Source organism: Bacillus sp. SRI_025, assembly GCF_057592095.1.
In genome coordinates this window covers 863,519-921,189 of record NZ_JBYEGB010000001.1, presented here as the reverse complement: position 1 = coordinate 921,189, position 57,671 = coordinate 863,519, and the positions used below count along the sequence as shown (strand labels likewise).

51 protein-coding genes, 4 tRNA genes, 2 pseudogenes and 1 other annotated feature (2 of these 58 running past the window's edge) are annotated in these 57,671 nt (G+C 42.2%); of the genes and pseudogenes, 39 read left to right on the top strand and 18 right to left on the bottom strand.

Annotation, left to right across the window (positions count from 1 at the left end; genetic code table 11):
* From opuFB to wrbA, 4 genes are all read left to right on the top strand, one after another.
* On the top strand, positions 1–1,469 hold the 3' portion of the coding sequence (opuFB, locus tag AC20OE_RS04655) for an osmoprotectant update ABC transporter permease/substrate-binding subunit OpuFB (protein ID WP_099663886.1). It extends 49 nt beyond the left edge of the window; 1,469 of the gene's 1,518 nt are visible here — the last part of the coding sequence; its start codon lies off the left edge, out of view; the stop codon is at positions 1,467–1,469.
* A 192-nt stretch (positions 1,470–1,661) separates the two neighbouring features.
* On the top strand, positions 1,662–2,633 hold the full coding sequence (locus AC20OE_RS04650; protein ID WP_039182911.1) for a ring-cleaving dioxygenase: 972 nt from the start codon (positions 1,662–1,664) through the stop codon (positions 2,631–2,633).
* On the top strand, positions 2,630–3,238 hold the full coding sequence (locus AC20OE_RS04645; protein ID WP_039182909.1) for an alpha/beta hydrolase: 609 nt from the start codon (positions 2,630–2,632) through the stop codon (positions 3,236–3,238). The genes AC20OE_RS04650 and AC20OE_RS04645 overlap by 4 nt, the downstream gene beginning before the upstream one ends.
* A gap of 72 nt (positions 3,239–3,310) precedes the next feature.
* Complete coding sequence (gene wrbA, locus AC20OE_RS04640) at positions 3,311–3,925, top strand: NAD(P)H:quinone oxidoreductase (protein WP_034283654.1); 615 nt, start codon at positions 3,311–3,313, stop codon at positions 3,923–3,925.
* Between the two features lie 49 nt (positions 3,926–3,974).
* Here wrbA and katX read toward each other — a convergent pair whose 3' ends face one another.
* Positions 3,975–5,585 carry a catalase KatX gene (gene katX / locus AC20OE_RS04635; protein WP_371412198.1) on the bottom strand — a complete coding sequence of 537 codons (1,611 nt, stop codon included), beginning with the start codon at positions 5,583–5,585 and terminating at the stop codon, positions 3,975–3,977.
* A gap of 84 nt (positions 5,586–5,669) precedes the next feature.
* On the opposite strand from katX, the gene AC20OE_RS04630 reads away from it, so the two are divergent.
* From AC20OE_RS04630 to rsiV, 3 genes are all read left to right on the top strand, one after another.
* Entirely contained in the window at positions 5,670–6,329 is a 660-nt protein-coding gene (locus AC20OE_RS04630) for an aspartate/glutamate racemase family protein (protein WP_487268531.1), read from the top strand.
* 149 nt (positions 6,330–6,478) lie between these two features.
* A complete protein-coding gene (gene sigV, locus AC20OE_RS04625) occupies positions 6,479–6,973 on the top strand; it encodes an RNA polymerase sigma factor SigV (RefSeq protein ID WP_039182900.1) in 495 nt (164 codons plus the stop codon).
* Positions 6,974–7,831 (top strand): anti-sigma-V factor RsiV, encoded by an 858-nt coding sequence (rsiV, locus tag AC20OE_RS04620; RefSeq protein WP_106025366.1) that lies wholly within the window; start codon positions 6,974–6,976, stop codon positions 7,829–7,831.
* Between the two features lie 55 nt (positions 7,832–7,886).
* Here the strand turns inward: rsiV and AC20OE_RS04615 are convergent, their stop codons facing one another.
* Positions 7,887–8,813, bottom strand: coding sequence for a manganese-dependent inorganic pyrophosphatase (locus tag AC20OE_RS04615; protein WP_024424048.1), 927 nt, complete (start codon positions 8,811–8,813; stop codon positions 7,887–7,889).
* Positions 8,814–9,116: 303 nt separating this feature from the next.
* On the opposite strand from AC20OE_RS04615, the gene AC20OE_RS04610 reads away from it, so the two are divergent.
* The 3 genes from AC20OE_RS04610 to rplI are packed head-to-tail and all read left to right on the top strand — an operon-like array spanning position 9,117 to position 12,511.
* The gene (locus AC20OE_RS04610; RefSeq protein WP_142352190.1) at positions 9,117–10,055 is read left to right on the top strand and encodes a YybS family protein; all 939 of its coding nucleotides are present in this window, start codon (positions 9,117–9,119) and stop codon (positions 10,053–10,055) included.
* A gap of 30 nt (positions 10,056–10,085) precedes the next feature.
* A complete protein-coding gene (locus AC20OE_RS04605; protein WP_039182890.1) occupies positions 10,086–12,065 on the top strand; it encodes a DHH family phosphoesterase in 1,980 nt (659 codons plus the stop codon).
* A complete protein-coding gene (rplI, locus tag AC20OE_RS04600) occupies positions 12,062–12,511 on the top strand; it encodes a 50S ribosomal protein L9 (protein ID WP_008359128.1) in 450 nt (149 codons plus the stop codon). Before AC20OE_RS04605 ends, rplI begins: the two co-directional genes overlap by 4 nt.
* A 39-nt stretch (positions 12,512–12,550) precedes the next feature.
* Here the strand turns inward: rplI and AC20OE_RS04595 are convergent, their stop codons facing one another.
* The 12 genes from AC20OE_RS04595 to AC20OE_RS04540 all read right to left on the bottom strand — a co-directional run bounded on the left by AC20OE_RS04595 (position 12,551) and on the right by AC20OE_RS04540 (position 30,718).
* The gene (locus tag AC20OE_RS04595; RefSeq protein WP_059376704.1) at positions 12,551–13,765 is read right to left on the bottom strand and encodes a CynX/NimT family MFS transporter; all 1,215 of its coding nucleotides are present in this window, start codon (positions 13,763–13,765) and stop codon (positions 12,551–12,553) included.
* A 22-nt stretch (positions 13,766–13,787) separates the two neighbouring features.
* Positions 13,788–13,934 (bottom strand): YycC family protein, encoded by a 147-nt coding sequence (locus tag AC20OE_RS04590; protein ID WP_064498621.1) that lies wholly within the window; start codon positions 13,932–13,934, stop codon positions 13,788–13,790.
* A 72-nt stretch (positions 13,935–14,006) separates the two neighbouring features.
* Complete coding sequence (locus AC20OE_RS04585; RefSeq protein WP_059376705.1) at positions 14,007–14,741, bottom strand: alpha/beta hydrolase; 735 nt, start codon at positions 14,739–14,741, stop codon at positions 14,007–14,009.
* 98 nt (positions 14,742–14,839) lie between these two features.
* On the bottom strand, positions 14,840–15,805 hold the full coding sequence (locus AC20OE_RS04580) for an iron-hydroxamate ABC transporter substrate-binding protein (RefSeq protein WP_099663879.1): 966 nt from the start codon (positions 15,803–15,805) through the stop codon (positions 14,840–14,842).
* A 98-nt stretch (positions 15,806–15,903) separates the two neighbouring features.
* Positions 15,904–17,529: an AraC family transcriptional regulator gene (locus AC20OE_RS04575; protein ID WP_059376707.1), complete on the bottom strand. Its 1,626-nt coding sequence runs from the start codon at positions 17,527–17,529 to the stop codon at positions 15,904–15,906.
* 323 nt (positions 17,530–17,852) lie between these two features.
* Positions 17,853–18,080, bottom strand: a complete 228-nt coding sequence (locus tag AC20OE_RS04570; protein ID WP_025093680.1) for an MbtH family protein — start codon at positions 18,078–18,080, stop codon at positions 17,853–17,855.
* 20 nt (positions 18,081–18,100) lie between these two features.
* Positions 18,101–25,249, bottom strand: coding sequence for an amino acid adenylation domain-containing protein (locus AC20OE_RS04565; protein ID WP_487268524.1), 7,149 nt, complete (start codon positions 25,247–25,249; stop codon positions 18,101–18,103).
* A 15-nt stretch (positions 25,250–25,264) separates the two neighbouring features.
* Positions 25,265–26,173 (bottom strand): isochorismatase family protein, encoded by a 909-nt coding sequence (locus AC20OE_RS04560; protein WP_099663877.1) that lies wholly within the window; start codon positions 26,171–26,173, stop codon positions 25,265–25,267.
* A gap of 18 nt (positions 26,174–26,191) precedes the next feature.
* The gene (locus tag AC20OE_RS04555) at positions 26,192–27,811 is read right to left on the bottom strand and encodes a (2,3-dihydroxybenzoyl)adenylate synthase (protein WP_099663876.1); all 1,620 of its coding nucleotides are present in this window, start codon (positions 27,809–27,811) and stop codon (positions 26,192–26,194) included.
* Positions 27,812–27,835: 24 nt separating this feature from the next.
* A complete protein-coding gene (gene dhbC / locus AC20OE_RS04550) occupies positions 27,836–29,017 on the bottom strand; it encodes an isochorismate synthase DhbC (protein ID WP_099663875.1) in 1,182 nt (393 codons plus the stop codon).
* 26 nt (positions 29,018–29,043) lie between these two features.
* On the bottom strand, positions 29,044–29,829 hold the full coding sequence (locus tag AC20OE_RS04545; protein ID WP_099663874.1) for a 2,3-dihydro-2,3-dihydroxybenzoate dehydrogenase: 786 nt from the start codon (positions 29,827–29,829) through the stop codon (positions 29,044–29,046).
* 4 nt (positions 29,830–29,833) lie between these two features.
* Positions 29,834–30,718, bottom strand: a complete 885-nt coding sequence (locus tag AC20OE_RS04540; protein WP_099663873.1) for an alpha/beta hydrolase — start codon at positions 30,716–30,718, stop codon at positions 29,834–29,836.
* Between the two features lie 524 nt (positions 30,719–31,242).
* Between AC20OE_RS04540 and AC20OE_RS04535 the strand changes: the two genes are divergently transcribed.
* Entirely contained in the window at positions 31,243–31,461 is a 219-nt protein-coding gene (locus AC20OE_RS04535) for a hypothetical protein (RefSeq protein WP_059376728.1), read from the top strand.
* Positions 31,462–31,579: 118 nt separating this feature from the next.
* Here AC20OE_RS04535 and AC20OE_RS04530 read toward each other — a convergent pair whose 3' ends face one another.
* Complete coding sequence (locus AC20OE_RS04530) at positions 31,580–32,437, bottom strand: hypothetical protein (RefSeq protein ID WP_059376730.1); 858 nt, start codon at positions 32,435–32,437, stop codon at positions 31,580–31,582.
* 106 nt (positions 32,438–32,543) lie between these two features.
* On the opposite strand from AC20OE_RS04530, the gene AC20OE_RS04525 reads away from it, so the two are divergent.
* The 7 genes and pseudogenes from AC20OE_RS04525 (at position 32,544) to AC20OE_RS04495 (ending at position 39,606) form a co-directional block, all read left to right on the top strand.
* The gene (locus AC20OE_RS04525; RefSeq protein WP_487268520.1) at positions 32,544–33,488 is read left to right on the top strand and encodes a DUF4885 family protein; all 945 of its coding nucleotides are present in this window, start codon (positions 32,544–32,546) and stop codon (positions 33,486–33,488) included.
* Positions 33,485–34,439 (top strand): annotated as a pseudogene (locus AC20OE_RS04520) (DUF4885 family protein). Before AC20OE_RS04525 ends, AC20OE_RS04520 begins: the two are co-directional and overlap by 4 nt.
* A gap of 220 nt (positions 34,440–34,659) precedes the next feature.
* On the top strand, positions 34,660–36,024 hold the full coding sequence (gene dnaB, locus AC20OE_RS04515; protein WP_024424034.1) for a replicative DNA helicase: 1,365 nt from the start codon (positions 34,660–34,662) through the stop codon (positions 36,022–36,024).
* Between the two features lie 130 nt (positions 36,025–36,154).
* Positions 36,155–36,568 carry a VOC family protein gene (locus tag AC20OE_RS04510; RefSeq protein ID WP_073980031.1) on the top strand — a complete coding sequence of 138 codons (414 nt, stop codon included), beginning with the start codon at positions 36,155–36,157 and terminating at the stop codon, positions 36,566–36,568.
* Positions 36,569–36,822: 254 nt separating this feature from the next.
* On the top strand, positions 36,823–38,112 hold the full coding sequence (locus AC20OE_RS04505) for an adenylosuccinate synthase (protein ID WP_024424032.1): 1,290 nt from the start codon (positions 36,823–36,825) through the stop codon (positions 38,110–38,112).
* A gap of 136 nt (positions 38,113–38,248) precedes the next feature.
* Positions 38,249–39,382, top strand: coding sequence for a DUF418 domain-containing protein (locus tag AC20OE_RS04500; protein ID WP_487268517.1), 1,134 nt, complete (start codon positions 38,249–38,251; stop codon positions 39,380–39,382).
* Between the two features lie 14 nt (positions 39,383–39,396).
* On the top strand, positions 39,397–39,606 hold the full coding sequence (locus AC20OE_RS04495) for a hypothetical protein (RefSeq protein ID WP_487268515.1): 210 nt from the start codon (positions 39,397–39,399) through the stop codon (positions 39,604–39,606).
* A gap of 29 nt (positions 39,607–39,635) precedes the next feature.
* Here AC20OE_RS04495 and AC20OE_RS04490 read toward each other — a convergent pair whose 3' ends face one another.
* Complete coding sequence (locus tag AC20OE_RS04490; RefSeq protein WP_024424031.1) at positions 39,636–40,160, bottom strand: peroxiredoxin family protein; 525 nt, start codon at positions 40,158–40,160, stop codon at positions 39,636–39,638.
* A 342-nt stretch (positions 40,161–40,502) separates the two neighbouring features.
* On the opposite strand from AC20OE_RS04490, the gene AC20OE_RS04485 reads away from it, so the two are divergent.
* The 13 genes and pseudogenes from AC20OE_RS04485 to AC20OE_RS04425 all read left to right on the top strand — a co-directional run bounded on the left by AC20OE_RS04485 (position 40,503) and on the right by AC20OE_RS04425 (position 49,077).
* Positions 40,503–40,578: transfer RNA gene (locus tag AC20OE_RS04485), tRNA-Lys, on the top strand.
* Positions 40,579–40,584: 6 nt separating this feature from the next.
* Positions 40,585–40,656: transfer RNA gene (locus tag AC20OE_RS04480), tRNA-Glu, on the top strand.
* A gap of 82 nt (positions 40,657–40,738) precedes the next feature.
* Positions 40,739–40,815 (top strand) — tRNA-Asp (locus AC20OE_RS04475).
* A gap of 27 nt (positions 40,816–40,842) precedes the next feature.
* Positions 40,843–40,915: transfer RNA gene (locus AC20OE_RS04470), tRNA-Phe, on the top strand.
* A 347-nt stretch (positions 40,916–41,262) separates the two neighbouring features.
* Positions 41,263–41,970: a response regulator YycF gene (gene yycF / locus AC20OE_RS04465; protein WP_024424030.1), complete on the top strand. Its 708-nt coding sequence runs from the start codon at positions 41,263–41,265 to the stop codon at positions 41,968–41,970.
* A 7-nt stretch (positions 41,971–41,977) separates the two neighbouring features.
* The gene (gene walK, locus AC20OE_RS04460; RefSeq protein ID WP_024424029.1) at positions 41,978–43,816 is read left to right on the top strand and encodes a cell wall metabolism sensor histidine kinase WalK; all 1,839 of its coding nucleotides are present in this window, start codon (positions 41,978–41,980) and stop codon (positions 43,814–43,816) included.
* Positions 43,806–45,185: a two-component system activity regulator YycH gene (gene yycH, locus AC20OE_RS04455; protein ID WP_058838355.1), complete on the top strand. Its 1,380-nt coding sequence runs from the start codon at positions 43,806–43,808 to the stop codon at positions 45,183–45,185. Before walK ends, yycH begins: the two co-directional genes overlap by 11 nt.
* Entirely contained in the window at positions 45,172–46,035 is an 864-nt protein-coding gene (locus tag AC20OE_RS04450; RefSeq protein ID WP_058838356.1) for a two-component system regulatory protein YycI, read from the top strand. The genes yycH and AC20OE_RS04450 overlap by 14 nt, the downstream gene beginning before the upstream one ends.
* 6 nt (positions 46,036–46,041) lie before the next feature.
* Positions 46,042–46,836: an MBL fold metallo-hydrolase gene (locus tag AC20OE_RS04445; protein WP_058838357.1), complete on the top strand. Its 795-nt coding sequence runs from the start codon at positions 46,042–46,044 to the stop codon at positions 46,834–46,836.
* Positions 46,837–46,914: 78 nt separating this feature from the next.
* The gene (locus tag AC20OE_RS04440; protein WP_371412197.1) at positions 46,915–48,105 is read left to right on the top strand and encodes a S1C family serine protease; all 1,191 of its coding nucleotides are present in this window, start codon (positions 46,915–46,917) and stop codon (positions 48,103–48,105) included.
* 68 nt (positions 48,106–48,173) lie between these two features.
* Entirely contained in the window at positions 48,174–48,638 is a 465-nt protein-coding gene (locus AC20OE_RS04435; protein ID WP_099663868.1) for a GNAT family N-acetyltransferase, read from the top strand.
* Between the two features lie 31 nt (positions 48,639–48,669).
* Positions 48,670–48,747: pseudogene (locus AC20OE_RS04430) on the top strand (IS1/IS1595 family N-terminal zinc-binding domain-containing protein); the annotation flags it as partial.
* Between the two features lie 21 nt (positions 48,748–48,768).
* Positions 48,769–49,077, top strand: a complete 309-nt coding sequence (locus AC20OE_RS04425; protein WP_338593715.1) for a hypothetical protein — start codon at positions 48,769–48,771, stop codon at positions 49,075–49,077.
* 102 nt (positions 49,078–49,179) lie between these two features.
* Here AC20OE_RS04425 and AC20OE_RS04420 read toward each other — a convergent pair whose 3' ends face one another.
* Positions 49,180–50,061 (bottom strand): ABC transporter ATP-binding protein, encoded by an 882-nt coding sequence (locus AC20OE_RS04420; protein WP_058838360.1) that lies wholly within the window; start codon positions 50,059–50,061, stop codon positions 49,180–49,182.
* Complete coding sequence (locus AC20OE_RS04415; RefSeq protein ID WP_058838361.1) at positions 50,062–50,751, bottom strand: ABC-2 transporter permease; 690 nt, start codon at positions 50,749–50,751, stop codon at positions 50,062–50,064.
* 192 nt (positions 50,752–50,943) lie between these two features.
* Positions 50,944–51,214 (top strand) — a binding site (T-box leader).
* A gap of 110 nt (positions 51,215–51,324) precedes the next feature.
* Between AC20OE_RS04415 and AC20OE_RS04410 the strand changes: the two genes are divergently transcribed.
* The 8 genes from AC20OE_RS04410 to AC20OE_RS04375 form a co-directional block, all read left to right on the top strand.
* Complete coding sequence (locus AC20OE_RS04410) at positions 51,325–52,185, top strand: SAM hydrolase/SAM-dependent halogenase family protein (protein ID WP_041089455.1); 861 nt, start codon at positions 51,325–51,327, stop codon at positions 52,183–52,185.
* Positions 52,186–52,199: 14 nt separating this feature from the next.
* A complete protein-coding gene (locus AC20OE_RS04405) occupies positions 52,200–52,757 on the top strand; it encodes an ECF-type riboflavin transporter substrate-binding protein (RefSeq protein WP_024424020.1) in 558 nt (185 codons plus the stop codon).
* Positions 52,758–52,776: 19 nt separating this feature from the next.
* A complete protein-coding gene (locus tag AC20OE_RS04400) occupies positions 52,777–54,492 on the top strand; it encodes an ABC transporter ATP-binding protein (RefSeq protein WP_487268508.1) in 1,716 nt (571 codons plus the stop codon).
* Positions 54,483–55,313, top strand: coding sequence for an energy-coupling factor transporter transmembrane component T family protein (locus tag AC20OE_RS04395; RefSeq protein WP_059375755.1), 831 nt, complete (start codon positions 54,483–54,485; stop codon positions 55,311–55,313). Before AC20OE_RS04400 ends, AC20OE_RS04395 begins: the two co-directional genes overlap by 10 nt.
* A 161-nt stretch (positions 55,314–55,474) precedes the next feature.
* Positions 55,475–55,645 (top strand): CxxH/CxxC protein, encoded by a 171-nt coding sequence (locus AC20OE_RS04390; protein WP_008360116.1) that lies wholly within the window; start codon positions 55,475–55,477, stop codon positions 55,643–55,645.
* An 80-nt stretch (positions 55,646–55,725) separates the two neighbouring features.
* On the top strand, positions 55,726–56,205 hold the full coding sequence (rlmH, locus tag AC20OE_RS04385) for a 23S rRNA (pseudouridine(1915)-N(3))-methyltransferase RlmH (RefSeq protein WP_059375758.1): 480 nt from the start codon (positions 55,726–55,728) through the stop codon (positions 56,203–56,205).
* 50 nt (positions 56,206–56,255) lie between these two features.
* The gene (locus tag AC20OE_RS04380) at positions 56,256–57,455 is read left to right on the top strand and encodes an FRG domain-containing protein (protein ID WP_059375772.1); all 1,200 of its coding nucleotides are present in this window, start codon (positions 56,256–56,258) and stop codon (positions 57,453–57,455) included.
* Positions 57,455–57,671 carry the start of a DUF262 domain-containing protein gene (locus AC20OE_RS04375; RefSeq protein ID WP_231730851.1) on the top strand. Its footprint extends 1,046 nt past the window's final position, so 217 of the gene's 1,263 nt are visible here — the first part of the coding sequence; it begins with the start codon at positions 57,455–57,457; its stop codon lies off the right edge, out of view. The genes AC20OE_RS04380 and AC20OE_RS04375 overlap by 1 nt, the downstream gene beginning before the upstream one ends.

The window sequence follows — 57,671 nt, the reverse complement described above, 5'->3', positions numbered from 1 at the left end:
ACGCCTTACTTGAGCATATTCAAATTTCTTTTATTGCTTTATTTTTGGCGATTTTGATTGCCATTCCATTAGGTATCTATTTAACGAGGGTTCCAAAGCTAGCGGAGTGGGTCATCGGGGTGACGGCTGTCTTGCAAACAATTCCGTCGCTCGCACTGCTTGGCTTGCTGATTCCTCTCGTGGGGATTGGGCAAGTGCCTGCCATTATTGCGCTTGTGGTCTATGCCTTACTCCCTATTTTAAGAAATACATATACAGGCATTCAGGAGGTTGATCCTTCCCTGAGAGAAGCGGCGCTTGCTATGGGGATGAATCATCGCAAACGGTTATTAAAGGTGGAGCTCCCTCTTGCGATGCCAGTGATCATGGCGGGTATCCGAACCGGGATGGTTCTCATTGTGGGAACGGCCACTCTGGCCGCACTGATCGGGGCTGGGGGATTAGGAAGCTTAATCCTGCTGGGAATTGATCGAAATGATATGTCGCTCATTGTCATTGGTGCGATACCAGCTGCTTTACTCGCACTCTTATTTGATGTGGTGCTGCGAACCTTTGAGAAGATTTCCTTTAAAAAGACGGTGATCTCTGTGACTGTTTTTGCTCTGATTGCTGGAGCAGTTGTCGCTTCCCCCGTGCTGTTTCAGCAAGAAAAGAAAGAAATCACCATTGGCGGAAAGTTAGGTTCAGAGCCTGAGATTTTGATCTCGATGTATAAGCTTTTAATTGAACAGGATACAGATATTCAAGTGAACCTGAAGCCTGGTCTTGGTAAGACGTCCTTTGTTTTTCAGGCTTTACGCTCTGGTGATATCGACATTTATCCTGAGTTTACGGGTACAGCGATTTCTGAATTCCTCAAGGAAACAGCAAAAAGCACAGATAAAGTAAAAGTGTATGAGCAAGCTCGGCGTGGATTGGAATCATCCTTTCAGCTCCGCCTTCTTGAGCCCATGGCATACAACAATACGTATGCTTTAGCCGTGCCGCAGTCACTGGCTGATCAATATAAGGTGTCCAACATTTCAGATCTAGGTAAGATCAAAAACCGTATAAAAGCTGGATTCACCTTAGAGTTTTCTGATCGTCAGGATGGGTATCGAGGCATTCAAAAAGCCTATCAATTTTCCTTTGATGATGTCGTGACGATGGAGCCAAAGCTTCGTTATCGAGCGATTCGGAAAGGAGATATCAATTTGGTCGATGCGTATTCGACAGATAGTGAATTGAGACAATACAAATTAAAGGTGCTTGATGATGATCAGCATGTTTTCCCGCCATATCAAGGAGCACCGCTGCTCAGGCAGGAGACATTAACTGAATTCCCTGAGATTGAGACCTCTCTCAATAAACTTGCGGGGCAAATCACAGACGATGAGATGAGAGAAATGAATTATGAAGTCAATGTGAAGGGGAAGGATGCATTTCAGGTAGCGAAAGCCTTTTTAAAAAAGAAAAAATTGCTGCAATAATCAAGGAAAAGCAGGGCTGTTTATGGCAAAGCAGCTCTGCTTTTTTAAAAGAAAAAACAAAAATCATTGACATTTACTTAAAAACATCATATCCTTAATTCGAGATAAATATATTTTTTTGATCTAATATCTCGAATTCGAGATAATATAAAGACGTCAGTAAAGACATAATGAATAGAGGTTTATTACTTCATGATTAGGAGGTCATTAGAAGTGAAAAAAACAGAAGGAATTCATCATATTACAGCTATTGTAGGTCACCCTCAGGAGAACGTTGATTTTTATGCAGGTGTTTTAGGGCTTCGTCTCGTGAAGAAGACCGTGAATTTTGATGATCCAGGCACATACCATTTATATTTCGGAAATGAAGGCGGATCTCCAGGGACCATTATTACATTTTTCCCTTGGCCGGGAGCACAAAAAGGTCAAATTGGTGCAGGGCAAGTGGGCGTGACGACATATGTCGTACCGACAGGCGCTTTCTCTTTTTGGAAGGATCGTCTTGAGCAGTTTAATGTTTCTTATGAAATGGTTGAACGTTTTGGTGAAGCTTTTCTCTCATTTGAAGATCCACATGGCTTATTGATTGAGCTAGTAGAGCGTGCGGAAGGAAAGCAAAACGAGTGGACATTTAACGGTGTCACACCAGATGTAGCGATTAAAGGATTTGGCGGAGCTGTTTTATTAACTTCGCAGCCGGAACAAACAATGCAGCTGCTAGAGCAAACGATGGGACTTGAAAGAGTCGGAGCAGAAGGAGACTATGTGAGATTCCGTTCGTTTGGCGAAATAGGCAATGTCATTGATGTGAACATCACACCTGTTCCACGAGGACGTATGGGTGTTGGAGTTGTACACCATATTGCATGGAGAGCAACAGATGATCAGGACCAATTAGATTGGCAAAGACATATTGCACAAAGCGGGTATCAAGTGACACCTGTGCAAGACCGAAATTACTTCAATGCCATTTATTTTAGAGAACTTGGGGGCATATTATTTGAGATTGCCACTGATCCTCCAGGGTTTGCACATGACGAATCAGTGGAAACAATGGGTGAAGCATTGAAACTGCCACCGCAATATGAGGCGCAGCGCAGTCAGATTGAACAAATTGTACTGCCAATTGAAGTGAGAGAAGTTAAAGGGAAAGGAGATTCATGATGAAGCATCTTTTTCGAAAAGGAAAGAATGAACAAAGACCTGTCCTATTATTACTGCATGGAACTGGTGGGACGGAAGAAGATTTATTGCCGCTTGCACAGATAGTAGATCCTGACGCATCTGTTCTTAGTGTGAGAGGGAATGTATTAGAAAACGGCATGCCGCGGTTTTTCAGACGTTTGGCAGAGGGCGTATTTGATGAGCAGGATTTGATTGCTCGTACAGAGGAGCTGTATACATTTATCGGAGAAGCAGCCGATGAATATGGGTTTGATCGTCACAATGTGGTGGCTATCGGATATTCCAATGGGGCAAACATTGCTGGAAGCTTGTTATTCCATTATGGGGATGCTTTAAAAGGAGCCATCCTGCATCATCCAATGGTTCCAAGACGCGGGGTTTCATTGCCTTCATTAGCGGGGAAACAAGTCTTTATAGCAGCTGGTGAAAATGACCCAATGTGCCGTCCAGAGGAATCGCAGGAGCTGGAGCAATTGCTGCAGGGTGCAGGCGCATCGGTTACACTTCATTGGGAAAATCGCGGACATCAGTTAACGAGAGAAGAAGTCGATGCTGCGGCTTTATGGTATCGTCGTCAATTTTAAATAAGGTGGGGAATACAGGTGGGATTTTTACAGAAGCTTTTTGGGCAAAACAAACAAAAGGAGATGGATCAAATGGAAAACGTAAAATTAGCGATTATTTATTATAGTTCAACAGGTACAAACTATCAGATGGCGAAATGGGCTGAAGCTGGAGCAAAAGAAGCAGGCGCAGAAGTTAAAGTATTAAAGGTTGCTGAATTGGCACCAGAAGCAGTTGTAGCTTCAAATCCAGCATGGAAAGCACATTTAGACGAAACAAAGGATGTGCCAGAGGTTCAATTAAGTGATTTAGAGTGGGCAGATGCCATTATCTTTAGCATGCCGACACGTTTCGGTAACCTGCCAGCTCAAATGAAGCAGTTCTTAGATACGACAGGCGGCTTGTGGTTCCAAGGTAAATTGGCAAACAAAGCAGTCAGTGCGATGACTTCAGCTCAAAATGCAAATGGCGGACAGGAGCAGACGGTTCTCAGCCTTTATACGACAATGTTCCACTGGGGAGCAATTATTGCCGCTCCAGGATACACAGATGATTCCTTATACGGTGCAGGGGGCAACCCTTACGGTGTGAGTGTGACTGTTGACCAAAATGGAAAAATCCAAGAGGATGCAGAAGCAGCTGTGAAACATCAGGCAAAACGTACAGTGAATGTGGCAGAATGGATCAAAAAAGGTCAAAACGCTTAATAGAAGTATACAAAAAGAATGCAGCCTCGCCGCTGCATTCTTTTTTTCATTAATAAGGATCTGATGGTGTGCTGTTGTTGATGGCTTCGTCCACGGCTTGAGCAGCGCCGGTAGAGCCGATAGGTCCGCTTGGCTGCTCTTGTTTAAAGGCTTTTAAACCGTCAGCGACACGCTTTCCGTAATCAGGGTCTGCTTTTGTAAAGTTTTCGATCATTTGGTCTTGAATGTCCTTTTGACATGTCGCAAGGGTGTTGACTAAGTTCTTAATCAGTTCCTCTCGCTCCCAATCATTAAAACGGCGATATGTTTCTCCCGCTTGTCCGAAGTTGTTTGGGCGGTCAATGGCTTCTCGTTTGACTTCACCCTCTACAAAAGGGGTATGATCCTTTCCGTCCTGTTTGGCTTCTTTTAATCCCCTGAGGATCGATGGTTCATAATTCACATGGGGATTTTGCCCTTTGCCTTGATCGACATGGTACTCCATTTGGCCGTCTCTCTGATTGGTGGCGACATGCTTTTTCGGTGCATTGATCGGCAGCTGTAAATAGTTTGGTCCTACACGATATCGCTGCGTGTCAGAGTAGGAGAAGGTACGGCCTTGAAGCAATTTATCATCTGAGAAATCCAAACCATCTACGAGTACACCAGTCCCAAAGGCAACCTGCTCGACTTCTGCGAAATAGTTTTCAGGATTTTTGTTTAATACCATCCGTCCGATTGGTTTCCATGGATAGTCATCCTTGTACCAAAGCTTTGTCGGATCAAGCGGATCAAAGTCGAGGTGAGGGTGGGCATCATCTTCCATGATCTGTGCATATACCTCCCATTCAGGATAATCTCCTTGCTCAATGGCTTCATATAAATCCTGTGTGGCATGGTTAAAATTTTCTCCCTGAATCGCTTGCGCCTGTTCTTGGGTCAGATTGCGAATGCCTTGTTTCGGTTCAAAATGATATTTAACCAGCACCGCTTTTCCTTCATGATTCACCCATTTGTACGCATGGACACCTGAGCCTTGCATATGCCGGTATGTTGCTGGGATGCCCCACGGTGAAAAGAGAAATGTCACCATATGCGTCGCTTCAGGTGATTGTGAGACAAAATCAAAGATACGCTCGCCGTCCTGACGATTGGTGACGGGGTCTGGCTTAAAGGCATGAACCAAATCAGGGAATTTTAAAGCATCTCGGATAAAGAAAATTTTCAGGTTGTTCCCCACGAGATCCCAGTTGCCTTCCTCTGTATAAAATTTAATCGCAAACCCTCTTGGATCGCGTAATGTTTCAGGCGAATGACCGCCGTGAATAACAGAAGAAAAACGAACGAAAACAGGCGTCTTTTTCCCTTTCTCCTGAAACAATTTCGCTCTCGTATAGGTGGAGATCGGTTCATCGCCAAATGTGCCATAGGCTTCAAAATAACCGTGAGCTCCGGCACCGCGTGCATGCACAACACGTTCAGGGATGCGTTCACGATCAAAATGACTGATTTTCTCTAGGAAATCGTAGTTTTCAAGCGTAGTGGGTCCTCTATTCCCAACAGTTCTCATATTTTGATTGTCTGTGACGGGATGACCTTGCCGATTCGTTAAGGTTTCTTCTGACTCTGAAGATGGTTTAGGCTGTTGATCTTCTTTCAATTCAAATCCCTCCTTCAATATCTCCTTAACAATATGGTCATGCTGCTCCCTATTTCATACAAGGATTGATATAATGATTGAAAACTTTCACGAGGAGAGAGCCTGATGATTCGATTACACTGCCTTCACGCCCATCCGTCCAATCAGTCATATATAGAAGATGTTTTTGGTGATACAGATGTTGATTTGCATCACAAAGTCGATTCATCATTTATAGAACGCGCCACTCAAGATCCCTCGTTCGATCAACACAAGCAGCAAACGTATGCTATCAACAGATTAAAGCAAGAAAGTGAAGCTGATCTCATTCTGCTCACGTGTACACAATACATTGCTGCTCTAGGTGATCAGCAGCACCTCTTTAAACAACCGATTGTTCCGATCGATGAACCGTTATTTGAGCTGATTTGTGAGAAAAAAGGGCCTCTTCAGCTTGTGTTTTCCAACCCAAATACAGTGGAGGGAACGATGCAGCGGCTTGAATCATATGCAACAGAGCGGGGTAAACAGGTTGAAGTAGAAATGGTTGTGATGGAGGATGTCTTTCATCTTTGCCTAAACGGTGATATGCAAGCCTATGATGAACAAATCATGGAGCAGCTGAGAAAATGTATGAAGCAAAAAGGCAGAGATATTTGTGTGATGCAGCTTTCGATGGTTCATGCGGCACAGCAGATGGAGCGGGAGACAGGCGTTCCTATCATTCATCCGCTTTCTCCACTAAAACAGTTTGTCCATCAAACACTATCCGTCTGGAAAGAGTGAACCCATCAGGTTCGCTCTTTTTGTATAGGAATGCAAATGCGATGACATGTTAAAAAAATAACCGAGCGCAAACTATTTTTAAAAGGCGCGCGTCTATCCAATGTAAGAAATAACAGATGCGCATTTAAGATAAAGGAGCTCTTTGTAAAATGAAGAAACGAAAAATAGACGATCAATTTGCGGATTACGTCATGGAGCATAAACACAGTTTTTATCGGTTGTCCTATAGTTATGTCAAAAACCCGGAAGATGCTATGGATGTTGTTCAGGAGGCTATTCATAAAGCACTTAAATCTGTTCATCGATTAGAGGATACGAGCAAGATGCATAGCTGGTTTTATAAAATCGTGGTGAACGCTGCCCTAGACTTTTTACGAAAGAAGAAGCGGGTGCAGGTGACAGATGATGATACGCTTGAATTCTTATCACAGGGCGAATCAGATGTATACGAGGATCAAGACGTCAAACGGGCTATAGAAGATTTGCCTGAGATGTATCGAGTCATCATTATTTTGAGGTTCTTTGAAGATCTAAAATTAGAGGACATCGCCCAGATTCTCGATGAAAATGAAAACACCATTAAAACAAGATTATATAAGGCGCTGCGGCTTTTAAAAGTAGAATTATCACAGGAGGAAATATAAATGGATAAGTATTTGGAACATTTAAAAGATGAATATTTAGAAATCCCTATACCACCGGAATATGATGCGATGATTGAACGAACGTTAAAAAGAAAAAACAAAAAACCTCATTTTCAGCAATGGACCATCGGACTTGTTGCAGCGGCTGCTCTTTTTGTCACAACTGTTAATGTTAGTCCACAGGCAGCAAGAGCGATTTCAGAAGTACCTATCATTGGCGAGCTGGTGAAAGTCGTGACGTTTACAGAATTTAAAAAGAGCGATCAAGGAACGAATATTGATCTTAAAACACCACACGTTTCAGGACTTGGGGACGGAACATTACAAGACAGCCTGAATGAAAAATATTTAGCTGAAAACAAAAAGCTGTATCAAGATTTTGAAAAGGAAACAAAGGGTTATAAAAATGGTCATTTGAGTGTAGAGAGCGGATATGAAGTAAAAACAAACAATGACCAAGTTCTTTCACTAGGTCGATACAAGGTGACGACTCAGGCTTCTGCGGCAGAGGAAATGACATATGATACGGTGGATAAGAAAAATCATGTCCTCATTACATTACCAAGTCTGTTTAAAGATAACCGGTATATAGATGTGATTAGTGAAAATATTAAAGAGCAGATGAAGAAACAGATGAAAGAGGATTCAAACAAAATATATTGGATTGGCAAGCAAGATATGGCGGATCCATTTAAGAAAATTAAGCCGGATCAAAATTTCTATATCAATTCAAAAGGCAAACTGGTGATTTCCTTTAATGAATATGATGTGGCACCTGGTTACATGGGCGTAGTTGAATTCACGATTCCAACAAGTGTGTTAAAGGATATTCTCGTGAGTGATACGTACATTCATTAAAAAGAAGACAGACAAAAAAGACTGCTGAATGATTCAGCAGTCTTGTCTTGTTTTATTAAGAAAGTGCGTCTGTTAATGCAGGTACGACTTGTTTCTTTCTTGATACAACACCTTTTAGTAAAGCTGTGTTGTTTTCAAGCGTGACGTTAAATGCTTTTTCTACTTTTGCTGCTTCTGCACCGAGTGCAAGAGCAAGGGAGTCATTTTCTAAAATGTCTGTGATGACTAAAACAAATAGATCAAGACCTTTTGCTGCAATGACTTCATTGATTTTCGCTTCAATGTCAGCCTGTCTTGCTGTCACTTCAGCGATATCTACTGTATTGACTTGCGCAATTTCCACTTTGCTTTTGCCTAGTGCGAATTCTTTTGCATCAAGTGTAATTAATTCTTGAACTGTTTTTTGGCTTAGATCAGCGCCGGCTTTCAGCATGTCTAGGCCATAAACTTCTGGATCTACCCCTGCGATTTTTGCAAGCTCATGCGCAGCATCAATATCTTGCTGTGTGCATGTTGGGGATTTGAATAGTAAGGAATCAGAAATGATCGCAGATAAAAGCAAACCAGCGATTTCCTTTTCAATCGTCACTTGGTTTTCTTTATACATTTTGTTTAAGATCGTTGCTGTACAGCCTACAGGCTCAGCACGATAGTAAAGAGGTTCACTTGTTTCAAAGTTGGCAATACGGTGATGGTCAATGACCTCAGTTACTTGTACTTGATCAATGTCGCTTACACTTTGCTGGAATTCGTTGTGATCAACAAGAATGACTTGCTTTGTTTCATTTGCAGCCGTTTCAATGAAACGAGGTGCTTCTTGTTTAAAGAAATCTAATGCGTATTGTGTTTCTCCATTGATTTCTCCAAGTCTGACGGCTTCTGCCTGAACGCCGATTTTGTTTTTCAGATCAGCATAAGCAATAGCAGAACAAATCGTGTCTGTGTCAGGATTTTTGTGTCCGAATACGAGTGTTTTTCCCATGTGAATTCTCCTTCTTACTTTTATTGATGATGTTTCTATTCTAACAGCTTTTGACCTTGAATTCAGGGTTTATAGCTAAGAATTATCTTAAAAATTGTAACATGCTGTTTGAAAACTTGCATGTACGATTCCATATCGGTGTTCCACGTGAAACGCTCCCAGAATAGCCTGCATTTTACTTGAGATTTGCCGCTATGGTAAAATAAAGGTTGGGGCAAGACATGATGGAGCTGACATCATACGTATACATAGAAGTACACATTGAGCAAGATATAGACAAAAGGATTGGATAGAGGTGAAGGTGTGAAACAAACAAAAGCGTTAGTAGAGGGCGCAATCATGATGAGTATTTTCTCGGTCATGATGCTGTTTTATTTGTATGTGCCGCTATTATCCATTATTTTCTTTCTAGCTGCTCCGATTCCGATCATCCTCTATACAATCAGACACGGCTTGAAAAAAGGAATTGCTGCTGGCGCTATTGGCATAGTGATCAGCTTTTTAATTGGGTCTATGGCTGGACTCATGAGTGCACCTATTCTGATTGCTGTCGGATTAGGCATGGGTGCTTTCTACAGCAGAAGGCAGCCTGGGAATGCCATCATTACAGGTGCGCTGATTTATTTATTCAGTTTTCTCATCTCCTTTGTTGTCAGTGTTCAGCTCTTTCAAATCGATATCATGAATATGGCGAAAGAGTCGATTGAGCAAATGATGCCGATGTTAGAGAGTGTTTTAAAGCAATCCGGGGCTTCTGAAAAGGACATAGCCAAACAGCTCAAACAGTTTAAAGAGATGCAGGATATGGCATTAAGTGCTTTACCTGTAGCGCTTTTAATCGCTGTTACTTTGATGGCTTTTGTGAATCATTGGTTCGTTCGGCCTTTGCTCAAACGGTTTGTTTCAGACATGCCGGTTTTGAAGAAATTTAAGGATATGCGGCTGCCAAAAAGCATGGTATGGTATTATTTACTCACATTGCTTTTGATGCTGATTCAGACGGAAAAAGGCAGCTTTTTATGGCTCGTTCAAACGAGTGCGTTTCAAATTTTATTTATACTGGTGCTTATTCAGGGATTTTCTTTTCTCTTCTATTATTGCCACGAAAAAAACATCTCAAAAGCGGTACCCATTTTCGCTGTCGTGTTAACGGTTTTCTTTCCGCCGATCGGTGTGATTGTGCGAATTATAGGGATTGCTGACATAGGCTTTGATTTAAGAGAAAAAGTAAAAAACAAATAATTCACTCTGAATGTTGAGGAGTTGATATCAGTGCCAAGCTTCTATAGAAAACCTGTCATCAAGTATCCGATCATCGCGTTAATTGTCCTTGCGGTGGTCACAGTCCTCCTCAACCTTTATTTTAATTGGATCATAGGAGCGGTTGGTCTTTTCGTCCTTGCAGGTGTGCTCTACTTCTTAAAGTGGGCAGATACGCAAGTGCAGAAAGAGATTGATTCATATATTTCAACATTATCCTATCGAGTCAAAAAGGTTGGAGAAGAAGCATTAATGGAGATGCCAATTGGTATTATGCTGTTTAATGACCAGTATTATATCGAATGGACGAATCCATTTCTCGCTTCATGCTTTCATGAAAGCACACTTGTCGGCAGATCCTTGTACGATACATTCGAGTCCATTGTGCCTCTTATTAAACAAGAGGTCGAGACCGAAAATGTAACGCTGAATGACCGGAAATTCAAAGTCATTATTAAACGATCAGAGCGCCTTTTATATTTCTTTGATGTCACGGAACAGGTGCAGATTGAACGACAGTACGAAAATGAACGAACGGTTTTATCTTATATCTTTTTAGACAACTACGACGATGTCACGCAGGGCCTTGATGATCAAGTGCGCAGCGCGATTAATAGTGAAGTGACGTCTCTGCTCAACAATTGGGCACAAGAATACGGAATTTTCCTGAAGAGAATTTCGTCTGAACGATTTATGGCGGTCCTAAATGAGAGCATTTTAGCTGAGCTTGAGGCGTCGAAATTCTCCATTTTAGACGAGGTCCGTGAGAAAACAGGGGCACATAGTGCGACGCTTACTTTGAGTATCGGGATTGGTGCGTCCGTTCCTTCTTTGAAAGAGCTTGGAGCACTAGCACAGTCGAGTCTTGACCTTGCCCTCGGACGAGGCGGGGATCAGGTCGCCATTAAACAGCCGAATGGAAAAGTGAAGTTCTACGGTGGAAAAACGAACCCAATGGAGAAACGGACACGCGTACGCGCACGGGTCATTTCTCATGCTTTAAAAGAAATTGTATCTGAAAGCGGTAATGTCATGATCATGGGTCATAAGTTCCCAGACATGGACTCAATCGGTGCATCCATCGGGATTTTAAAGGTCGCCCAGGCCAATGGAAAAGAAGGCTATATTGTCATTGATGCCAACCAGATTGGCGACAGTGTTCAACGCTTAATTAGTGAAATTAAAAATTATGAAGAGCTTTGGTCACGTTTTATCACGCCAGAGGAAGCAATGGAGCTTGCAAAGGATGACACATTGCTTGTCGTCGTGGATACACATAAACCGTCTCTCGTCATGGAGGAACGACTACTGAATAAGATTGAAAACGTCGTGGTCATTGACCATCATAGACGAGGCGAGGAATTTATCCGTGATCCTTTACTTGTTTATATGGAGCCGTATGCTTCATCTACAGCAGAGCTTGTGACAGAACTCTTAGAGTATCAGCCGAAGAAATTGCGGATTAACATGATTGAGGCGACTGCGCTTCTTGCTGGGATCATCGTGGATACGAAGAGTTTCTCTCTGAGAACGGGGTCAAGAACGTTCGATGCAGCATCTTACCTTCGTGCAAAGGGAGCAGATCCTGTCCTTGTGCAAAAGTTTTTAAAAGAAACAGTCGATCATTACATCAAACGGGCAAAACTCATTCAGCATACAGAGCTGTATCAAAATCAGGTAGCCATTGCTTCATTACCGTCTGATAGGTCGGAGTATTATGATCAAATAACGATTGCCCAGACGGCTGATTCCCTGTTGTCAATGAGTGAAGTAGAAGCGTCATTTGCTGTCGCTAGACGAGATGACGATACGGTATGCATTAGTGCCAGATCATTAGGGGATATCAACGTTCAAATTATTATGGAAGCACTAGACGGCGGCGGTCATTTGACTAACGCTGCTACCCAGATTTATGGTATAACCATTGAAGAAGCGGTAGGGAAGTTAAAGGCTGCCATAGACGAATATTTCGAAGGAGGGGTTCAAAGATGAAAGTCATCTTTCTAAAAGACGTAAAAGGCAAAGGGAAAAAAGGCGAAGTCAAGAATGTAGCTGACGGATACGCTCACAACTTTCTCATCAAACAAGGGTTAGCTGTTGAAGCAACTCCAACGAACCTAAGTGCATTGGAAGGACAGAAAAACAAAGAGAAAAAGAATGCCATCCAAGAGCTTGAACAAGCAAAACAATTAAAAGAAACACTTGAGGCGTTAACAGTGGAACTCACTGCAAAATCAGGTGAAGGCGGCCGTTTGTTTGGCTCCATTACAAGCAAACAAATCGCTGATAAATTGCAAAAAGATCATCAAATTAAACTCGATAAGCGCAAAATCGAGCTGAATGATGCCATCCGTGCATTAGGTTACACAAATGTACCGGTAAAGCTTCATCCAGAGGTACAAGCAACGTTAAAGGTACATGTGACAGAGCAGGCATAAGCAGAAAAGAACCCGTCTCACGAGGAGGCGGGTTCTTTTTTATGAAGGATCTGAAATATAGACGCTGCGTCCGGCACGCATACCGGATAGAAACATGAAAAATAGGATGATGATAAAGATGATAATGGCTGGTGTCCATGTATGTGTGAAATCAAAAAGGATACCGATCATGAATGGACCAACAGCGGCTAATAAATAACCGAGTGACTGCGCCATTCCAGAGAGGGCAGCTGCTTGTTCCATATGTCTTGTCCGCAATCCAATGAAGGTGAGCGCTAGACTGATACTAGCACCTTGTCCAATGCCGATCAATAGGACAGAGATGACAAGAATAGGTGTCGATCCTCCGAGAAGAAGTCCAATCATGCCTAGTAAATACACAAGGACAAGGCCGGCGACAAGCGGTCTTTGCGTTTTTAATTTTTCTGCAAGAACGGGCGTTAAGAAGGTGGATGGCAGACCAGCGAACTGCATAATGGACAGCATCCATCCAGCTGTCGCCAGATTCATTCCATGTGATGTTAAAATATCAGGAAACCAAGCGATGCTGCTATAGAAAAGGAATGATTGCAAGCCCATAAAAAAGGTCACTTGCCATGCGACACGTGAGCGCCATATTGGCTGCTCTGTAAGAGAAATGGTTTTGACGGCCGCTGTATTCTGATGAAGAAGCTGCGGCGCCCAAACCATCATGGCGAGAAGGGCAAGTCCAGCCCATACAAGGAATGATGTATTCCAGCCGCCAGGCATCGTATGACTGAGCGGAACACTGATACCTGATGCAAGTGCAGCGAAGACGGACATTGAAGTCGTGTATACACTTGTCATCAAACCTGCATGTGCAGGAAATTTATGCTTCACAAGCCCCGGTAAGAGCACATTACAAATCGCAATTCCGACGCCGACTAGCGCCGTTCCAATCATTAAGAAGGTGATGGTGCCAAACGAGCGAATCACAATCCCAAAGAGAAGGACAGCAAGTCCAAGCCAGAGGGTTCGTTCATTGCCAAGGCGTTTTCCGATTTTAGGTGCAATTGGAGAAAGCAATGCGAATGAAAGCAGTGGTAATGTCGTAAGAAAACCTGCCAGTCCATTTGAAAGCTGTAAATCGGAACGAATCGCGCCGATAACAGGGCCAACGGACGTAATGGCAGGCCGCAGATTAAATGCAATGAGCAAAATCCCAGCAATCAGCAGGATGGTTTGTCCTGTACTGCGAGGATGTAATGTTGATTTTTCTAGTTGTTGTTCCATGAATGTAAACTCCTTTATTTCTTTAAGAAGAACGATCTTTCTTCTGTTCAAGCTCCGCTAATTTAGCTAATAAGATATGCTGCGGCATATGCATAATTTGTTCTAATGGTACATTGAGTGATGCAGCAAGCTTTTGTGCGGTATCGGCTGAGATTTGTAAAGGTCTCATGCGCAAATCCCTCCTCTTTCAATCTATACGTTCCAATATATCATATCGGCTTTGTGTCATGCTGATAAAAAATTAGCATTCTCTTTTATAAAACCACTTTAGGGCCGATAAGAAATTTTTTTGAAATTGTTTCAGATGATGGCCTTCTCCTTGTTCAATGTGATAGTGCAGCTGCGATTCCTGCATCCCTTTCTGTAATAAAAGATCATGCAGTTGTTTGGTGAATAACGGCATGTGCTGTTGAACCGATGTTTTGCCTTTCCCTTCTTCACTACCTACAGACAAATAGAGAAGGTGATCCACACACTGAATGCTTTGTTGTTTAGCAAACGGTAGAAAATCTTCATACCAAAATGACCCGGAGATCGATCCGATATTTTTAAAAAGATCAGGGTGCATGAATAAAGTATAAATAGCAAATAGCCCGCCTAATGAAGCACCTACGTGGCTATGCTCATGACAGGTCTCTTGAACTGGATATTCACTTTTGATATATGGGAGCAAGTCATTCGCTAAAAATGACACATACGTCTGTGCCTCGCCTTTAAAGTCAGGGAACCCAGATCGCAGTGATGACGCCTTCCATGGGGTATATTCGTCAAGACGATTGAAGGGATGTATGCCGACAATGATGATTGGCGAGATGGTTTTGGTTTCGATCATTCTTTCGATCTCTAGCAGGTGTGTTCTAAACAAAGAAGAGCCATCTTGTACAAAGACAGCTGGAACATGAATAGAGGTGTCCGGTGGTAGGTAAATATCAAGCTGACGCCCGTTAAACTCGTCATATAGAAACGTTCCGTTCATGTGTCATCTCTCCTCCAAGTTTTCAAGCTCCGCTGAAAAGAAGACAAAGGGCTAAAAATAAAGATCATTTTAGCCCTTTGTCATTCGTCACATCTTTTTTAGTTGTTTTGATCTAACCATTTCACAGCCTTATCAAGGAAGGTTGTCTTGCTTAGTGCTGTTCCTCCTTGAAGCATAGGGTCAACGGCATTTTCATTGATGTGCCCATTTTTCACAGCTTTTAGGCTTGTCCAAATTTTATTTTTCTCTAAGTCCTTCAATGCGTTCGGATTCGATGAGTTTTCCTCTTTAGAGAACTGAACAAAAATATAGTCAGGATTGAGTTCTCCTAGGCGCTCCAATGAAATCAATGCCTGTGCTTTGGCTTTTTTGATATCACTTGGTGCTGTAAATCCTAAGTCGCCATATAAAGTAGAGTTGAAGTATACGTCTTCAGGGTACACGTACAGGTCGCCCTGTCTAATGCGTAAAATGACAGCTGTTTTGTTGCTGCTTTTGTCTTTCAAAGTTTCTTTTGCTTGTTTAAGATCTTTCTGATAATCAGAGATGATGGTTTTGGCTTCTTCACTTTTTCCAGTCAGTTCACCGAGTAATAAAAGATTGCTTTCCCAGTCGGAAGAGACATGTGATACTGGGATCGTCGTTTGGACTTTATCTAGTTTTTTAATTGTTGCAGGCGGGAACTTGGTTGATCCAAGTATCACATCTGGTTTTAGTTTTAGGATTTTTTCTAGGTTCGGTTCTGTTTTTTCCCCGATGCCTTCAGTTTTTGCTGTGATGTCTTTAAATAATTCAGGGAAAGTGCCGCCTACAGTAGAAGCACCAATAGGCTCGATACCAAGTAATTTTGCATCTTCCATTGATTCTAGGCTTCCAGCAATGACGATTCGTTTCACTGGTGTTTTGAGTTTGTACGTTTGTTCTAAGTATTTGATGTTTGTTTCAGCTGCTTCAGCTGACTTGCCTTTGGTTGTGTTTGAAGCAGGTTTATTTTCTGAAGCACCACAGGCAGCTGCGATGATCGTCATGATACAAAGGATAAGCAATGCGAACCATTTTTTCATTTGTTTTCTCCTTTAACTGATAATTGTTCTCAATTAAAGATTGTAGTAGTCTTTCGTCCTTTTATCCATAGACAATGATCTGTCAAATGATGGACTTTTTACGGAAAAAAAGATAAAAGGTCCTGAATGACTCGTTGATGACTGGCTGCTGTGTATTCACGCCAAGGGTCAGACGTAAGTGGATAGACTGCTTGCTGCGTCACAGCTTTGAGATTTTGCCAAGCCTCTTGCTGCTTTAATTTTTGATAAAAAGCAATGGTTTTTGGCTCCTTATGCAGGAAAAGGAAGATGGTGTCTGGATCTAGCTGTTGTATAGAGCGAATGCTGATTTCTTTTTCTATTAGCTGGCCGTCATTCTGAAAAGCTGGCTGAAGACCAATGTCTTGAAAAATCACTTCTGACATGGTGCGATTCACAGACAAATAGAGCTGATCTTGAAAGATACGAAGAGGCAGGACGGTTTTTGGTGGATGATCAAAAAGGCATGCCTTTTTCGCTTGAATGACGAGTTCCTCGTAATGAATCAGCCATTCTTCTGCTTCCTTTGCTTCGTTTAAGAACATAGCTGTCTGTCTGAATTGAGTGCGCCAATCTAATTGTGTGAATGGAACAAAGTGAACAGGACAGATGGTTTTTAACACTTGTTTTTCTTCCTCTGTCACATGATCATTGGCAATGATCAGCTCAGGTTTTGTTTCCTTTAATAGCTGTAAATTGGCTTCAGCGTGCTCGTTGATCCGATGTGCACTCAGGTGAATCGGAATTTCTTCTGCATAATGTTCAAAATCATGTGCTGTCCATTTAGGGTGAAGAGGGGCAGCATATGGGATGATATGAATGGGTGTGAGCTGGCCGAGTATGGAATGGCCATAGGCTGCAATTTTCCGCTGCCGGCTTTTCATATAAGTAGAAGGGGTCATGCCCGTTTTTTTCTTAAAGATGCGGCTGAAGTAATACGGATCTTGATAGCCGATTTCAAGTGCAATGTCTTTGAGCTTTGCGCTGCCTTTTGCCATTAATTGTTTCGCTCTAGCCATCCTTTTCTTGGTGATATAGTCAGTCACACTCACATCAAAATGCTTTTTAAATAGCTCACTGTAATGATTAGAGCTGATGCCAGCCATATGAGATAGACTTGTCAGGCTGAGGGGTTCTTCGGAATGTTGATCGATATATTGTTTTGTTTTGAAAAGGGCATGTGCCGTGTCACAAATATCTTCTTTATGCAGTGTGAAAAGCTGCATAATGAGCTGCTGAAAAAGAGTTTGGCTTCTAAAAAAGCTAATGGATTCAGGTCTTTGCCATTCCTCTGTCATATCGGACAGTAAAGAATGAATTTGTTCAATCGAACTAATATCGATAAATTGCCATTTATTCAGTAAAGAACGGGCATGTTCCGTTGATACTTCTCCTATGTTTTGATCTTGCAGCGTGTAGAGCTGAAAGCGAAACAGATAGAGCTCGTGTTTTTGATAAGGCTCTGTTTTCAACATAAATGTTTCCCCAGGCATGATCGTATAGAGTGTCAGATGTTTCAATCGCCATTTTTGATCGTTCAATGTGAGTAAACCGCTGCCGCTTATGCTGAAGAGGAGGCAGAATGTATCTGATAGCTGCTGCTCTGTATGTGGAAGCTCTGCATTATTTATTTTTTCAGTATATGTTAATCGATAGATGAATTGTTCGGCATTTGCCAATGTACGTAATTGATTGTTGTTTCCCATAAAACCACCTGATCTCTTATTGATTGATAAACATTCTCAATTAAATTGTAGCAGAAAGAGCTGAAAGATGGTGATGTTTATCTGTCAAAAAAGCACCCTGAGTGAGATCAGGGTGCGCAGCGTGTAGACAAACCCTCGCATTCGTTGTCAGGTCTGCGCGTCGGTACTCACGAATGTCAAATTCGCTCCGTTCCGGTGCTCGCCCTTCCTAGACTGCAAAGGTTTTCTATCACGCTGAAAAGAAGACAAAGGGCTAAAATCAAGATCATTTTAGCCCTTTGTCAAAAATCACCGCACCCTGAGTGAGATCAGGGTGCGATGATTTATTCCGTTTTTCCATGTGCTAGTGCAGGTTCTTTTGTTAAGCTTAATGGCCGCAAGTCCTGCCAGTGTGTCTGGATATAATCGATGCAGGCATTTCTAGTGTCTTCACCAAAGACTTTTTCCCATCCATCTGGTACTGGTGCAAATGATGGCCAAAGTGAATGCTGTCCTTGTTCATTGACAAGCACAAGAAATACACCGTCTTCACGATCAAAGGGATTTGTCATTTGTCATCTCTCCTTTATTCTTAGTGCTTTTGTTTGACCCGATGCAGTGCGTTGTCTAAGATGACACCAATTTCTGCTAGGGGTTTAGGCTGGCACATGTCTTTGTGCCGGCAATGAATGTCGTGCTGTTCGATTGTTCCGTTGATATAAGGTGCCCATGCTTCGGGATCAATTGGTGTAAACCAATCTGGGATAATGGTAGATCTAAAGAATAATATGTCTCCCTGATAAGTTTTTGGCTGATATTCTCCGAGCAATCGAACTGAATTCACATAGGTTTCTTTTAGATTTCTAATGGCATCTTCACTTAAGCTTGCTAGTGCACTGCCATCTTTTTTCAAAATGTCGACGGCACTTTTCATCGTGAGCGGTTCACCTGTTAAGGTATCTGGATCATAACCGCCGAGCGCAAGAAGAGCGATTAGTGCTTCTTCTTCATCAGGTGCTTCTTTAATCGGTAAGAAATGGTTCGGATAGGCATCCAGCATCGCAACGAGTGCAATTTCTTCACCTTGCTGCTGGAGCTGTGTAGCCATTGCTTGTACAACGTTTCCACCTAATGACCAGCCAAGAAGATGATAAGGGCCTTTTGGCTGAATTGTTTGGATGTGCTTGATGTAATCCGCAGCCATATCATCTAGTGTGTGCGGGTAGTCATCTTTTCTTGCGATTCCTCGTGCCTGTAATCCATAAATAGGGATGTCTTTCTCTAATGTATTCAAGAGACCGGCATAGCACCAGCTAAGACCACCTGCTGGGTGAACACAGAAGAGAGGATACCTTTCTCCATTTGTTCGCAGCGGCAGCAAGATGTCTAGTGCGTTTTCATCGCTTCCTGTTTCTAGTTTCTCTGCCAAACTTGCCACATTTGGTGCTTCAAACAATGTTCCGATACTTAGTTTGACACCAAGTGCATCACGAATGCGGCTGATTAAACGAACCGCAAGCAGTGAATGTCCGCCAATGTCAAAAAAGCGATCGTCTATGCTGATTTTAGGCAAATCAAGCACCTCTTCAAAGAGATGACATAGGATTTCCTCTTTCGGATTTCTTGGGCCGCGTCCATCCGCTTGCTGTAAATGCAATTGAGGGGCCGGCAGTGATTTTTGATCAAGCTTCCCGTTTGCTGTAAGCGGCATGGCGTCAATCTGTACATATGCTGCGGGCACCATGTAATCAGGAAGACTGGCTGCTGCAAAATGACGAAGGGCTTCAGTATCGAAATGGTCTTCTTCCGTTGTGACGATATATGCAACTAAGCGCTTGTCGCCAGGCTGATCCTCTCGCATTATGACGGCCACTTGTGTAACTGCATCATGGCGTGCCAGAACGGCTTCGATTTCTCCAAGTTCAATACGGAATCCGCGTATTTTTATTTGATGATCAGCTCTGCCAATGTAATCAAGAGCCCCTTCTTCTGTCCAGCGCGCAAGGTCGCCGGTACGATACATCCTTGTGCCAGGTGCTCCATATGGATCGGCAGGGAATCGATCTGATGTCAGGTCAGGTCTGCCTAGATAACCTCTTGCAAGGCCAGCTCCAGCTACATACATTTCACCTGTTGTCCCAGGGGGAACAGGCTGCAGGTATTCATCAAGTACGTAAACGTGTAAATCAGGAATCGGTTCGCCGATTAAACTGCTGGAGTTCTTTGTGATCATATCTCGATTGAGTTCATTGTACGTAACGTGTACGGTTGTTTCTGTAATGCCGTACATGTTAATTAGCTTTGGCTTACAGTCTGAGTGACGGCTGTACCAATCTTCTAATCTGCTAAGCTCTAATGCTTCACCGCCAAAGATGACATAGCGGAGTGATAATGCTTGGCCTAGTGTTTGTTGTTCCTTGTCTATCTGCATGAGCTGATAGAAGGCAGAAGGTGTTTGATTAAGCACAGTCACACCTTCCTCGACTAGAAGCTGCAGCATCTCTTCAGGAGAGCGAGAGATGGTATGAGGTACAATGACAAGCCTGCCGCCATATAAAAGTGGTCCCCATATTTCCCATACTGAAAAATCAAAGGCATATGAATGGAACATTGTCCAAACATCCTCTTCATCAAAATGGAACCAATGTTCAGTAGATGTCAGAAGACGGATGACATTTTGATGTGGGATGACCACTCCTTTTGGTTTCCCTGTAGAACCGGATGTATAAATAATATAGGCCGGATGCAGAGAAGATAGCGGTTCAATTCTGTCTATATCAGTCGGATTATGATTTGGCATAGTCAGCAATTGATCGCTCGTTTCTTTTTCGTCTAACAAAATCAAATCGCAATCAGCAGGGAGATGCACTGCATCTGTTTTTGTTGTGATGCTGCAAACTGGTTTGGCATCTTGTATCATGTATGCCAGCCTGTCTGCTGGATAGTCAGGATCAAGCGGAACATAGGCTGCGCCTGCTTTATGAACGGCTAATAAGCTGACGAGCATGTCGATTGATCTAGGCAGGGCAAGTGCAACGAACTGTTCTGGTCCAACGCCTCTTTGTATTAATAAATGAGCAAGACGATTGGCTTTGTAGTTTAACTCACCATAGGTAAGCTGCTTATTGCCATACGTTACAGCCACTCGATCAGGATATTGCTGTGCCGTTTTTTCAAATAAGGCTGGGAGACTATGTGCTTGATCTAACTGAGCGAATGTCCTTTTATCAGGGAGAAATGTTTGCCGCTCTTTATCTGATAAAATGTTCACTTGGCCAATCGGCACGTGTGGGCGCTCAGTCACTTCAGTTAAAAAGCGCTTCATTCTGTCAGCGATTGCTCGAATGGTGCTTTCTTTAAACACATCTGTACTGAATTCAAACAAACCTGTTAATCCTGCTGCTGATCCAGTTTCAGTTCTTTGTTCTGTCAATTCGATGGTCAGATCAAATTTAGCTGACCCTACTGGTTTCACGTAAAGGTCTGAGTCAAGCTGTGTCAGCTTCATTTCTGCCTTCGGTGTATTTTGGAAGGCAAGCATGACTTGGAACAATGGATTTCGTGATCTGGATCGGGTTGGATTTAGGATTTCGACTAGCCGTTCAAATGGCAGATCCTGATGCTCATAGGCTGCTAAGTCAACGTCTCGCACTCGCTTCAATAGCTCACTAAAGGTTGGATTACCATCTGTATTTGTACGTAATACTAATGTGTTCACAAACAAGCCCACAATGTCGTCAAGTGCATCGTCATTCCGTCCAGCAATCGGACTGCCGATTGGGATATCTGTCCCCGCTCCAAGGCGTGTCATTAATGCTGCAAGTGATGCTTGAAGCACCATGAACAAACTCACTTGATGCTGCTTGGCAAGCTCAAGGAGATTCTGATGTAAAGCGGGTTCAATCGTAAAGTCTATCGTCGCACCGTTGAAGCTTCCTTCCTGTGGACGCGGGAAGTCATAGGGAAGTTCAAGTTCTTCAGGCAAGTCATGTAAGGCACCTTTCCAATAGCTGAGCTGCTTGGCAAATAGACTATCCGTCTCTTCTTCACTACCCAACAGCTTCTGCTGCCAAATAGCATAGTCAGCATATTGAACAGGTTCTGCTGGCAAGGAGATGGATTTTCCTTGTATACGGGCTTCGTAAGCAGCAGCTAAGTCTCGCGTCAATGGTGCAAGTGACCAGCCATCACCAGCGATATGATGCAGCAATAGAAGCAGGACGGATCGGTTTGCATCAAGCGTGAATAACTCTGCTCGCAGTGCAGGTTCTTCTTCAATTTTAAAGCTATAGCGAATGGCTTCGTTTAACTGACTCTCAATTTGTTGATCGGTTGAAGCTGTGACATGGAGTTCAGGCTGAACACTTTTCGGATGTAAAATGATCTGTCTTGGCATGCCGTTCTTATCTGGAAAAATGGTTCTAAGGGTTTCATGTTTTTCAGTGATATCTGCCAGAGCACCAATTAGAGCTGTTTGATCTAGTGTACCTGTCAGTTGAATGACAAGTGGAATATTGTAAGTTGGACTTGGCCCTTCAAGGCAATGAAGGAACCAGAGCCGTTTTTGGGCAAAGGATAATGGAATTTCATCTGGCTTGTCTTCAACCTGAAGCGGCGGCCGAATGTCCTTCGCTTTGTCAATATGCTGCGCAAGATCAGCAACCCGAGGCGATTCAAAAATGGTACTCATGCTTAGGTCTGCGCCAAGTGTATCGCGTATACGTCTAAGCAGGCGAGCGGCGAGTAAGGAATGTCCTCCTAAGTCAAAGAAACTATCATCTATGCCAATTTGAGATAGGCCAAGGGTTTCTGCAAATAAACTACATAACATGTCTTCTTGTGGTGTTCTAGGTGTCCGCTCAGAACTAACTAAAGACATATTTGGTATTGGTAATGCTTTGCGATCGATTTTGCCGTTTGGCGTAAGTGGAAGTTCTGGCAAAACGACAACAGCAGAAGGTACCATGTAATCAGGAAGTAATGAAGCCACAAACTGTCTGAGCTCTGAAGGGTGTAGAGAAGAGCCATCTGTCAGCACAACATATGCACAAAGCAGCTGCTGCCCAGGTTGATCTTCACGAACGATAACAGATGTATGCTTAATGGCTTGGTGCTGCATCATCACGGTTTCGATTTCACCTAGTTCAATACGGAAGCCGCGGATTTTAATTTGATGATCGGCACGGCTGATATAATCAATCGAACCATCTTCACGCCATCTGGCTAAATCACCAGTACGATACATTCTCGTGCCGCTTGTGCCGAATGGATCAGCGACAAAACGTTCAGCCGTTAAATCATATCGTCCAAGATATCCTCTAGATACTCCTTCACCAGCAATATAAAGTTCACCGATTGACCCTGCTGGGACTGGGTTTAGTCCTTCATCTAAAATATAAACGCTCGTATTCCAAATGGGTTTACCAATTGCGGGCCCGCTATTCTCTTGATGTGCTGTGACATTTTCCATCGTAGACCAGATCGTCGTTTCTGTAGGTCCGTACAAATTAGTAATGTCGCATTGAAGAGATTGCAAGGTATGCAAAAGGGAGGCAGGGAGTGCTTCTCCTCCAACAAGAACTCGCATACCTGTAATCACGTCAGGATATTCATCTGCCAACGCATGCCACAACGTTGGTGTTGCCTGCATGATTGTGACATGATAAGAACGAATCATATCTGAAAGTTTTGCTGGATCTTGTATGGTTTCTTTTTTTGCCAATAAAATAGCAGCTCCATGTAAAAGCGGGAGGAACATTTCGAGCCCGGAAATATCAAAGGCAATGGTCGTTACCGCTAAAAGCTGGTCTTCTTGATCTAATAAAAATGAATCTTGCATGGACAATATAAAGTTGATCACATTTCGTTTTGTTACAACAACACCCTTTGGTTTGCCTGTCGATCCTGATGTGTAGAGGATGTAAGCCGGGTGATGTGGAGAGCCCTCGCTCCATGTCGGATTGAGATTTGGACTGCCTGCTATCTCCTGATGAACAGTTGAATCATCCAGTTGAACGATGTGCGGATGGTCCAAACCGTCTGCTGTCTCTTTGACTGTGAGCAAGCACGCCGGTTTGGCATCTTCTAGCATATAGGCGACTCGATCGTTAGGGTAATCAGGGTCTAATGGTAGATATGCAGCTCCCGTTTTGACGACGGCTAATAGACTTACGACCATATCGATGGATCGAGGCAGAGCAATGGCGACAAATTGTTCTGGTCCAATGCCATGTTTTTTCAAATAATGAGCTAATTGATTTGCCCGCTGATTTAGCTCTTCGTAAGTCAAAGTGATTCCTTCAAACTGTAGTGCTTTTGCTTGTGGCGTTTTGCTCACCTGTTTTTCAAACAGTTCCCGTAAAGATTCCTTTGGTAATTCTCGTTTTGTATCATTCCAGTGCTTGAGAATGGTCTCTTTCTCTTCAGACAAAAGAAGGTTGAATTGACTGATCGTCTGATCTTGCTCTAGTCCGGTTATTTCCTCCAGCAATTGAAGAAAACGCTGCTGATGAGCGTCAACTGCTTGCTCTTTGTAAACGGCAGGATTTGCATCAAAGTCGATTTGAAATCCGTTCCCATCCGCGCGGTCGTATATGTTGATCGATATATCATCCACGGGTCCTGCTGAGAGGTTATGTGCTTGACCAATGCTCTGATCGAACATGAGATCATAATCAAATGGCATGATATTGATCTGCGGGCCGAATAATCGCTGATTTCTTCCGATAAGTTTAAAGTCTCTCCGCATATCCTCGTGGCGATATCTTTGATGAGGGCGAATGGCTTTTAGTTCATCAGATACTTGGCGAACAAGTGCTGAGAGCGTCATTTCTGGTTTGCATGTTAAACGAAGCGGTACCAGGTTCATGACCATTCCGGGTGTTTGTAAGGCGCACGATCCAAGGCGCATCATCACAGGTAATCCTAAAACAATATCATGTGCACCAGTCATACGATGCATATATAAAGCGGATGCAGCAAGGATCATTTCATGCCACGTACCACCGAAGGCTGGAGCATTTTTTTTCATTTTGCTTACCTTTGCGGCATCGTAGCCAGCCGTTTTTCGGATAAAATGATCCGACGTTCTTGGTGCAAGCTCAGCAAGGCTGACAATTTCCGGTTGATCAGCAAAGCGATTTTTCCAAAACGCTTGATCATCTTCATATCGATTGGACTGTTGATAGGTAAGCTCCTCTTGGACTACGTCATGTAAGGATCCAAATGTTTGAGGGGGCATAGGTGTCCCTTTCGATAGGGCTGTATAGACCTCAGCAACACGACGCGCAATGAGCGAAAAGGCGAATCCATCAATGGCAATGTGATGAATGCGCTGATACCAGATAAATCGATCGTCAGCAAGTTGAAAAAGTACTTCACGGAATAATACATCTTTCTCTAAAGAGACTGGCGTTGAAAGATCTGCCTTCATCCATGCTTTAGCCGCATCAAGCGGCTGTTTTTCATTTTGTAAATTGATTAATTGGAATGGAATCTCTTTCTTAGAAGAGAACCATTGCTTTGGACCGTCAGTATCCTCAACGAATCGCATATACAAAGAATCTGCTTCTAAGACAGTTTTTCTAATGGCTGCTTCAAAGTGTATGGGGTCAATAGGACCTTTAATATCTATATACTCAGCTGTATTGAAAATAGGATTAGATGGATCAAGCTGCTGCGCATACCAAATGCCTGATTGGGCACCGGTTAGTGGAAATGAATCGACTGACTGGATCGACAAGGGTCTATACCTCCTTTACAAGTAATCGATATTTGGAATAGATGGCTGTTTGTCTGGGAAAAGAAGAGTTCGCCAATGAGCGAGTGTTGGATTTGCTGCAAGCTCAACGAAATTGACTGTCGCTCCTTGCTGTCTCCACTTTTCCGCTAGGCTCATCATTCTAATAGAATCAAGTCCAAGGTAGACGAGATTCTCGTCAAGCGGTATTTCATTCGGCTCCATTTGGAGATACTCAGCTACTTGCTGAAGAATGGCCTCAAAGGATAGGTCATCACTTTCTGCATCCTGTCCTGTTAAACGACCAATGATTTGATTTGTTGTTGTGGTGACCGCACAGCGTTCAGCTGCATAGGTCATGGCCATTTTGTGATGTTTCAATGAAAAGTCAGCGACGGCATCGGCGACAAAGAAGGTTTCAATATCGAGCATGAATGCTTCTGCGGCCGTCAGCATACAGCCAATATGTGCATATACGCCAGTAATGATCAGTTGATCACGCCCGCCTTCTTGAAGAATATCCAAAAAATTAGATTTTTTGAATGCGCTATAACGCCATTTTGTCAGCATTGTATCTGTTTCAGATGGAGCAAGCTGATCAATGATTTTTGTCAATGCTTCATCATCACCAAGTCCAGGTCCCCAAAAATCTGTTAATAGGGCACGATCCTTCGGGTCTTGGTCACCAGGCTGAGCTGTATAGACGACTGGAATGCCAAGTTCATTGCATGTGTCACGTAATTGTTCAATATGCTGAACTAACTCTGTGATCGGTGATGTATCTTGTTGAAATGCATTTAAAAAATATTGCTGCATGTCATGTATCAGCAGAACAGCACGTTTCGGATCTGGTATCCAGTTCACTTTATTTTCGGGTAAATCTTGTGTGCTTGGCATTGGATATGCAGGAATAGTAGGGATTGCCATGGTTTTCACTCCTCTTTTTTATACGTTGGCAGTATGGGTTGCAGCTAGTTCTCTTAATGCTTTTTTACTGACTTTGCCTACACCTGTTTGTGGGAACGCATCGATCCATTCAATGCGGTCAGGAATTTTATAGGCTGCGAGCCCGCGTTCTCTTAGAAATGATTTTAAGACGTGCGGTGCTGGTTTGTTGTCTCCTTTTGCAATGACAAAGGCACATGAGCGTTCGCCAAGAAATGGATCCGGCATGGATACCATGGCGGCATCATGAATGTCAGCATGCGCAAGTAAATGGTTCTCAACTTCTTCAGCGGCAACCTTTTCACCGCCACGATTGATTTGATCCTTGTCTCTGCCTTCTACAACAACATTTCCTTCTTTGGTTAATCGCACGATGTCACCTGTTCTGTAAAAGCCATCGGGTGTAAATGCTTTTTTGTTTTGTTCATCGGCTTTATAGTAGCCGCGAATCGTATAAGGTCCTCTTGTTAAAAGATGTCCAGCCACTTCATGCGGGACGGGCTTGTCCTCATCATCAACCACTAGTACCTCATCATATTCAGACATCGGGCGTCCTTGTGTATGAATAATGACATGTTCAGGATCATCTAATCTGGTATAGTTGACCAGACCTTCTGCCATACCAAAAACTTGCTGTAACTTACATCCAAGGGCAGGCATCACTCGTTTTGCTGCCTCAGCACTGAATTTAGCACCGCCGACTTGTAAGACTTCAAGACTCGATATGTCATCTGATCGATGAGGAGCGGCCTCTAGCCAAATCAATGCGATAGGTGGAACGACAGCGGTAATGGTCGCCCGTTCTTTTTCAATGAGTGGAAAGACGACATCAGGGCTTGATCCAGGTGCAAGAACGACTCTTCCGCCTGCGTATAACGTCCCAAGGACTCCAGGCGAGCTTAATGGATAGTTGTGCGCAACTGGAAGTGCAGCTAGATACACACTTTCTTGTGTGAGCTCGCACACCTCATTGCTTTTCCAAAGACTATAAATATAGTCATCATGCGTGCGAGGAATAAGCTTAGAAAGGCCTGTGCTGCCTCCAGATAACTGAAGAAATGCAATATCGCTTGCCTCTACATGAATTTGGGGATCAAGTGCTGGGTCCTTGCGCAGATCATCTAAGCCAAGGAATTCCTCAGCTTCCCCTGCAATAATGACATGAGGTAATGAGGGAAGCTTTTCTTTCACTTGACGTGCGAGTGTTCGATAATCAAAGCCGCCATCGATATCTGGTATGACATATGCGTCTGCTTCGGCAAACTCAATAAAATAAGTGATTTCACTGCTTCTATGAGATGGCAGAGAGAAGACGGGTAAAGCACCGATTCGAAATAAAGCGAAAATGACCTCAAAAAAAGCAGGAATGTTAGGAAGCTGCACGACAACTCGACTTCCTTTTTGAATGCCAAGCTGATGAAAACCGGCGGCAAGGCTGCTGACGCGCTCATCAAGTTCTTTGTAGCTCATATGCGTATCAGCGTATGTAATCGCTGTTTTATTTCCTAACGATGCGGCGCGTGCACGAAGCATACCGCCAAAGGTTTCCCCACGCCAACAGCCGTTTTCACGGTAGCGTTTTGCAAATTCTTCTGGCCATGTAGGTGGTTGAACGAACATGTTTTTGTCATCTCCTATTTACTTTTATAGCTGATGGATGCCCATCGCATGAAGCATCGTGTTGAATTTTGCAGATGTTTCAGCTAGCTCATCCTCTGCTTTTGATCCTTTGACCACTCCTGCACCAGCAAAGAGGCGAAGGGAGTGACCCTCAGCTTCTGCACAACGAATGGTGACAATCCAATCACCATCACCATTTGTATCTGCCCAGCCGATCATTCCTGTGAAAAACCCTCGATCGAAGGGTTCAATCGCTTGAATGGCTTCACGTGCATCTGCTGTAGGTGTTCCGCATACTGCGGGTGTTGGATGAAGGCTAAGCGCTAAATCAATTGAGGACACACTAGAATCTGTTAATTCACCTTTGACCACAGTAGACAAATGCCACATCGTTTCTGTTTGTATGACGGATGGTGATGCAGGCACATCTAATGTGTGACAGTAAGGAGTAAGCGCTTTAGTGACAGCTTCGACAACCACTGCGTGCTCGTGTAAATCCTTCGCTGAAGTAAGAAGTTCATCGCGGCGGCGCTGGTCTTCTACTGGATCTGAACTGCGCGGCCGAGAACCAGCGAGTGGATTGGAAATCACAGATGAACCAGTTTTTGAAAGTAGCAACTCAGGGCTTGCCCCAAGAAGTGTGCGCTTTTGGGAAGCCTTCGGGTCAGCTATATTTGCAGCAAACGTATAGCCAGTCGTATTATGACGAGCCAGTCGTTCGAGTATTGTTTTCGTATGAATATCTCGATTTGCTTTGAGATGGAGAGATCGAGAGAGTACGATTTTGCTAAGCTCTCCGTTCTCAATTTTAGCTAATCCTTCGTTCACACCTTCCATGTAGACATCTGGAGCAGGGACAGGTATCACCTCATAGGATGGCGATACCGCTTCTGACTCCTCATCACCTTGTTGAAATTCGAGTGGATCACTAAACTGTACATGGACTGGAACATTTAAACGAACGGGCTGCGCCGGATCAAATGGGACAGCACCAGCCACAATCGGTGCTTGAATACCAGCTTGTTTGGCAGCGTCAAATACGTGCGCTACCTTTGTGGATAGTTCATTTAGTTGATTGGTTTCAATATGCTGGAATATCCCTTCGGCAAGTATCGTGCGTTTAGGGGAAGCAAGGAAAAAAGCGCCTGGCTGATAGTCTTGAAGCAACTGTACTTTTTCTTCTGACGACAATAATGAATGTTTCATGAAAAGGCCTCCTTTTGAATGAAATGCTAGATTCCGAGTGTTGCGCCACCATCAATTGTGAGATTCTGCATCGTAATATGATTGGATTGCTCAGATGCAAAAAAAATGACTGCATCAGCGATGTTTTGAGGATCAGCGATTTTTTGTAAAGGAATACCGGTTTTATACGTCTCTAATGAGCCTTTAATCACCTGATCTTCTCCTTGTTCATCAGCCCATAAAGCCCATTGCATAGGTGTTGCGGTAGAGCCGGGAGAGACGACGTTGCATCTGATCCCGTAGGCTGCCAGCTCTAATCCTAGCGTTTTTGTAAAGGAAGTAGCTGCTGCTTTTGAAGCGGCATAGGCAGCCATATTCATTCTAGGAATGGCACCTGCGTTAGAGCTGACAGTCACAATGACCCCTTCTGATCTTTTCATCATGTATTTGGAGACAGCTTGAGATACGTAAAAGACACCATGTGTGTTGACTGCGAAAGTTTGTTGCCAGTCATCTGCACTAAGCTGGTCAATAGAACTGATTCGAAGGATGCCTGCTACATTGACCAGTAAATAAATGGGTCCAAGCTGCTTTTCAATTTGATCAACAATGTGCTGAACAGAAGTTTGATCGGTGATGTCACCTGGATAGGCAAAGGCACGTATGCCTTCATCATTCATTTGCTGGACGGTGCTTTGCAGCTGATCTTCATTTGCGTCAACTGCTGCAATAATCGCACCTTCCTCGGCTAGTCTTTTAGCGACTGCTTGTCCAATACCTTGTCCTGCGCCTGTAATAAGGGCAATTTTTTGAGATAGACCACTATGTTTCATGTGTTCACTGCCTTTCCTTCATGTCTGTGGTTGTGAAAGGATCATCATGATAGAGTGCAAAACGAAAAGCGTAATTCATTAGCACTGGTAAAACGGACGTATGTCCTTCTTCAGGGAACTCGTGATAGGCCGTATGCAAGCCATATGAAGATAAAGGCAGCATCCGATTTGCTAGTGCATGTGCATGATCATTCATTTGACATGGATGATGTTTTTCTAATTCACCTACACCTACAAGCAGCCTGGCATCCATAGACATCTGACGTATATGATTGGTGAATTGGTGTTCTTTTTCTAGAAATAAATCTTTGTTCCAGTGGATAGAAGGACTGCCCGCAATATATGTCTGATAAGCATCAGGGTGCTCAAATAGTGTGTGTAATACAAAAAGACCGCCAAGAGAGTGCCCAAACAGTGTTTGACGACTCTGGTTGATCGGAAAGCGCTGCTCGATATAAGGCTTTACAATCTTTTCTAAAAAAGAAAAGAACGCAGAGGCGCCGCCATATGTATGGTTGGAGAAGTCCTTTCTTTTGCCACCAATGGAAGCGTCAGGGCCGGTTAAAGTGAGATCATAATGCCTGAGCGGATGATAGGGCGCTTCTGTCTGATAGCCAATTCCGACAATGATGGCAGGTACGACACCTGTTTTTTCCGGTCTTCTTGACTGTAAACGAAGTGCTTCGACCATTGTGCCAAAAAGTGAATTCCCATCAAGTACGTACATGACTGGAAAACCAGCCGCTGGAGGAGTAGTATTCGGTTTAAATATAAAAAGTCTATATGGGTGTGCTGTGATATCCAGTTGCTCCGTCCCAGGTATAAAAAAAGGACGGCTTTCTCCGAAAATTGAATCCTCAGCACCCATTCCATCAGGGCGTTTGGACATATGTAAAAAATCCCCTTCCTCAAATTGAGCCTCATACGATGATAAAAGCAGGCTTGCGGATATAGGATGAGTGTAGTAATAGAATTGAAATGAAAATGATTCTCAATTATCACGCAAGCAAATCAAATGATAATGGTTATCAATTATGAAGTCAAATGTTCATTAAGTCGTGTAGTTGATCATTTAATCTAAATATTATGAAAATAAAGGACTAAATAACTACCAAATGAATGGAAATAGGGAATGCCGGACTGAGTCATTTAAAAAGAGGAGAAATGCCAAAAGACCTTGACCGTCTCGGGATATTTACCATTTTCTTCTGTTTGATTCAGGAATATATATAGGTTTTTCTTCTTGAAATCATTTTGAGGAAAAATAAGTCTATAGACCTTCTTGTATTTTTAGGAAAAAAGAGGAGAATTTTTCGAAAAGTTGGTGATCATATCTCACAACTTATTCAATATTATACGTAAATTCATATACAATTTTCTAAGGAAGACAAGATCGAAGGGAATGTAGGCAGAATGAAAACTTCATTAGGAAAGCTGAGGCTAAAACTGCATGAAAATCAGCTCAAACTGACAAATACGTTTACAGTGGAAGAATATCATGAAATGAAACAGTCATTACATGAAATACGGATGTCATTTGCGGCCTATGAACAATGGGATTTATACCAGCGGGCCACCGATATGATCACCATCCTCCTCTTTCAACACGCCCTCAAGCAAAAACCCCAATAATTTCTTATGAAAGGACGGTGCTGTTTTAAGAGTGGCAAAAGATCATATAGCATCAAAAATGCGGCAATTAAAAAAGTAAGGGATGTCCCCTTACTTTTTTTCTGCAAACACCATTCAATTAAAATCCATCTGTGACATCATATTCGTAACGAATATCGGCTTTGACATTGCTCATAGTAGATCTCGCTGTAGCCTTTGCGTTGTACTTAAAGCTCCATTTTTGCGCGACTTTTAATTGATCATCCAGAGAAATACGGTAAGAACCACTTGTTGCAGATGAAACAAGTGATGTGTACCAAATATTACTTTCACTAGCCATCAGTTTGTGAGTGACATTCCCTTGGTTGGGTGTTTGGGTACTAGTTGTCGAAATCGATTTAACTACAGCACGTTTAGGAACTGTGGAATTATTAGTTAAATCCATTGTAATGACTGAAGAATCAACTCCTAAAAAATTTAAAGAAGAATTCCCCAAGTTAGTAGCAGTCCCCGTAAAATTGAATGTCCCATTCCCAGATTTAATACGATCTTGAATGGAAACAGTAAAGTACATATTCCCTGTATATGTACCACGGGTCACTTTCACAAAATAAGTTTCAGAAGTTGAAGTCACGTCACCAGTATTAGCAAAAATAAAAGGCGTTACTGAATCAGGATTAATAACTTCGGACCCTGTCCTAGAATATTTAGAATTATACACCTCGATATTCATCCCTGTATATTGCTTATTATACGAACTTCTGACATAAACTCTTTCACCTTTATTGATCGTAAACTGATAATACGCTTCATTTTCACCTTCAGGTAAGATTGTCGTATCTGGACGACTATATTTCCAATATCCCATTGAGCTTGCTGTGTTAGGACTGTTATTCCCCGTAATCGCTGCTTCTGCTGAATGAGGTGCAAAAAAACTAGTAATAAGCACTAATAATAATGCAGGTAATAAAAAACGTTTGAAAATAGTATTTGTCATATTTTAACCCTCCTTGTAATAATTACTATATCGGATCAAAACTAACAAATTTTAACTGAATTGCCGATATATTTAATAATCACTATTTTTTAAAAGGAGAATCAAAATGAATATCAATACGTCATATACGATACCTTCAAACAATCAGAACCGAATCGACTCTAAAGATCAATCAGCTATTAAAAGTACAAATGAGGTGATGACCGAATCTGATAGACGGATGAAAATATTAGATGAAAAATACGAAAAAATAAATGAACAAAATAAACGATTCAAAGATCCTCAAGACCATATATATAATAAGTATAGAAACCCTTATTCTTCTTATTTCAGAAGTGATTTAACAAAAACGGAAAGAGAAGCTGCTTACATTATGGAAATGAGTTGGGCAAGGAATAATAAAGGAGGTCAATATGACTTTAATGACGCCATCTTCCGTAATGAAAAACGGTACGATCCTACGCAAGAAAGTGTAGAAAAGAAAATACTCAATCGTCAAAAAGTGAACGAACAATTACAAGATTTATTCTCTAAAAACGGTATAACCATTCCTAAAAACACGAATTTAACCTTTACCATTGACCCGAACAATTTTAAATTAGTGGTAAGTGGTTCAAAAGACGAATCGCTGATGAAACAAATAGAAGATCTATTAAATACAACCAACAATACAAGAGAACTATTTTTTCATATTATGAAAAGCAGAAATGATGATTCTACTCAATTCACACCGGATTCACTAGCAAAGTTCCACCTTGTTAATCAAATCAAAACGGTGACAGGCTACAATTTAAAGGATTTAAGCATTGTAAATGGTCAATTTGTAACGGATAACGGAGCGAATATTTTTGATCTATACAAAGAAGAACTCCTGAAAAATCCATACACAGCAGAAAATGCGCGCATTGCCGCTTCACATTACGGAGCACAGCTATTTGATCTAGCGAAAAACGGGTTTGATTCTATTCCAGATTTGGTGTTATCTATTGGTTACCAAAACGGCTCCTTATATGACATTGGACAAAAGGTGAATTACGGAGTATCAAAGTGAAGATAAATACATCTAACACGACAGCCATTCTAAATAAGCAGAACCTTCCGGACTTCAATAGCCATTCAGCTATTAAAAGTACAAATGAGGTGATGACAGAAGCTGATAGACGAATGAAAATATTAGATGAAAAATACGAAAAAATTAATGAACAAAATAAACGATTCCAAGACCCTCATGGTCATATATTTGATAAGTATCGAAATCCACATTCCCCTTATTATAGAAATGATTTAACCAAACCGGAAAGAGAGGCGGCTTACTCTATTGAAATTGGATGGGCTAATAGTGGAACAGGAGGGCATTATAATTCTAATGATGCCGCCTTCCGTAATGAAAAACGGTACGATCCTACACAAGAAAGTGTAGAAAAGAAAATACTCAATCGTCAAAAAGTGAACGAACAATTACAAGATTTATTCTCTAAAAACGGTATAACCATTCCTAAAAACACGAATTTAACCTTTACCATTGACCCGAACAATTTTAAATTAGTGGTAAGTGGTTCAAAAGACGAATCGCTGATGAAACAAATAGAAGACCTATTAAATACAACCAACAATACAAGAGAATTATTTTTCCATATTATGAAAAGCAGAAATGATGATTCTACTCAATTCACACCGGATTCACTAGCAAAGTTCCATCTTGTCAATCAAATCAAAACGGTGACAGGCTACAATTTAAAAGATTTAAGCATTGTAAACGGTCAATTTGTAACGGATAACGGAGCGAATATTTTTGATCTATACAAAGAAGAACTCCTGAAAAATCCATATACAGCTGAAAATGCACGTATTGCCGCTTCACATATGGTGCACAGCTCTTTGATCTAGCGAAAAATGGGTTTGACTCTATTCCCGATTTGGTGCTTCTATTGGTTACCAAAACGGCTCTTTACAAGACATTGGACAAAAAGAGAATTATGGGGTTAAGAAACCGATAGATTAACAAAACGTGGACGACAACAGGTACAAAACTAGATATCGTTAATAAAGGACTCTATAACAATTTATGTTACAGAGTCTTTTCTATTGAAGTGCGTTGTTTCGCTGTTCAACGAAACATCCTCATGGTAATTTTGACTATAGTCGATGTTTTTCACTTTTTTATTGATGAAAATGTTAAAATGATGAGTAGCGTATTTTTTTATGAAAGGACGGTGCTTGGCATGACGGAACTTCTCGATGACCGGCTGCCGCCGCAAAATATAGAAGCCGAGCAGGCCGTATTAGGTGCTGTTTTTTTAGAACCATCTGCGCTAACGCTCGCTTCTGAGGTATTAATTCCAGAGGATTTCTATAGAATGTCGCATCAAAAGATTTACAATGCGATGCTTATCCTTGGCGATAGAGGAGAACCGGTCGATCTTGTCACGGTGACATCTGAGCTTGCCAATACAGATTTACTAGAAGAGGTAGGGGGGATTTCGTATTTAACCGATATTGCGAACTCGGTCCCAACTGCCGCAAACATTGAATACTATGCAAAAATTGTAGAAGAGAAATCCATTTTAAGACGTCTGATCCGTACGGCGACAACCATTGCACAGGATGGGTACACGCGTGAGGATGAAGTAGAAGACCTGTTAAGTGATGCTGAAAAGACCATTATGGAAGTGGCGCAGCGTAAAAACTCAGGAGCCTTTCAAAACATTAAGGACGTTCTTGTTCAAACATACGATAATATTGAACAGCTTCATAACCGCAAAGGCGATATCACAGGGATTCCAACGGGTTTCTCTGAGCTTGACCGGATGACAGCTGGATTCCAGCGAAATGATTTAATCATTGTAGCGGCTCGTCCATCAGTAGGGAAAACCGCCTTCGCATTGAACATTGCCCAAAATGTCGCGACCAAAACAGACGAAAGTGTCGCCATCTTTAGTTTAGAGATGGGGGCGGAGCAGCTCGTTATGCGTATGCTTTGTGCAGAAGGGAATATCAATGCACAGAACTTAAGAACCGGTAATCTGACAGAAGAGGACTGGGGCAAGCTGACAATGGCGATGGGCTCGCTGTCAAACAGCGGGATTTTCATTGACGATACACCTGGAATCCGAGTAAGTGAAATTCGCTCGAAATGCCGCCGCTTGAAGCAAGAAAATGGTCTTGGCATGATCCTGATTGACTACTTGCAGCTCATTCAAGGGAGCGGACGATCAAGTGATAACCGTCAGCAGGAGGTTTCTGAAATCTCTAGGGCATTAAAATCGCTGGCAAGGGAACTTGAAGTTCCGGTTATTGCCTTGTCTCAGCTTTCACGTGGGGTTGAGCAGCGTCAGGACAAACGTCCGATGATGTCTGATATTCGTGAATCAGGAAGTATTGAGCAGGATGCCGATATCGTGGCATTCCTTTATCGTGATGATTACTATGACAAAGAATCAGAGAATAAGAACATTATCGAAATTATCATTGCCAAACAGCGTAACGGTCCAGTTGGTACAGTATCACTGGCGTTCGTCAAAGAATATAACAAATTCGTCAACCTGGAAAGAAGATTTGATGATGCGGGTGTTCCGCCCGGTGCTTAAAGCCCAGCTCAAGAAGCTGGGCTTTTTTTGATTGATCTACATCGAAAGAATGATTGAAAAAACAGTCAATATGAGGAGGAGAGAGAAAAAGAGAGAGCGTATACTAAAAGGAGAAAAGGAGTGAAGACTGATGAAATTTCAACAGTTTGAAGCCGCTCAATTACGGATCGCACGCCCAACCGTCAACATGAAAGAGGTTGTTTCCTTTTATGAAGAAGGCTTAGGGCTCAAACGAATAGGCTCATTTGATCAGCATGAAGGGTACGATGGTGTGATGCTCGGGCTGCCTCACCAGCATGTTCATTTAGAAATCACCAAACATGAAGAAGAAGAAAGCCTGCCCGTCCCGCATCCAGAACAGCTGCTTGTTTTCTATATTCCGGATGCAGAGGAATTTCAGCAAATGAAAGAGAGATTGATTTCATTTGGCGGCCGGCATGTCACCTCAACGAATCCTTACTGGGACCGGGGAGGAGCAACCATTGAAGATCCAGATGGGTATCGGGTTGTGCTGATGAATACAGATGGTATTACACCGGTTTAAAAAAGACTCCCATTGCTGGGGGTCTTTTTTATGTTGATGAACAGTGGACACGATAAAAAGTTGTTTTTTCTCAAAATCTCCATTTCTAAGCGCTAAAGAAGTGATTAAAGCGCTTTTCTATATATTTAAAGCGAACAAAATTTGATTTCGAGATATTAATGTTCGGATTTCGCGTTGACTTTTTCGGTGTGCATTGATAAAATAAATGTGTTTGAAAGAGATAACGTTTTGAAAGGTTAACGGAGGTGCACGATATGTCTTCAGTAGTCGTAGTAGGTACGCAGTGGGGTGACGAAGGGAAAGGGAAAATTACCGATTTCCTTTCAGAAAATGCAGAGGTGATTGCCCGTTATCAAGGGGGAAACAATGCAGGTCACACGATCAAATTTGATGGAGTGACATACAAGCTACACCTCATTCCATCCGGTATTTTTTATAAAGAGAAAACTTGTGTCATCGGTAATGGAATGGTGGTTGATCCTAAAGCGTTGGTCACTGAGCTTGCGTATCTTCACGAACGGAATGTGAGTACAGATAACCTCAGAATCAGCAATAGAGCCCATGTTATTCTGCCTTATCATTTAAAATTGGACGAGGTAGAAGAGGAGCGGAAAGGGGCTAACAAGATCGGCACGACGAAAAAAGGAATCGGACCAGCTTATATGGACAAAGCAGCCCGCGTCGGTATCCGTGTCGCAGATCTATTAGATCGTGAAGTATTTGAAGAGAAGCTTGCACGTAATCTAGAAGAGAAAAATCGTCTTTTAGAGAAAATGTACGACACAGAAGGCTTCAAGATTGAAGATATTTTAGACGAGTATTATGAATATGGCCAGCAAGTGAAAAAATATGTCGTAGACACATCTGTTGTTCTGAATGATGCACTAGATGAAGGCCGCCGCGTGCTATTTGAAGGAGCACAAGGGGTCATGCTTGATATCGATCAAGGGACATACCCATTTGTGACGTCATCTAACCCAGTAGCTGGAGGAGTGACGATTGGTTCTGGTGTAGGACCAACGAAAATTCAACATGTGGTCGGCGTGTCAAAAGCGTACACAACACGTGTTGGAGATGGCCCATTCCCGACAGAACTCCATGATGAAATTGGCGATCAAATTCGTGAGGTTGGCCGTGAATACGGTACGACAACTGGACGCCCGCGCCGTGTCGGCTGGTTTGACAGCGTTGTTGTCCGTCATGCACGCCGTGTGAGCGGAATTACAGATTTATCTCTTAACTCAATTGATGTACTAACAGGGATTGAAAAGTTGAAAATCTGTGTTGCTTATAAATTGAACGGAGAAATCACAGAGGAATTCCCAGCAAGCCTAAATGAATTAGCGAAATGTGAGCCTGTCTACGAAGAAATGCCTGGATGGACAGAGGATATTACAGGTGTGAAGAACTTAAGTGAACTGCCTGCAAATGCCCGCCATTATTTAGAACGCATTTCACAATTAACAGGTATTCCACTTTCCATTTTCTCAGTCGGACCAGATCGTTCACAAACGAACGTTGTCCGCAGCGTGTACCGTCCATAAGAATAGATTGATGAGACACCAGTAAAATCTCGCATTTTACTGGTGTTTTTTTGTTTAAATATTCCTTAATTTCAGTAGAGCGGACTTCCGGTCATTACCAAAATATGATAACTGTATAGAGGGAAGGAGCGTTCTAGTGAAAGAAAGAATACGATTATTAGATATTTTACGAGGTTTTGCCATACTAGGCACATTGGGAACGAACGTCTGGTTTTTTGCGTACACAGGGGATACCTTTGCGACAGATCAGATTGCGGATGAATATGAAAATGGCAGTTTTCTTGAAAGCCTTGTCTCCATGTTCGTTTATGGAAAAATGCTCTCGCTGCTCACGATCATGTTTGGTGTTGGATTGGAGCTGAAATACCAGCAGGCAAAAAGGAAAAACACGCCTTGGCCGGGCACTTATTTATGGATTCTTTTATTTTTATTTATCGAAGGCTTTGTCCATTTTGCGCTCGTGATGGAATATGATGTGCTCATGAGTTATGCCGTTACTGGGCTACTTGTGGCTTACATTGTACGGGGAGGCAGCAGGCGTATCAAAAAGGGCATGATATTCTCAGGTGTGATTCATCTGCTCGTCATGTCATGTTTGATGGTGTACTCCCTCTCTGAAATGGAGTCAGCGGCCGATGATCAAAACGGTGAACCGGTGCTGGAAGAGCAGCTGCCAGAGACATGGATTTCGCAGGTTCAAGAACGGTTACAATACTTTTTCATGTACCGAGAAGAAGCGATCTTTATCATTCCAATGAACACATTTCTGTTTTTATTAGGTGTGCGGATGATGAGAGCCGGTGTATTTTATGCAAACGAACGCGGACAATCTCTCCGGAAAATATTGTTCCGAATCGGACTGTGGGTTGGTCTGCCGCTGAATGCACTAGTCTTCGTTCCAAACGATCTAGTGGAATTTGTGGTGCGCTACGCCTTTTCACCATTCCTCTCTATTTTCTATATAGCTGTCATTGCGAAGCTCCTCGCACGCACGGAGTCATGGTTCATGTGGAATTGGTTTGAATATGTAGGGAAAATGGCGCTTAGCTGCTACATCCTGCAAAATGTCATCTGCTCCATTCTTTTTTATAGCTGGGGATTGGGTCTTGGCGGTCAAATCAATGCGCCCCTTATTGTATTGGCATGGCTGTTAATTTCACTTCTGCAAATCGCGATTTCAGCAGTTTGCCTAAAGGTTTGGAGAATTGGACCAATGGAATATATCCGTTCACTGGCACTTCGCAGGGTGACGATGAAAAAAGCATCATAAAGGGGATAGACAATATGTTTTTTAAAAAAATGACGAAAAAAGAACAAGCGAATGCACATAAAGCGGCTGTGCCGGCATTTGTCTTTTATCTTCTGGCATTAGGAGGGCATGCGTTGTACGCGTATTTCCAAGGTGACAGGCCACCGGTTACTTTTGTCATTTTAATGGCGGGACTCCTTGTTTTTTTCTCCGCTGACTGGCTATTTAACAAAAAACATTCATAAAAAAAGCCCTCATCACGAGGGCTTTTTTCTTACTTCAGGCTTTTATATTGGCCTTTTAAGTTTTTACGGATGTACTGAATGATTTTGCGTAATTCGTTGGCATGCGGTCTGCCAAACGGACTAGTTTGTCTTTGCTGATAGAGCACTTGCCCTTTTTCATTTAATAAGAAATAGGCGGGTTCACCATGCACCCCGTGGTCTTCATATGGGGCATCTTCCCCGTGATAGTGGACTTCATATGCTTTTAATGACGTGAGGTCATGGTCATACATGATCGGGAAGGACAGTCCCTCTTTATCCGCAAATGCCTTCAAGTCATCAGGGTTATCGGTTGAAATCGCCATCAAGTGAATATCCTTGTCCTGAAAATAGGACTGCTGCTGTTCGAGCTCTTTTAATTCTTCTACACATACCGGACACCAAGATCCTCTAAAGAAAACGATCAGGTGCCAGCTTTGATGCTCCTCTAAATGTTTGTCGAAATCAATGTGATCGCCCTGTATTGTTGGAAGTGAAAAGTTGGGCATTTTATCTCCTAATTTGAATGAACTCATACTGCTTCCTCCTTTTTCAATGACAATGTCACTTGTTTCATGTATAGCCATTTTTGAGCGGCCTGAAACGTGTCTATGTGTTTGAATAGGCAGAGATCATCCGAAAAGACGTGTAAAATGAAGGCGGTTGCAGAAGTGGAGGCTTTGAAAGCAGATTTGACATTCGACACTTTTTTTAAAAAAATGTCGAAAAACGTATTGCCATATGTAATTATTCTATGATATTATAAATCTCGTTGTTGCAAAGGTCTCTGAAACTTGTTAGGATGCGATGTTCCAGCTTTTTTAAAGCGATTGGTTTGACGCAATACAACTTCTTCAGATTTACTTTTCACAAACCGAGAGCCATTAGCTCAGTTGGTAGAGCATCTGACTTTTAATCAGAGGGTCGAAGGTTCGAGTCCTTCATGGCTCACCATGTATTGGCCCGTTGGTCAAGCGGTTAAGACACCGCCCTTTCACGGCGGTAACACGGGTTCGAATCCCGTACGGGTCATTGATTTACTTTAGCGTTAAGCTAATTTTTTCCTCACTTGCTTGAAGGAGCACCACGATTGCTTTTTCGGGCAAGTTACTGAGGTCCGGTAGTTCAGTTGGTTAGAATGCCTGCCTGTCACGCAGGAGGTCGCGGGTTCGAGTCCCGTCCGGACCGCCATTTATACATATTCATCTTTTTGATGATGGCTCGGTAGCTCAGTTGGTAGAGCAACGGACTGAAAATCCGTGTGTCGGCGGTTCGATTCCGTCCCGAGCCACTTCCAAACGCATCTGCAATCGCAGGTGCGTTTTTATTATGAAAAGAAGGCATAAAAAGGGAGAAGCCGGACCTAGGTAGGGCCCGGCTCCATAAGAAGAAGACGTTACATCTATATAGACGGCTGGTGATTGGAAAAGTTTCAATAAAAAAGGAAAAAGTCATCAATTTTTTTGAGCGGCGCCTTTCTATCCAACGTTTACTAGAAAAGAAAGCCGTTATTATTTTTATCTTTGCCTCGTAAAACGTTATAATAGACAGTGAGCCTTTTTTTCGTAAACGGAAAAGGCGTAATGATACATGCAAAATGGAATGACATAGATGCTAAAAATGCAGGAGGAAATCACAATGGAAAAAAAGATTCTTGTCGTAGATGATGAAAAACCGATTGCTGATATATTGGAATTTAATTTAAGGAAAGAGGGCTATGAGGTTCATTGTGCATATGATGGAAACGAAGCCCTTGAAATGGTAGAAGAAATTAAGCCGGACATTATTCTGCTCGACATTATGCTGCCGAATAAAGATGGTGTTGAAGTATGCCGTGAAGTGAGAAAGAAATACGACATGCCCATTATCATGCTGACAGCAAAAGACTCTGAAATTGATAAAGTCATCGGCCTTGAGCTTGGCGCAGATGATTATGTGACAAAGCCTTTCAGTACGCGTGAGCTGCTTGCCCGCGTGAAAGCGAATTTGAGAAGACAAACCGCTGCTCCGCAGACGGAGGAAGAATCTGAATCAAATGATATTGAGGTTGGATCACTCGTCATTTATCCAGATGCGTATGTGGTGTCTAAGCGTGAGGAAACGATTGAATTGACGCACCGTGAGTTCGAACTGCTTCATTACTTAGCGAAACATATCGGACAAGTCATGACACGTGAGCACTTGCTGCAAACCGTATGGGGCTACGATTACTTCGGAGATGTCCGTACAGTAGACGTTACAGTCCGCCGTCTTCGTGAAAAGATTGAAGACAACCCTAGCCATCCGAGCTGGATCGTGACAAGACGAGGCGTCGGCTACTATTTAAGAAACCCAGAGCAGGACTAAGATTCTTATGAGTAAAGTAGGTTTTTTTCGCTCGATTCACTTCAAATTGACCTTGATTTACGTGCTGCTGATCATCGTCGCCATGCAGATCATTGGCGTGTACTTTGTGAAGCAGCTAGAGCAGTCCTTAATTAATTCATATGATAATTCCTTGAATCAGCGAATCTACTCGTTATCGTATTACCTAGAACAAGATTCATCGAAAAGCAAGGCAGAATTAAAAGAGGATGCTCAAAAGATATTAAACGATTTTAACAACAAAGATGAGTCTAATGAAATCTCTGAAGTCAGCTATATTGACGAAAGCAGAGAGGTCATTGCCTCTGTCAATAACGGCAGCCAAGAGATTGCCGGCAAGAAAATCACTGATCAAATCATTAGCCGTATTTTCGCGGTTGGCAAAGACTATGAGAAAAAATTCTATGACCCTGAATCAAATAAAAGGGTGCGTATTTCTGCGACAGCCGTAAAAAATGAGAACCAAGAGACCGTTGGTGTGATTTATGTTGTGTCTTCAATGGAAAGTGTGTTTAACCAAATGCGAACCATTAACACCATTTTGGCGACTGGAACACTGATTGCACTTGGGACGACTGCTCTACTTGGTATCTTCATCTTCAGAACGATCACTCATCCTATTTCAGATATGAGAAAGCAAGCGATCGAGCTTGCCAAAGGGAACTTCTCCAGGAAGGTCCGGAAGTATGGGCATGATGAGATTGGGCAGCTTGCGACAACCTTTAACCATCTGACGAGAGAGCTGGAGGAAGCTCAGCTGATGACGGAGGGTGAGCGGAAAAAGCTTTCTTCTGTTATTGCCTATATGACGGACGGCGTCATCGCAACGAATCAAAACGGTGCAATTATTCTATTAAACAGCCCCGCATTAGAGCTGTTGAATGTTTCACGTGAAACAGCATTAGAGATGCCGATTACGTCTTTACTTGGCTTAGAGGAAACTCATACATTTGAAGATTTAGTCGAAAATCAAGATTCCATGCTGATCGAAATTGAACGCGAAGACCAGCTGTCTGTATTGCGTGTAAATTTCTCCGTTATTCAGAAAGAGCATGGGAAAATTGATGGCTTAATTGCGGTCATTTATGATGTCACTGAGCAGGAGAAAATTGATGCGGAACGTCGTGAATTCGTCGCGAACGTATCGCATGAGCTGCGCACACCGCTGACGACGATGCGAAGCTACCTTGAGGCGCTGGCTGAAGGTGCGATTGGTGATAAGGAGCTTGCGCCAAGATTCCTTAGTGTCACACAAAATGAAACTGAGCGCATGATCCGGCTTGTCAATGACCTGCTGCAGCTGTCTAAGTTCGACAGCAAGGATTATCAATTCAACCGTGAGTGGACGAACTTTATCAGGTTTATCTCGCTCGTCATTGATCGTTTTGAAATGACGAAGGAGCAGCATGTCGATTTTATCCGCAACCTGCCGCAGCGTGAAGTATATGTGGAAATCGATCAAGATAAAATTACACAGGTGCTCGATAATATCATTTCCAATGCCATGAAATACTCGCCAGAGGGTGGACACATCACGTTTACCGTTGATCTGGATGAAGAGAAAGGCCTTGTGTTATTCAGCGTGAAAGATGAAGGAATCGGTATTCCGAAGAAGGATATGGATAAAATCTTTGAACGTTTTTATCGAGTGGATAAAGCAAGAACAAGGAAGCTGGGCGGAACCGGCCTAGGTCTTGCGATTGCAAAAGAAATGGTTCAGGCTCATGGCGGAGATATTTGGGCTGACAGCATTGAAGGAAAAGGGACAACGGTGACCTTTACCCTTCCGTACAATGAAGAACAAGAGGATGATTGGGATGAAGCGTGAGACCTTTAAAACCATAATATTGACAATCCTAATTGCGATCAGTCTAGTATTTACGTGGAATATCTGGATGTTCCAGCCCGTCATGCAGGATCAGGCAGATACAGGCACAAAAGTCGTGGAAACGAAGAAGATTTCAAGCGACGAGCCTAGAAGTCTCATTGATGTCGTGAAGCCGCGCGAGATGTTTATCCATTCAAATGGGGAGCATTTTAAAGTAGATCAAAAGGAACTCTTTCAAAACTTTTGGAATGATGTGAGCCTTTGGGATGTCAAAGAGATTAATGATGTGTCGGATCAATATTCCGAGCAGAAATTTAAGAATTTCTTCTATGGACGCGAAGGGCAAGGAAAGACATTGGATCTTGTGTTCAATGATCCGATTCCGATTGATATTTTCCAAGCGCTTTTTAAATGGCCGAACAAGTCCATTGAATACAACTCGTTTGATCGGATGATCGTGCCGTTCGCTCAGCAGGATAAGGCCAATAAGAAAGTGTACTTGGTCTCATACAGCAAGGAAACGGTGCTTGAGCTGACAATTGAGTCCGCCAACTACCGTAATCTAATGGACAGTATCGCTGCCGCTCAAAACGAGATGCCGCGCTATGATCTTTATACATTCTCTACGAATTCTAAACGAGATTTCCTTCTTCCGAGAAAGCAAAAGCAGCTTGAAGCGAAAATGTTCTTTATCGAAACGATTAAGACAAACAAGTTCAAAGACGCTTTGTTTACGGACCCGAGTCTTGTCGGTGAGGAATCTAATTTAAACCGGACGGTATACACAGATGGCACAAGCCGCCTTGAAGCCAATCAAAAAGACCACCGCATTCAATATCAGCATCGCAATATCAATTCCAGCACTGTTTTCCAAACGGGGGATTTGATCAAGCGAAGCGTGAAATATTTCAATGATACGGGAAGCTTTACTGATGACTACCAATACTTTGGCATCAACAGCAACCAGCAGCTGTCCTTCAATATGTTTATGGACGGTCTGCCGATTGTGAACAGTACAAAGCATCCATTTGGGATGACCTCCCTTGAAGTCCAATGGGCGAATGATGACATTTTGAATTACAAGCGTCCAAATTATATTCTTGGCAATAAAGCGAGTCAAAGTGAACAGGTCAAGCTGATGAACGGGACAGAGCTTAAGGACTTGATCATCAAGCAGACGAAATATGATGATCTGGAGAAAATTGAACAGATTTTCCCGGCATATCAAGCTGCTTCAACTCCATCAGACCAAGATCAAGGGATGTTTGTCTGGCTGGAGCCTGTATGGTGTATGAAGTATAACGGCAAAACCGTGATTCTATCGAATGATCTTTTGACAGAGGGGAGCGAGAATCATGGAGTGGAATAAGACCAAAACGATCTTTATCCTAGCCTTTCTCGTTCTCGATATCTTTCTAGGTTTTCAATACTTTGAAAAACGGTCAACCGATCATTTTGCGATTATCGAAAAAACGGATACGCTGGAAGAAATGAAGGCAGACGGGATCAAATATGGCAATCTATCAGATGAAGCGAAGATTGGATACCGCATTACAGCTGAAAAGAAACAATATACGAAAAAGGATGTCGACGGATTAGCTGATCAAAAGGCGAAAAGCACATTCCCGAAAACAGACAAAGATGATCCTGTCACGCTGCTTGAAATGACCTTCAACAAACCAGTTGCCTTGCCGAAAAAGGATATCAAAACAGCGGCGACGAACCTTGTGAACCAGCGTTTGCTGGATGGGAAGAATTATAAGCTGTGGAATATAGATGAAGAGACAGGGGAAATCGTCTTTTTTCAAACGTATAAAGGGAAATACATCTTCCAAGAAGGCCTTGATGACACCGAAACCATCGGGAAAATCACCTTAGATCTTAACGATCAAAACGAAGTTGTCTCTTATCAGCAGTCAATGGTGACGTCGATTAATGAAGTGAGAAAAGAAACACTTGTCCCAGCACTTGAAACCGTGAAGGACTTATATACGCAAAATTTGCTGAGCCAAAACACGACCGTGAAAAAGGTAGAGCTTGGTTACTATACGCAATACCCGGGGGCAAGCACGCAAGTCATGGTTCCTGTATGGCGTGTGGAGCTTGAAGGCGTATCAGCAGGTTCAAAGAAAAAGACAGAGGAAGAATATTTGATCAATGCCATCGATGGCTCAACACTTGATCATATAGAGAAAGATGACAAATCTTCAATGGAGTGAGAGAACATGAGCTTGCAGTTCAGTGTACTAGCGAGCGGAAGTACGGGGAACGCTTTTTATTTAGAAACAGACGAGCATGCCTTTTTGGTCGATGCTGGTTTAAGCGGCAAACAGATGGTCGAGCTGCTTGGCCAAATCGACCGCAAGCCTGAAGACTTGGACGGCATTTTTGTGACACACGAGCACTCCGATCATATTAAAGGGCTTGGTGTCATGGCAAGAAAGTACAAGCTTCCTGTCTATGCAAATGCGAAAACATGGAAGGCGATGGAATCTCATATCGGAAAAATCGATACAGAGCAGAAATTCCATTTTGATATGGAGACCATTCAATCCTTTGGCGGTCTTGATGTCGAGTCATTTGGCGTCTCACACGATGCGGCAGAGCCTATGTTTTACGTATTCCATTATGGAGGGCGCAAACTTGCGCTCATGACAGATACCGGCTATGTGAGTGACCGCATGAAAGGCATTATTAAGTCAGCCAATACGTTTGTGTTTGAGAGCAATCATGATGTCGGTATGCTGCAAATGGGCCGATACCCATGGAGCATTAAGCGTAGAATTCTGAGCGATGTCGGACATGTATCAAATGAAGATGCTGCTCTTGCGATGACAGATGTCATTGGAGATGCCACCTCACGCATTTATTTGGCTCACTTGAGTCAAGACAACAACATGAAGGATTTAGCCCGTATGGCGGTCCAGCAGACGCTTGAAATGAAGGGCTTTGTTGTCGGGGACGGCTTTGATTTATTTGATACGGACCCGAAAAAAGCAACCCCGCTTTGCGCCGTATGATTTTTACAATCGTATGATTAAGATAAGAGCTTCTTACCAACACTATATACATCATCTATTCACTGAAAGGAAGGAAACATAGTGGATTATCGCGATGTAGAGTGGAAGCCGAGACGAAGCAGAAAAGGATATTTTCTTTCTGGTTTGATCGGTGTATTGGTAGGAGCTTTTTTAATGGGATTCTTTTTCCCCTATGTATCTGGACAGAGCGGCAGTCCCTTTGGATGGCAGCAAAACGGTGATGGACAAACATCTCAGGGCCCTTTAAAAACTGTGAATGTAAACGTCAATGATGCTGTCACGAAAGTGGTGTCTAATATGTCAGATACGGTAGTCGGCGTCATTAATATTCAAAAGTCGAGCTTTTGGGAGGAAGGCGGAGAAGCAGGCAGCGGGTCAGGTGTGATCTATAAAAAAAAGGGTGACACGTTTTATATTGTCACAAACCATCACGTCATCAAAGGCGCCAACCAGCTTGAAGTGAGCCTTCATGATGGGACAAGAATTGGTGCCAATCTTGTCGGCAGTGATCAGCTCATGGATTTAGCAGTTCTCACTGTCAAAAGTGATAAAATCAAGAAAACGGCAGCCTTCGGTAACTCAGATCATGTGAAGCCGGGTGAGCCAGTCATCGCCATTGGAAATCCATTAGGGCTTGAATTCGCAGGCTCTGTCACACAAGGGGTCATTTCGGGCACGGAGCGAGCGATCCCTGTCGACTCAAATGGAGACGGACAAACGGATTGGAATGCAGAAGTACTGCAAACAGACGCCGCCATCAATCCTGGAAACAGCGGTGGTGCCTTGATCAATATGGATGGAAAGGTGATCGGCATTAACTCAATGAAGATTGCTGAATCAGAGGTAGAAGGAATCGGGCTATCTATTCCAGCGAATTTGGTGATCCCTGTCATAGAGGATTTAGAGCGCTATGGAGAGGTGAAGCGTCCGTATCTTGGCGTCGGCATGAAATCATTAGCGGATATTGCGAGTTACCACTGGCAGGAAACATTGAAACTGCCATCCAAGGTCACATCTGGGGTTGTTGTCATGAGTGTTGAGCCTTTATCTCCAGCAGGAAAAGCGGGACTAAAAGAGCTGGATGTCGTGACCTCCTTTGATGGCAAAAGTGTACAGAATATCGTAGATCTTCGTAAATACTTATATCAAAAGAAGGTCGGCGATAAGGTAAGAGTGCAATTTTACCGAAGCGGGAAGAAAAAATCAGCAGAGATCAAACTTTCTCAAACCGACCGATATGGCAGCTAACCAGTTCCAGTAAGGGACTGGTTTTTTTGGCATGACTGACATATGATGAAGAAAAGGGGGTTGTACGATTGGTTACACTACAACGGATGTCACAAACCGATTACGATGTATTGATAAAGAAGGCCATTCAGCGGTACGCGGAAGAAAAGGTACTCGCAGGAACATGGGAAAAGGAAGAATCACTTGCGAACGCAGAAGAACAATTTGACAGGCTTCTTCCAGAAGGACTTCAGACAGAGCATCATGAGCTATGGAATTTCTTAAACGGAGATGAAGCGATTGGCTGGGTTTGGCTTTGCTATGACCCGAATCACCCGCAGCACGAAGGATTTATTTATAACTTTATTTTGTTTGAAGCTTATCGAGGAAAAGGCTTTGCAAAGCAGGCTATTGCTGCATTAGAAAAGGAGGCAAAGTCATTAGGTGTGCAAAAACTCTCGCTCCATGTCTTTGCTCACAATCAAATCGCCCGTTCGCTGTACGAAAAAACGGGATTTGCAGAAACTGGGATTTATATGAGTAAACCTTTATAAAAAAGAGCTTTTTGAATTCCTAATACCACTCAAGGACGGATTCGAGAGCCCTCATTGTTCATCGGAACACGTTGTTCGGTTCGGAAAGTATAAGGGTCGGAAACGGTATTTTAGGGAAGTGATTCATGATATGATAAGTGTTCTTGAAAAATTTATGGATGAACCTTGGTGGATAATTAATGATAGTATGTCGGAGTTTTTTAATGCAGAATTAAAGAAAGAAGTTCATCCAAATCACATTCTCTACGGAAAAAAGGCTGTCGCAGTTGCAAAAAGGGAAGATAACGATGATATAGTTTATTGGATAAGTGAACTAAAAAAATTCGCATTAGTTCATTTAACGTATTCCGCAGATAACACAAGCCAATATCCAAAAACACAGTTACTTACAATAGTTGAATTGGAGGAACATTGTAAAAATGTATCCGATTTTTACTAAATATGGGCTGGTTCCCTCTTAATTTCATTAATGATCGACACTAAAGTTTACCAGAGCCATAAAAAAAGAAGAAGTACCGTGCAGAAAGCGTACGGTACTTTTTTATGAGGACATCATGGCATCCTGAGCCGTGACTCTGTACAAATCGACTTTACACTTCACGAAAGCGCGAATGATCGCTGGAACTTGAGCTTCTGAACGAATTAACAATGAGGTCTCGTCATCACTGATCACAAGATCTGTTCCGACAGTTTGTAGGTACTGCGTGAGAACAGGTTTCACCTCATCATCAATCCATGCATGCTTGAAGGTTGCACGTATGTTTGAGGATGTGATGGTTTTCTCTTGAGGATGAGTATGTGGGGACACTAATTTTCCTTCAGAAATGAATGCAGTTTTGGTACAAATACTATTGGTGAACCTTGGGCGGTCAGCTGTTAAAAAGACGGTTTTTCCTTCATCCTTTAATGCTTCAATGACCCGCTGGATGTGCAAGATCGAATCTGCATCAATATCGGCAAAAGGCTCGTCGAGTAAAATAAATTCCGGCTGATGGGCGATGGCCTGCGCCATTCCAAGCCGCTTTTTCATACCAGGTGTGAAGGCACCGACCTTCTCCTGATGATCATGATGTAAGCCGACAAATTCGAGCAGTTCTTCATAATCACTCGTTTTCTGGCGTGTTCCGGTGATTTTTGATAAATAGGCAATATGCTCAAGAGCCGTAAGACCTTCATATAAATCCGTATATTCAGGCAGAACACCGATATGCTGCCTCACTTTTTTTAGCGAAGGCTTATTCATCACTGTAAACGTACCAGAGGTAGGGCGGGAGATTCCGGTAATAATATTGAAAAACGTCGTCTTACCAGATCCCTTTGGTCCAATGAGTCCGAAGATATCGCCTTGATTGACATCAAGATTAATATCATCTATTGCGACTTTTGTACGATATTTTTTTGTAAGCCCTTTTGTATGAAGCATCTACACATCCCTCCTTTGAAACAGCAGTGCAGTTCCAATGAGTAAGATAACGGTCAATGCCGTGTTCATTAGGACGTAGGTCAGCGGTTCACTCCAGCGCGCATAATAATAAGGCGTCATATATTGGAACCAATGAATCATTCGTTCTGAAGAAAGAACAGAAATCATACTGACGATTGGGAAAAGAAAGGAAAATAACATGCCGACAAACATTGATTTCTGCGGTGTTGGAAAGAGCATGGATAAAAATAAAGCACATGAGATACCGACACTGATAAAGGTTAAGATTTTTAACGCATCAGAGAACAAAAAACGGTGTGAAATCATCATATTCAGGACATATGTCGTCATAATACAGCTAAGCCAAAACAGCATCAGTCCAAGATATTTCCCGATGATGATGTTCAAACGGGTTGTTTTACTGACGAGAAAACGAATGGTTTTCAAATGAATTTCGCGGCTTAAAATATCATGAGACAACAAAAAAATAAGGAAAAAACCAAATAAAGAAATCACCAGTTCATTCCCAATAGAATAAGGATCCTTTGCCAGTTCCCATTGTTCCTGATGAGCAGCGATAAATGGAAGACTTGAAACAAAAGTAGATAAAATGAAAATAATAACAATTGTTAAAATAGATTTTGTGCTTTTGAAGAGCTGCTTAAACTCATTCATACAGATGGTCCACACACGCTGTACCTCCCTTCACCTTTATTATACCCCTAGAATAGAAAGACACCATATCTTGCTCTTTAACATTTGTTTAAATTTCATAAAAAGAAGACTCTTCCAGCACCAGTTGACTCATTTTTAAAAATGTTCAGAAAAATATCTTGATTTATGAAAAAACATCATGTATGATAGCTTTAATTCAAGATAATTATACAGGCAATGACGAGAGAAAGTACAATCATCAATTTTTCCACAGAGAGCTTCGGCAGCTGAAAAGAAGCAAAAATAATGATTCGAAAAATGGTCTCTGAGCCTCGTGCTGAACATATCTATGATATTAGTAGGTGACGACGAGAGTTGGTACTCGTTATCAAAACCACAGTATATGAGCCAGATTGGAGCTTTGTACTTGTAGAGGCTGTTTAGCGCGAGCAAACAGTAAATAAAGGTGGTACCACGAGACAAATACCTCGTCCTTATGATTCAAAGATAAGGATGGGGTATTTTTTATTGTCCACTTTTTTCATACAATTGTTCAAATGTTCCACGTGAAACACCACATCCATTTTTTCAAATGAAAGGGAGATTGACATGAGTGAACATGCATTGGTTTTACAATCAGATTTCGGCATTGATGATGGAGCTGTCAGTGCAATGTACGGAGTGGCAAATACGGTCAGCAGCAGGATCCGCATTTTTGATTTAACACACAATATTCCGCAGTATGACATTTGGGAAGCTTCTTATCGCCTGCTTCAAACCGTCACATACTGGCCGGAAGAGACGGTATTCGTTTCCGTCGTTGACCCGGGTGTTGGGTCAGAGAGAAAAAGTCTTGTTGTCAAAACGACAAGCTCACACTATATCATTACCCCAGATAACGGGACACTCACGCACGTCGCGCAGGATATTGGCATTGTGGAAGCCCGTTATTTAGATGAAACCATTAACCGGCTGCCAAAGTCGGGAAAATCACATACATTCCATGGGAGAGATATTTACGCTTATACAGGAGCAAGAATTGCATCAGGTGTCATTTCTTTTGAAGAGGTTGGGCCAAAGGCGAATATTGATGACATTATCCATCTTCCAGTCGTACAGGCATATGCGGAAGAAGATGTGATCACAGGGACGATTGATATTTTAGATGTGAGATTCGGAAACCTATGGACAAACATTCATCACACGCTATTTGAACAGCTTTCAATTAATTATGGGGATGCAATAGAAGTTACCATTGCCAACGGGCCGAAAAATGTGTATAAAAATATCATGACCTATGGACGATCTTTTGCCGACTTAAAGGTAGGCGAACCACTCGTATATGTCAATTCACTAGACCATTTAGGCGTGGCGATCAATCAAGGGTCATTTGCAAAGGCTTATAACATCGGTACAGGCACAGGCTGGCGCCTTTCGATTCGCAAAGCTCCGCGCATTATATACGAATAAGAGGAGGATACATCATGGCAGGAAAACAACTTTCAACGAAAACTGTCGTTGCTATTGGAATTGGCGCAGCCGTCTTTGTGATTTTAGGACGATTTGTCTCCATTCCAACTGGAATTCCGAATACACAAATTGAAACCTCATACGCATTCCTTGCATTAATGGCCGTGCTATTTGGTCCTGTTGCAGGCGCACTGATTGGTTTTATTGGCCATCTCATTAAAGATGCGACCACATTTGGCCCTTGGTGGAGCTGGATTATTGTTTCGGGTGTCGTTGGTTTATTGATCGGCTTTATTTCTAACCGTTTAAAAGTAGAAGAGGGAGACTTCGGCTGGAAGAAAATCACGCTTTTCAACGCCGTACAAGCAGGCGCACAGGCATTAGGCTGGTTTATCATTGCTCCTGTGCTCGACATTGTGATCTATGCAGAACCTGCGAACAAAGTATTTGTTCAAGGCATTGTGGCAGGAATTTCGAACATCATCACAGTTGGTGTACTAGGAACCATCATCATTGCAGCCTATGCAAAAACGAGAAGCAAAAGCGGCAGTCTATCGAAAGAAACATCATGAAGCAAGGTGGAACACATAAATGAAGAAACCGATGATTCAATTCGAACATTTCGGATTCAAGTATCGCAGTCAGGCAGAACCAACATTAAAGGATATCAACCTGACCATCTATGAAGGAGAAAAAGTTCTCATCGCAGGCCCGTCTGGATCGGGAAAAAGCACACTAGCCCATTGTATCAATGGGCTAGTTCCTGCGTCTTATAAAGGTTCTATGGAAGGAAGTCTTCACATCGGCGGGAAAAATGCAGAGAAAGAGAACATTTTCTCCCTCTCCCAGCTTGTCGGAACGGTGCTTCAGGACCCTGATGGACAATTCATCGGGCTCACCGTTGGAGAAGACATTGCGTTTACGCTTGAAAATGATCAAGTCACACGTGAAGAAATGAAAACACGTGTCGAGGAAGCAGCAAGATTAACAGAGGTAGACGGAAAGCTGGCATCGTCCGTGCATGAGCTGTCAGGCGGACAAAAACAACGTGTCGCTATCGCTGGTGTACTGGTCAACGATGTCGACATTTTGCTGTTTGATGAACCACTTGCAAGCCTTGATCCCGCAACAGGTAAAGAAGTCATCGACCTCATTGACCGGCTGCAAAAACAAACGAAAAAAACCATTGTGATGGTTGAGCACCGATTAGAAGACGTCCTCTTCCGTCATGTGGACCGCATCATCGTTGTCAATGAAGGAACGATTGTAGCGGATATGACACCAGATGAATTGCTCGCCTCAAACGTATTAGAAGCGGCGTATTTGCGTGAGCCTTTATATGTAAAGGCGATGAAATACGCAGGCATTCCGGTTGCACCGGGGGATCAGATCGCTGATTTACAGCGTCTCACTCTAAACGACGAAGCAAAAGAGAAAATCGAGCAATGGATGGAAGCATCTGAGCCATCAGTAGAGCAGATTGCAGCACAGGATTTACTAGAAGTGCGTGAGCTGAGTTTTGATTATCCAACAAGACCAAACACGCTGAGCAACATCTCTTTTACGGTCAAAAAAGGAGAAATGATCAGCATCGCAGGAGCCAATGGAGCAGGCAAGACAACATTATCTAAGGTGCTCTGTGCGTTTGAAAAGCCAACGAAAGGCTCAATTCTTTTAAATGGTGATGACATCACAGGAGATACGATCAAACAGCGCTCCGAACGAATCGGCGTCGTCATGCAAAACCCAAATCAAATGATTTCAAAACAAATGATTTTTGATGAAGTCGCACTCGGTCTCGTTTTAAGAGGCGTAAAGGAAGAAGAGATCAAAGAACGGGTGGAGCGGGTCCTGAAAGTGTGTGGGCTGTATCCATTTCGGAACTGGCCGGTTTCAGCGCTCAGCTTTGGACAGAAAAAACGCGTCACCATTGCGTCAATTCTTGTATTAGAGCCAGAAATCCTCATCCTAGATGAACCAACCGCAGGACAGGACTTTAAACATTACACAGAGATGATGACGTTTTTAGAGCAATTAAATCAGCAGGGTGTCACGATTTTCATGATCACCCATGATATGCACTTAATGCTAGAATACACAACAAGAACCATTGTCATTTCAGATGGAGAAAAAATCGCAGATGATACACCAGCCAAAGTACTGACAGATCAGCTGCTTGTCCAAAAGGCGAGCTTAAAGGAAACATCGCTGTATGAACTGGCGCTGAAAGCTGATTGGCCGAATCCAAATGAACTCGTGGATCGCTTCATTGAGGTTGACAGAAAGGAACGAATGACATGGCTGTAGACATGCTGTCCTATATCGACCGCCCGTCGCCGATTCACCGGCTGACAGGTGCAACCAAACTCATTTGCTTTATCCTCTGGTCATCCGCAGCGATGCTCACGTATGATACAGGCGTTTTAGTGTTTATGTTAGCCTCCAGTATCGTATTCTTTCAGCTATCAAACGTACGATTTCGTGATATTTCCTTCGTGGTGATCGTCCTGGCGATTTTCCTAGTGATTAATAACATCGCCATTTACATCTTTGCGCCTCAGCAAGGTGTCGCCATCTACGGAGCAAAGCATGAGCTGTTTCATATTGCCGGCTGGTACAACGTCACACTTGAACAGCTTTTCTATCAGTTGAACATTACGCTAAAATACGTGACCGTGATGCCAGCAGCGCTTTTATTTATTGTGACAACAAATCCAAGTGAATTCGCCTCATCGCTCAGCAGAATTGGGGTCAGCTACCGGATTTCCTATGCGGTAGCGATTGCCTTGCGCTATATTCCAGATATTCAGCGGGATTTTCGTACGATCGCGATTTCTCAGCAAGCAAGAGGCATTGATTTATCGAAGAATGAAAAACTGGGGAAACGAATCAAAAATGCGTTGTCTATTGTCATGCCGCTGATTTTCTCCAGCTTGGAGCGGATTGAAACGATCAGCAATGCAATGGAGCTGCGTGGTTTTGGGAAACATAAAAAGCGTACATGGTTTACGGCAAAAGACTTTCAAAAAGCAGATTATGTGGCGTTCGTATTTGTTGGTGTGGTACTGATTGTTTCGTTAGTGATTACATTTGTTAGAGGAACGAGATTTTATAATCCGTTTTTATAGAAAGAAGCCTTCACAGGAGTGGAGGCTTTTTTATTTGGTTTGTGGATAAAAGGTGTGGAAAATGGTAAAAGACTATTAACATGTGAATAAATCGGTTATATTGAACAATGAGCGAAACACTTGTGAATAACGAGACAACATATTGGAGGAATTAGAAACTTATGAACAAATCACTTTATGCTTGTGCAGAACATATAGAAACCGTACTAGACATGTACATAGATGACCATGAAACACCGCCAGAATTCAGAAAAATCGAACATACACACAGTTTATCCACAACCTGTGAATTGTGCGATGAACCTGCAATATATATAGTGGGGAACGAATGATCGGACACAAAATACACAAATTTTATCCACAATTGTTGATAACTTATATGAATAACTTGTTCTTAAGGTGGGGATGACCTGTGAATATATCAATTATCACAGTAGGAAAATTAAAAGAGAAATATTTAAAGCAAGGCATAGCCGAATACACAAAACGATTACAAGCCTATGCGAAAATCGAAATCATTGAGCTTGCGGACGAAAAAGCACCCGAGAATCTCAGCGATCAAGACATGAAAATCATCAAAGACAAAGAAGGCGAACGCATCCTAAGCAAAATCAACCCAGACGCCCACGTCATCGCCCTCGCCATCGAAGGAAAAATGAAAACTTCCGAAGAATTAGCCGATACAATAGATAAGCTGGCAACATACGGAAAAAGCAAAGTATGTTTCGTCATAGGCGGATCCCTTGGCTTAAGCGACGCTGTCATGCAGCGTGCGAATGATAAACTGTCGTTTTCGAAAATGACGTTTCCGCATCAGTTGATGAGATTGGTGTTGGTGGAGCAGATTTATCGGGCTTTTCGGATTGTGCGGGGGGAGCCTTATCATAAGTGATATTATACAAAAAGTGGATATTGTGTATAATAATACAAAGGGGTGATATCTTGCAAAATACAAAAAGAAATATTTTCGGTATTGAACTATTAGAACAGATTGATTTAAGTTGTAATGAAAAAGAATTAAAAAGAATAATGGTAGAGTATTCTTTAGAAATAGAAGAAATTACACAAATGCAAGATGACTTAATAGAAAAAGAACTTTCAAATTTTAAGGATAAAGAGACAGAACAGTTCGAAGTTTACTTAAAAAATTTAACATATATAAAGCAGTCTTACTTTATTATGTTAAAAGAACCAGAAATTAATTCAAATAAATATGAATTAGAATATTTAAAAGATATTAAAATAGAAGAAATAATTGACTTAGAACAAGAATTAGATGATGGGAAATTGATTTTAGATTACAGCAAAATAAACAATTTAGTAAATAGAAGGAAAGAAGAAGAAGAAAAATGGAAAGAGTATAATATTCCGCATACACTTTCCGAAATGCTGGGCATAAATAAAGATGAGATTATATATATAAATAAACTTAGCGAATATATTGACTTTGTCTCGAAACTAGAACCTGCTGAAAACTATGTCTCAAGAGGACAAAAAAACTGTACAAACAAATTAATCCCCTCATTACATAGAAGGTATACAAAGGATTTTGAAATATATGCAGATAAGTATGAGAGTGCTTTTAAACAAAAAATTGTATTTTATGATAGAGATATTATAGGGAAGTCAAAAGAAGCATTAAGAGCGGAAGGCCAACATTTTGGCTTACCTACAGAGTATTTAGACTTTACTGAAGCACACTTGATTTCCTTATTATTTGCAATTGAAGACTATGAATATAGGGAACATCATTCTATAGTATACTTTATTGACGCTCTCTCTTATAATGATGACACAATTAATAGGAAAGAGAAATTAATAGATTACTCCGATACTAACGTGGTAGATGGTTTGAATAAATTTTCTGCCAGGTCATATTTTATTAAATTAGGTAATTCAAATGAAAGAATTCATTTTCAAAAAGGGTGTTTTTTAAAAGTATCTACACAAGATAGAGAAGACTTTGAGAGAAGATTATTTGAGTTTGGAAAAATTGTAATAATAAATAAAGAAGCGAAGAAAAATATGTTGAAAGAGCTTTTTAATCTTGGTATTACTTTTGAAAATATTTATCCTGATAAAGATAATGTAGTTAAATCTATAAACTTCCAACACGAGATGATGAAGGGGGATGATATTTGATGATGAGCTCTAAATTTAAAGAGTCCATGAGAAATATAAAATCAAATAGACCGTTAATATCGGTTCAAGATATCGTTACATTTATTGAAAAGGGAGAAAAGTATCTAAAATTAGATGTCTTAACTGAACAAGAAGAGATAGAGATATTACATGGAATTGTTTTAAGTCCAGATTATCAACGTAAATATCGATCTTCCATTCGAGAAGAGAGCTCAA

What these genes read in the sequence shown, in the direction of transcription:
- walK (WP_024424029.1), top strand. Translation starts at nt 41,978, where the DNA reads ATGAGTAAAGTAGGTTTTTTTCGCTCGATTCACTTCAAATTGACCTTG.
- AC20OE_RS04530 (WP_059376730.1), bottom strand. Translation starts at nt 32,437, where the DNA reads ATGACAAATACTATTTTCAAACGTTTTTTATTACCTGCATTATTATTA.
- AC20OE_RS04535 (WP_059376728.1), top strand. Translation starts at nt 31,243, where the DNA reads ATGAAAACTTCATTAGGAAAGCTGAGGCTAAAACTGCATGAAAATCAG.
- AC20OE_RS04630 (WP_487268531.1), top strand. Translation starts at nt 5,670, where the DNA reads ATGATTCGATTACACTGCCTTCACGCCCATCCGTCCAATCAGTCATAT.
- AC20OE_RS04510 (WP_073980031.1), top strand. Translation starts at nt 36,155, where the DNA reads ATGAAATTTCAACAGTTTGAAGCCGCTCAATTACGGATCGCACGCCCA.
- AC20OE_RS04495 (WP_487268515.1), top strand. Translation starts at nt 39,397, where the DNA reads ATGTTTTTTAAAAAAATGACGAAAAAAGAACAAGCGAATGCACATAAA.
- AC20OE_RS04545 (WP_099663874.1), bottom strand. Translation starts at nt 29,829, where the DNA reads ATGAAACATAGTGGTCTATCTCAAAAAATTGCCCTTATTACAGGCGCA.
- AC20OE_RS04450 (WP_058838356.1), top strand. Translation starts at nt 45,172, where the DNA reads ATGGAGTGGAATAAGACCAAAACGATCTTTATCCTAGCCTTTCTCGTT.
- yycF (WP_024424030.1), top strand. Translation starts at nt 41,263, where the DNA reads ATGGAAAAAAAGATTCTTGTCGTAGATGATGAAAAACCGATTGCTGAT.
- AC20OE_RS04390 (WP_008360116.1), top strand. Translation starts at nt 55,475, where the DNA reads ATGAACAAATCACTTTATGCTTGTGCAGAACATATAGAAACCGTACTA.
- AC20OE_RS04410 (WP_041089455.1), top strand. Translation starts at nt 51,325, where the DNA reads ATGAGTGAACATGCATTGGTTTTACAATCAGATTTCGGCATTGATGAT.
- AC20OE_RS04570 (WP_025093680.1), bottom strand. Translation starts at nt 18,080, where the DNA reads ATGACAAATCCCTTTGATCGTGAAGACGGTGTATTTCTTGTGCTTGTC.
- dhbC (WP_099663875.1), bottom strand. Translation starts at nt 29,017, where the DNA reads ATGAAACATTCATTATTGTCGTCAGAAGAAAAAGTACAGTTGCTTCAA.
- AC20OE_RS04590 (WP_064498621.1), bottom strand. Translation starts at nt 13,934, where the DNA reads ATGAGACCTTTACAAATCTCAGCCGATACCGCACAAAAGCTTGCTGCA.
- AC20OE_RS04540 (WP_099663873.1), bottom strand. Translation starts at nt 30,718, where the DNA reads ATGTCCAAACGCCCTGATGGAATGGGTGCTGAGGATTCAATTTTCGGA.
- AC20OE_RS04580 (WP_099663879.1), bottom strand. Translation starts at nt 15,805, where the DNA reads ATGAAAAAATGGTTCGCATTGCTTATCCTTTGTATCATGACGATCATC.
- yycH (WP_058838355.1), top strand. Translation starts at nt 43,806, where the DNA reads ATGAAGCGTGAGACCTTTAAAACCATAATATTGACAATCCTAATTGCG.
- AC20OE_RS04560 (WP_099663877.1), bottom strand. Translation starts at nt 26,173, where the DNA reads ATGGCAATCCCTACTATTCCTGCATATCCAATGCCAAGCACACAAGAT.
- AC20OE_RS04445 (WP_058838357.1), top strand. Translation starts at nt 46,042, where the DNA reads ATGAGCTTGCAGTTCAGTGTACTAGCGAGCGGAAGTACGGGGAACGCT.
- AC20OE_RS04650 (WP_039182911.1), top strand. Translation starts at nt 1,662, where the DNA reads ATGATTAGGAGGTCATTAGAAGTGAAAAAAACAGAAGGAATTCATCAT.
- rsiV (WP_106025366.1), top strand. Translation starts at nt 6,974, where the DNA reads ATGGATAAGTATTTGGAACATTTAAAAGATGAATATTTAGAAATCCCT.
- AC20OE_RS04575 (WP_059376707.1), bottom strand. Translation starts at nt 17,529, where the DNA reads ATGGGAAACAACAATCAATTACGTACATTGGCAAATGCCGAACAATTC.
- AC20OE_RS04425 (WP_338593715.1), top strand. Translation starts at nt 48,769, where the DNA reads ATGATAAGTGTTCTTGAAAAATTTATGGATGAACCTTGGTGGATAATT.
- AC20OE_RS04615 (WP_024424048.1), bottom strand. Translation starts at nt 8,813, where the DNA reads ATGGGAAAAACACTCGTATTCGGACACAAAAATCCTGACACAGACACG.
- AC20OE_RS04645 (WP_039182909.1), top strand. Translation starts at nt 2,630, where the DNA reads ATGATGAAGCATCTTTTTCGAAAAGGAAAGAATGAACAAAGACCTGTC.
- dnaB (WP_024424034.1), top strand. Translation starts at nt 34,660, where the DNA reads ATGACGGAACTTCTCGATGACCGGCTGCCGCCGCAAAATATAGAAGCC.
- AC20OE_RS04490 (WP_024424031.1), bottom strand. Translation starts at nt 40,160, where the DNA reads ATGAGTTCATTCAAATTAGGAGATAAAATGCCCAACTTTTCACTTCCA.
- AC20OE_RS04595 (WP_059376704.1), bottom strand. Translation starts at nt 13,765, where the DNA reads ATGGAACAACAACTAGAAAAATCAACATTACATCCTCGCAGTACAGGA.
- AC20OE_RS04405 (WP_024424020.1), top strand. Translation starts at nt 52,200, where the DNA reads ATGGCAGGAAAACAACTTTCAACGAAAACTGTCGTTGCTATTGGAATT.
- AC20OE_RS04505 (WP_024424032.1), top strand. Translation starts at nt 36,823, where the DNA reads ATGTCTTCAGTAGTCGTAGTAGGTACGCAGTGGGGTGACGAAGGGAAA.
- sigV (WP_039182900.1), top strand. Translation starts at nt 6,479, where the DNA reads ATGAAGAAACGAAAAATAGACGATCAATTTGCGGATTACGTCATGGAG.
- AC20OE_RS04395 (WP_059375755.1), top strand. Translation starts at nt 54,483, where the DNA reads ATGGCTGTAGACATGCTGTCCTATATCGACCGCCCGTCGCCGATTCAC.
- wrbA (WP_034283654.1), top strand. Translation starts at nt 3,311, where the DNA reads ATGGAAAACGTAAAATTAGCGATTATTTATTATAGTTCAACAGGTACA.
- AC20OE_RS04420 (WP_058838360.1), bottom strand. Translation starts at nt 50,061, where the DNA reads ATGCTTCATACAAAAGGGCTTACAAAAAAATATCGTACAAAAGTCGCA.
- rplI (WP_008359128.1), top strand. Translation starts at nt 12,062, where the DNA reads ATGAAAGTCATCTTTCTAAAAGACGTAAAAGGCAAAGGGAAAAAAGGC.
- AC20OE_RS04525 (WP_487268520.1), top strand. Translation starts at nt 32,544, where the DNA reads ATGAATATCAATACGTCATATACGATACCTTCAAACAATCAGAACCGA.
- AC20OE_RS04400 (WP_487268508.1), top strand. Translation starts at nt 52,777, where the DNA reads ATGAAGAAACCGATGATTCAATTCGAACATTTCGGATTCAAGTATCGC.
- AC20OE_RS04585 (WP_059376705.1), bottom strand. Translation starts at nt 14,741, where the DNA reads ATGAACGGAACGTTTCTATATGACGAGTTTAACGGGCGTCAGCTTGAT.
- AC20OE_RS04555 (WP_099663876.1), bottom strand. Translation starts at nt 27,811, where the DNA reads ATGTTCGTTCAACCACCTACATGGCCAGAAGAATTTGCAAAACGCTAC.